The sequence below is a fragment of the Embleya sp. NPDC005575 genome, from assembly GCF_040605455.1.
Lineage (GTDB): Bacteria > Actinomycetota > Actinomycetes > Streptomycetales > Streptomycetaceae > Embleya.
Genome location: NZ_JBEXCV010000070.1, coordinates 1 through 42,184, shown reverse-complemented (window position 1 = coordinate 42,184; position 42,184 = coordinate 1). Strand labels below are relative to the sequence as shown.

The window sequence follows — 42,184 nt, the reverse complement described above, 5'->3', positions numbered from 1 at the left end:
GCTCCCACGCCCGGCCAAGGCCCCGGCGGCCTGTGGACACCGCGCCCCCGGTCCTACAGCGCGCTTGGCCCGCGTGCGTGGCACCCAGGCCGCCCGTCACTCACGTGAGTGACGGGCGGCCTGGGTGCCTCCTCGCCCACGTAAGCGGCAACCCCGGCTGCACCCACCCTTGCCCCCTCGCCCCTGCCCCCTCACCCCTGCCGCATCGGCTCCCGAGCCGCCACGAAATACGCGTGCGCCTCCCGATATCGCGCCAACTCCGCCGCCGCCGGCCCCACCACCAGCCGATCCGCCGCCTCCGCCACCCGTGACCGCAGCGCCGCCGCCACCTCCACCGTCCGCCGCTCCACGGCCGCCTCCGCCGCCCGCCGCCCGAACCACACCCCCACCGTCACCACGACCAGCCCCACCGCCGCCACCCACCACGGCCCCGGCACCCCGAACCAGCGCACCACCGGCACCCCCGTCCAGGCCAACCCGGCACCGATCAACCCGGCCGCCGCCGCGATCACCCCGACCCACTGCGCGCCCACCGCCACCCGCGCCCCGAGCGTCGGCGAAGCGGCCTCCGGCACGGCCCCCGCCGGCGCCACGTCCAACTCGTCCGGCAACCCGCGCAGTCCCTCGGCCAGCGCCCGATGCACCCCGCCCACCCACGGCGCCGGCAACCCCCGCGTCAGTCGCGTGCCCGCCTGCCGGATCGCCTGCTCGGCCCGATGCACCTGCACCGGGCCGGGCCGCACCGCAGGCCGCCGTACCCGACGCCCCGACAGCGGCCCCCGCGGAGTCCGCAGCCCCTCTCCGGCGGACGTCGCGACGACTGCCACCCCGGCCGCCTCGCACAAACCGTCCACCAGTGCGCCCCGGTCCTCGGCGGTGAACGCGTCCACCCCCGGCACCACGCCGCTGAAATAGGGGTCCAGGCGTTCGGTCAACGTGTCCAGATCCGCGGCCAGCCGGGTCACCGCCGCCTCGCCGGAGCCGGCCGCGGCCACCACCACCCGGCGCAGTTCGGCGATCCCGAGCCCGGTCTCCGACGACGTCGCCAACACCCTTACCTCGGCGAGCCCGTCCGCCGCCAGCAGCGCCCGCACATCGGTCAGGCATGCCGCGAGGTCCCCGGCCGGCAACCGGTCCGCGTGGTTGAGCACGACCGTCATGCTGTGGCCGTGATGCCGCAACGGCCGCAGATAGCGGTCGTGCACGATCGCATCCGCGTACTTCTGCGGATCGAGCACCCACACGATGTGATCCGCGACCGCCACCACCGCGTCCACCTCCGCCCGGTGCGCGAGGTCGAGCGAATCGTGGTCCGGCAGATCGAGCAGGACCAGACCCGAGGGCATCCCGCCGCCCCGGCGCGCGTCCAGCGATCCGTGCCGGGCCACCCGGCGCACCGGTTCGATGCCGAGCAGGTCCAGCAACGGCGCCGCGCCCTCAAGGTCCCAGGCGCACGCCTGGGTGGTCCGGGTGGTCGGCCGGCGGGCGCCGGTATCCGCCAGCCACAGCCCGGTGAGCACGTTGAACAACGACGACTTGCCGCCGCCCGTGGCGCCCGCGAGCGCGACCACGGTGTGCCACGTGGCCGTCCCCAACCGGGTCTCGGCGTGGCCGAGCAGATCCTCGATCAAGGCGAGATCGGCGTCGGGCAGCCGATCCCGGGCCAGCGCCGCGGTCCGATCGAGCGCGGCCAACCGCGCCATCAGCCGCGCGGACTCCTCGGTCCCACTCGCGTGCCGGGCCCGGCGCACGGCGAACCGATCGACATACTGCCCACCGGCGGTCACCCGCTCGTCCGCAACGAGTCGCATCGAACACCGGAGCACGCGTCGACGCGCCTACCGAACCGCGCTTCGAAGCGGGACGAACACCGGGCATCGACCGGCGCGCCGAACCACGCTCCGACCCAGGATCGACACCCCGCACCGACCGGCATGCCACCCCGCGTACCGCACCCGCACCGCGCGCCATACCGAAGCCCGCCCCACGCACCGACCAGCGTGTCGCACCACTTATCGAACCGCGCCTCGCACCCCGCACCGACCGGCATGCCACACCGCGTACCGCACCGCCCACCACGCCCAAGACCGCCCCACGCACCGACCGACGTGCCGCACGACGTACCGAACCGCGCTACGCCCCGGAACCCACACCACACACCGACCGGCATGCCGCACGGCGTACCGCACCGCCCGCCACGCCCAAATCCGCCCCACCCATCGACTCGCGGGTCGCCCAACACCTCGCCCCACACGCCGCATCGAGCCTCACATCGCGCATCGAACCGCGCGCCGACCCGCCCCCGAGGCCGCACAGGCAGCCGCCCACCACCCACCCCGCGTCCCCTCACCCACCCGCCGCGCACCGCCCGCACCGCCCGCGCGCTCACGCGCTCCCCCGCACCACGCCGAGCGCCTCGATCAACCCCGCCTCGGCCCGCGCGGGCAGCGGAGTCATCGCCGCCACCCGGCGTTCCCGCTCGCCGTCGAGCGCCGCCGCGACGACGACGCACAGTCCCCGGTGGACGTCCAGAATCAGCCGCGCGGCCGGCTCGGATCCGATCCGGGTACCGAGCCGACCGGCCGCCTCACGCCCGATGCCGGGCGCCAATTCGATGCCGCCGACCGCCGCGATCAGCGCGAGCGGGTCCGCCGCGCCCGGCCAGCGGAGCGGCTGGGGTGCCGGCCTGCGCACTCCGCCCGGCGGCAGGCATCCCGCCGACCGGTCGGCGCCCCGCGCGAACGCATCCGCCACCAGCGCGTCCAGACTCTCCCGGACCGCCCGCGCGGCCCCCGCGTCGTCCCCGTCGTGCCAGAGTCCCGCCGCCGCGCCGCGCAGCAACGACCCGTCGTCGAGCGCCCGCAGCGCCCACCGCGAAGTCGCCGCGTAGGCCCGATCCACACACGCCCGCGCCCGATCGACCGCCTCGTACTGTCGCCCCGCCGCCTGTGCGAGCGGCGGCACCCGCCGATCCAGGCTGTGCAGCAGCCCGCCGACGGTACGCCGAACCACCGCGGCCCGCGCGTCGGGATCCGCGCCGCGCTCCGCGAGCCAGGTACGGACCGGCACCACATTGCGCTCGGGCAGCCCGGCCCCCGGCTCGGTCTCCACGATCGGATACAGCGGCACGTCGTGCAATCCCGCCTGCCGCAACAGCCGCACGTAGTCGGACCGGACCCCGTCGAGCAACTCCGCCGGCACCCGGTTCAACACGATCGCCAGACGCGTGTCGCGCTCGCGCGCGAGCCTGAGCAGATGCCACGGCGCGGCATCCGCGTAGCGCGACGCGGTGGTGACGAAGATCCACAGGTCGCCGGCGCCGAGCAGGCGCACCGCCATCCGCCGGTTGTCGGCGGAGACCGAGTCGATGTCCGGTACGTCGAGCAACGCCATCCCGGGCGGCACCCGCTCGTCCAACCGCAGCTCGAACCCGGCCTCCGCAGCGAACCAGTGCCGGTCCCCCGAGCGGCACACCAGGACCGGCACGCGCGTGGTCGGCCGCAGCGGCCCGGCCGGCGTGACCTCGCGCCCGACCAACGCGTTCACCAGGGTGGACCGGCCCGCGCCGGTGGATCCGCCGACCACCGCCAGCAGCGGCGCGCGCGGCACCGCGAGGCGGGGCAGCAGGTAGTCGCCGAGTTGGTCGATCAACTCGCGGCGGGCCAGCCGCGCCTGCGCGGCGCCGGGCAGGTCGATCGGGAAGCACGTCGCCACGACCTTGTCCCGCAGGTCGGCGAGGGCTGCGGACAAGGTGTCGCTTCCCATGATCACCACGGGCGGCCAGTGCCCGTATTGTCCGCATTCTCAACGCACCGCCGCTGTTACAGCGTGACGGTCACTCCGTCGGCGGAGGACCGCTGCGCCGCCTCGATCGTCTCCAGTACGGTCACGGCCTCGCCAAGCGACACCGGCGGCGCACCCTCCCCGCGTACCGCACGCGCGAACGCGGCGTAGTAGTCCTGATAGGCACCCGGCTCGGTCTCCACCGGCACGGTGTTGCCGGGCGTACCGAGCACCCCCCACGCCGCCGGCGGCTCGGTCCCCCACCCGGGCGTCCCGACGTCCGCCCCGGCGCGCAACAACTCCTCCTGCGGGTCCATCCCGAACTTCACGTACGACGCCTCGGACCCGAGCACCCGAAAGCGCGGTCCGAGATCGGCCGCCGTCGCACTCATCCACAGGTGTGACCGCACGCCATTCGCGTGGGTGAGCGCCACGAAGCTTTCGTCGTCCACGAGCGCCCCGGCTCGCCGGGTGTCCAACTCGGCGTACACATGGGTGGGTCGCCCGAACAGCGCCACCGCCTGGTCGATCAAGTGGGTCCCCAGGTCGTACAGGATTCCGCCCAGCGCCGCCGGATCGGCCTGCTCCTTCCACCCCGAGGTCCGCACCTGCGGGCGCCACCGCTCGAACCGCGACTCGAACCGGTACACCTCGCCGAGTCGCCCCTCCTCGACCAGACGCCGCACGGTCCGGAAGTCACCGTCGAACCGACGGTTCTGGTAGACCCCCAGCTCCCGGTGATGGCGGGTCGCCGTCAGACCCAACTCCCGACCCTCGGCGGCGGTCCCCGCGAACGGCTTGTCCACCACCACGTGCAGCCCGGCCGCCAACGCACGGGTCGCCAGCGGAACATGGAAGCGGTTCGGCACGGTGATCACGACGAGGTCGAAGTCACCCGCGCGAGCGAACATCTCGTCGGTCGTCCCGATCACCTCGGCCTGCGGATGCCGCTTGCGCACCTGCGCCCCGCGCTCCGGATTCCCGGTCACCACGGCAACCAGTTCCAGCCCGTCCACGGCCTCGATGACCGGTGCGTGGAAGGCCGAGCCCCCTACGCCGTAGCCGACAAGTACAGTCCTTATGGGACCCACTGCGCCTCCCTCTGTCCGTTTCGGCCCTTCTCTGATCACATTCTGGCCGCCAACTGCGTCTGATCAGGTAACGGTGACCGCCGGAACGCTGGTGAGGCATGCACACGGCCCTATTCTGTTGTGCCGCGACCGGATCCGGTGCAAGATCCTGATTCGCCCACGCCCTCGTAGCTCAGTGGACAGAGCAGGTGCCTTCTAAGCACTTGGTCGCAGGTTCGAGTCCTGCCGGGGGCACCGTCACGCCGCCGTCCGCCGTCCGCCGCCCGCACCCCCGGGCGGCGTCCGCGCAGGTCAGCGCAGGTGCGCACGCGCACACAGCCGGTCCTGCCGGCACGGTGTCCGGCGCCGGTCGAGCAGCCGATACCCGACCGTCACCGAGCTTGCGCGGGTGGTGACGAAGCGCGCTCCGCAGTCGGCCCGAGCCGGCGATACGGCCTCCTCACACCCTTTGCGCGGTGCGCTGTTCCGGCCGGAAACACCCGGGTCTCGCGGCACGAACAGTCGGGCTCGGCGGACGGCGCCCGGCCGGTCGTGGGGCAGGGGGGTCGGGTCGTGACGGCTGATGGAGTTCGGCGGCGTCGCGGCCCTCAGGCTGCCGGGCCGTTTTGGCTCAGGGCGAAGGCGGTGGCCTGGAGGGCGATGGCGGCGAGGACCAACGGGAGCGTGATCGTGGTGCGGCGTCCGCCCGGTCGGCGGGAGGGGCGCACCAGCGCGATCAGGGCTGTCACGAAGCTGATGGCGAACAGGCCGAAGACCCACGGGAGTCGGGTTTCGTACCAGTCGCGGCACGCCTGGTTGGCGCAGGATTCGGTGGCGCCACCGAAGCCGATCAGGACGAACAGGTCGGTCATCGCGACCACGACGAACGCGAAGAGGCCGACGACGAACGCCGCCGCACGGGCGAAGCCGTCGCCGTTGCTGCCCGGGGTGGGAGGCGTGTAGGTCATGCGGATCAAGCTAGGCGGCGGGTCCGACGCGGGCATCCGTACAAGTACTCACTTCCGGCATCCGACCACCGAAGCAGCGCCGCAGACACCGGGCACATCGGACACCGGACGTGCCGGGCGTATCGGCACGCCGGGCAGATCGGACACCGGCGCACCGGTAAACCGGGTGAACCAGGCACACCCGCGCACCCGCCCCACGCCATGCGCGCGCCACTCGGCGACCGACAGGGCGCCGCTACTGCGCGCGCTACCCGGCGACCAGGATCTCCAGCCCCGCGTCGCGCAGCGCGTCGAGCGTGTCCGAGTCGGCCGAACCGCTGGTGATCAGCAAATCGATGTCCGCCAGTGGGCACACCTCGGCGAGTTCGATCCGGCCCAGCTTCGAGCCGTCGGCGACCACGACCCGACGCCCGGCCGCCCGCAACATCGCGCGCTTGGCCTCGGCCTCGGGCAGGTTCACGTTGGTGATGCCACCCGTGGGATGCACGCCGTTGCAGCCGAGGAAGACCGTGTCGGCGTGGATCCGCTCCAGGATGTGGTCGCCGAGCGGATTGATCAGGGAGTGCTGCAACGGCCGCAGGGTGCCGCCGGTGACCACGACGGAGAACCGGGGGATGGCGCGCTCCAGCTCCAGTGCGATGGTCAGCCCGTTGGTGAACACCACAAGGTCGCGCAGGTCGTCGCGGTCCACCAGGGCTCGGGCCACGAACGTGGTGGTCGTGCCCACGTCCAGAACCACGCTCTCGGACGGCGACACCAGCGCCGCGGCGGCTTGCCCGATCAGCGTCTTCGCGGGCGACGCCGAGGTCAGCGCCTCCTCGAAGGACGGCTCGACCCGGGGATCGCGGCCGGTGAACATGGCGCCGCCGCGGACTCGGCGCAGCCGACCCTGACGCTCCAACACCTCCAGGTCGGCCCTCACCGTCACGCGCGAGATGCCGAACGCCTCGGCCAGGTCGGTGACCTTGGCGAAGCCTCGATCCGCGATCGTCGCGGCCATCCGGGCGCGGCGGCCCTCGGCGGGCAGACCGTCGGTGTCGTCGTCAGGCATGGGCAGCATCTTGCGGACACCTTCCGAAACTTGTCAAACCGCAGGTGAGGCCGGGTGGGCGGCGACGCGAGGGGTGGCAATGACAAGCCTTTCGCCCGCCAGAGCTTTCTCATTGACAAGTTTTGGAAAGCTTCGCAAAATTGAAGTATGAAGAAGACGCAGGCCGTCATGGCCGACGGTCGCGAGATCGTCTACTACGACACGCGGGACGACGCGGTCCGCACCGCCGTCGACACGCGTGATCTCGCCCCCGTGGTCAGCGGCTCCGAAATGCGCTACGACCGACTGCTCGACGAATGGGTCGTGGTCGCCTCGCACCGGCAGACCCGGACCCACCTGCCCGCGGCCGACGCGTGCCCGCTGTGCCCGTCCACGCCGGAGCGGGCCACCGAGGTCGCCGAGGCCGACTACGAGGTCGTCGTCTTCGAGAACCGCTTCCCGTCGATGTCCGGCCCGTCCACGTCCGGCCCCGCCGATGCGCCGGCCGGGCAGCCCGAACCCGGTTGGGACCTCGACCCGTTCCCACGCCGGCCGTCCGGCGGACGGTGCGAGGTGGTGTGCTTCACCCCCGAGCACGACGCGTCCTTCAAGGACCTCACCCCCGACCGCGCGCGCCTGGTGCTGGACGCGTGGACCGACCGCACCGCCGAGTTGTCCGCGCTGCCCGGCGTAGAGCAGGTGTACTGCTTCGAGAACCGCGGCCGGGAGATCGGCGTCACGCTGCCGCACTCGCACGGGCAGATCTACGCCTACCCGTTCGTCACCCCGCGCACGGCCACGATGATCGCGAGCACGGCCGCGCACCGGCACCGCACCGGCCGCAACCTGTTCGAGGACGTGCTCGCCGCCGAGCGGGCCGACGGGTCGCGGATCGTGGCCGAGGGCGAGCACTGGACCGCGTTCGTGCCTGCCGCCGCGCGTTGGCCGTACGAGGTGCACCTGTACCCGAACCACCGGGTGCCGGACCTGCTCGCGCTGGAGGAGGCCGCGCGCGCCGAGTTCGGCCCGATGTACCTGGATCTGCTCGACCGCTTCGACCGCCTCTTCGACGGCGAGCCCGCGCCGTACATCGCCGCCTGGCAGCAGGCGCCGGTCCGCTCGGGCCGGGTCGACTTCGCGCTCCACCTGGAACTTTTCTCGATTCGGCGGGCGCCGGGCAAGCTGAAGTACCTTGCCGGAAGCGAATCCGGGATGGGTGTGTTCATCAGCGACGTACCGCCGGAGACCGCGGCGGCACGACTGCGGGAGGTCGGCGAATGAGGCTCATGGTCACCGGCGGCGCGGGCTACGTGGGCAGCGTGGTCGCCGCCCACCTGGTCGCGGCCGGACACGACGTGGTGGTGCTCGACGACCTGTCCACCGGGCATCGCGACGCGGTCCCGGACAAGGCGGGGTTCATCGAGGGCCGGGTCCAGGATGCCGCCCGGCACCTGGACGCGTCGTTCGACGCGGTCCTGCACTTCGCCGCCTCCTCCCTGGTCGGCGAGTCCGTCACCGACCCGGCCAAGTACTGGCACAACAACGTCGGCGGCTCGCTCGCGCTGCTGGACGCGTTGCGTACGCACGGCGTCACCCGCTTCGTGTTCTCCTCCACCGCGGCCGTCTACGGCGCCCCCGAGGTCTCGCCGATCACCGAGGACGCGCCGTGCGCGCCGACGAACCCGTACGGCGCCTCGAAGCTGACGGTCGATCATCTGATCACCTCGTACTGCGCCGCGTACGGCCTGCGGGCGGTGAGCCTGCGCTACTTCAACGTCGCGGGCGCGTACGGCCGGTACGGCGAGCGGCACGCGACCGAGACCCACCTGATCCCGCTGGCCCTCCAGGTGCCCAACGGCACCCGCGGCTCGGTGGCGCTGTACGGCACCGACTACCCGACGCCCGACGGCACGTGCGTGCGCGACTACATCCACGTCGCCGACCTGGCCGACGCGCACCTGCTCGCGCTCGCCGCGACCGGCGAGGACGGCGCCGCGACCGGGCACCTGATCTGCAACCTCGGCAACGGGACCGGCTTCTCGGTCCGCGACGTGGTGGACGCGGTCCGGACGGTCACCGGCTGCGCCGTGCCCGCGCACGAGGCGCCGCGCCGGGCGGGCGATCCGCCGGTGCTGGTGGCCGCTGCAGACCGGGCGCGCGACGTGCTCGGGTGGCGTCCCACCCGGACGTCGCTGGAGAACATCGTGGCGGACGCGTGGTCCTTCCTGCGGGACGGCGAGGCGGGGTGGTGAGCGAGTTCCACGCCGAGGGGGTCTGGGCGGCGCCGGGCCGGGTCAACGTGATCGGTGAACACACCGACTACAACAACGGCTTCGTGCTGCCGATCGCGATCCCGCACACCGCGCGCGCCGCCGTCGGGCGGCGTACGGACGGCCGACTGCGTCTGGCGTCCGGTCACGCCGGGAGCGAATCGGTCGACCTGGCGATCGCCGACCTGGCGCCCGGCGCGCTGACCGGGTGGGCCGCGTATCCGGCCGGTGTGTTGTGGGCGCTGCGCGCGGCGGGGCACGAGGTCGGCGGAGCCGACATCAGGATCGACAGCGACGTGCCGGTGGGAGCGGGGCTGTCCTCGTCGGCGGCACTGTCCTGCGCGGTCGCCCTGGCACTCGACGACCTGTACGAACTGGGCCTGGATCGCCGAGAGTTGGCCCGGGTCGCGCAGCGCGTCGAGACCGACTTCGTGGGCGTCCCGGTCGGCATGCTGGACCAGATGGCCTCGCTCGGCTGCGTCGCGGGCCACGCCTTCTTCCTCGACTGCCGCGACCTGACCGGCAGTCACGTCCCATTCGATTGCGCGAGCGCGGGATTGCGGCTGCTGGTGATCGACACCCGAGCCCAACACGCGCTCGTGGACGGCGGGTACGCGGAGCGCCGGGCCTCCTGCGAGGAGGCGGCGCGACTGCTCGAAGTGCCGTCGCTGCGCGAGGTGGCCGACCCGGACGCGGCCCTCGCGGCGCTGCCGGACGGGCCGTTGCGCCGTCGGGTGCGGCACGTCCTCACCGAGAATGCGCGGGTACTGCGCGTGGTGAAGGCCCTGGAGGTCGGCGATATCCGGGCGATCGGGCCCGAGTTGACCGCGTCGCACGTGTCGATGCGCGACGACTACACGATCTCCTGCGCCGAACTGGACACCGCCGTGGACACCGCGCTGGCCACGGGCGCGCTGGGCGCCCGGCTGGTCGGCGGCGGCTTCGGCGGTTCGGCCATCGCGCTGGTCGACGCGGACCGGTGCGCGGCGGTCGAAGAGGCGGTCGAGAAGGCCTTCGCGGTCCGCGGATTCACCGCGCCGCGCTTCTTCCAGGCGGTGCCGTCGGCGGGAGCGCGCCGGGAATCCTGAGCGCCATCGGCACGCTTCACCCTCGGGCGGCCGGGCGGCCGGTGTGGTCGCCCGGCCGCCCGCGTCGTCGGCGGGCCGACTTGGACGCGGCTAACGCCTGCCGAGCCCCCTGGGAATTCGAAATCGGGAGATCCGCAACGAATGCGGATGCTCCCGTCGCGTTCTTTCACGGCCGGTCGTGGTTATCCGTGCGTGGCGTTCGACGCGGCGCGGGCAAGGGTATTCGAACCGCTCCCACGATGGCCGAAAAACCACCGAAGGGCCGAGAATCACCGGCCTAGCGACACGTGTTCGGCGGGCTGTCGAAAAGAAAAGGAAGCAACGGCACCCGGCAATGCACCACCCGATGTCCGGCCAGTCGCGCATCGGCGGCCAGGGCCCGGCGACACAGCGCGAGTGCGGCCGACTCGGCGCGGGCCAGGCTGTCGGATCGCAGGAACAGGCCGATGGTCAGGTGCAGGTCGTCGACGTGTACGACGACGTGCTCCAATCCGGTGCCGGCGGCGTGGGCCCCGATGAGCCGGCGCAATAGGGCCGGATCCATATTCTTCGGCGGCAGGCCGCGGGAATTGAGGACGCCGGCGTGGACGAGATACATGGACCATTCCTCGTGGACGATCCTCAATGGCCGAGAACAGCACACCGCTTGGTTTGCGTCAGCGGGTATGGTCTATCCCGGCACTGGGGGAAGGTCTCGTTGGACGCGTGGGTGGGGGACTGATGCTCGACCAACTCGGGATGGACGAAAAGACCGAATCGGTTTATCGGGTCATGCTTGTCGATACGGACTTCGGTATCGCAGAAATTGCAATGAAGACCGGCATGACGGATATGGCGGTGCGGGCCGCACTGGATCGGCTGAGCGAACTCGCCCTGGTGCGGCCGTCCTATGAATGTGCGGGACGACTGATCGCGGTCAGCCCCGAGCTGGGCATGGAGGCCCTGCTCGCCCGGCAGCAGGAGGAGCTCGCGGCGCTTCAGCACCACGTGGAGCGATCCAGGGCAGCGGCTGCCCGACTGATCGCCGATTGCGCGGATCTTCGACCCAGCCCCGTGGATTCCGACGTCGAACGGTTGGTCGGACTGGATCGGATCCGGGAACGGTTGGCCCAGCTGACCCGCGACGTGCAGACCGAGGTGATGACGTTTGCGCCCGGCGGCGCCCAGACGGCGGAGAACCTGGATGCGTCCAAGCCGCTGGATCGGGAGTTGCTCGGACGCGGGATCCGGATGCGCTCGTTGTATCTGGATGCGGTTCGCAATAGCCAGCCGTCCGTGGACTACGCCGATTGGCTTGCCGAACTCGGGGGTGAGGTAAGGACGTTGCCGTCGTTGCCGGTGCGGATGATCGTGATCGACCGGAAGCTCGCGGTGATGCCCACCGACGGGGAGAACAGCGGCGAGGGTGCGGTGGTGTTGAACGGCCACGGTACGGTCACCGCCCTGTGCGCGCTGTTCGACACGTTGTGGTCGAACGCGGCGCCGTTGGGCGCGGTCCAGGTGAAGGATCATCGCGGCCTGACCGCGCAGGAAGCGGAGATACTTCGGCTGCTGGGTCAGGGACTGACCGACGAGGCGATCGCGAAGCGGCTGGGCGTATCGGCCCGTACCGCCCGGCGGTTCGCCGCCGACCTGATGAACCTGCTCGGTGCGCGCAGTCGATTCGAGGCGGGCGCGCGCGCGATCCAGCGCGGCTGGCTGACCCTGGAACCACTGGCCTCGATGGGTCGGTGACTCGGGAGTCGGTGAGTGGGTCGTGAGTCGGTGGGTCGTGAGTCGGTGACCGAGGCGGCCGACGCTTGACGCGTCGTCGACCGCCGGGCCGCTACTGCCAGCCCATGTTGAAGGGCGAGATCGAAGCGGTCGGGGCAGTGGTGCCGGTGGTGGAGGTGGGCTGGGACGCACCGTTGCCGTCGGCGTGGGCCGGACCGGCCAGGGCGACGATCGCGAACGCCGCCGAGGCGACGAGTCCGAGGATGGCGACCGCGGCGCTCCTCGTGGGGGTGGGTTGCGGCATGAACAGCTCCTGAAGGCGTGGAAACGAGCGTGGACTTCGGAGCCGGAAGACATCCCGCGGTGACATCTCCCGGCCGGCCGGCGCTGCTGCGTTCCGGCTCTGAGATGAGCATGTCCGCTGGTCAGAGGGGGTTCCAGGGGCAACGGCGGGCCGGAACCGGCCCTGTCCTAAACCGGCCTGGCCGCTTTTGACCCGGCGAGGCCGGAAGCGGCCAGGGTCGGGTGCGGGCGAGACCGGGTCGGCGCCGGTCGGCAGGTCGACCGGCGCGGGGCCGGACACACAGGACCGGACACACAGAACCCGATACGCAGCGCCGAATACACCCTCCCCGCTCCGCGTACCGTTGGCACCATGAGCAATCTCGATACCCGACCGACCCTGACCACGTGCGGCGGGCGCGCCGATGTGCCCGGCGAACCCGTCCACGAGTTGTTGAAGGCGCGCGACGTACAGCTGGGCGAGAGCACGATGGTCCGCCGGCTGTTGCCGAGCCTGGGTCGACGAATGATCGGCGCATGGTGCTTCGTGGACCACTACGGGCCGGACGACATCGCGGACGAGCCCGGCATGCAGGTACCGCCGCATCCGCACCTGGGTCTCCAGACCGTGAGTTGGCTGCGTGAGGGCAGCGTGCTGCACCGGGACAGCCTGGGCAGCCTCGCCACCGTGCGGCCCGGCGAGCTGGGTCTGATGACCTCGGGTCGGGCCATCTCGCACTCCGAGGAGTCGCCGCGCGAGCACGCCCGGTTGTTGCACGGCGCCCAGTTGTGGGTCGCGCTGCCGGACGCGCATCGGCACGTCGACCCGCACTTCGAGCACCACGCCGAGTTGCCGGTGGTCACCGGCGGCGGCCTGACCGCGACCGTGATCATGGGCACGCTGGACGGGTCCACCTCGCCGGGCACCACCTACAGCCCACTCGTCGGCGCGGACCTGACCCTGGCGTCGGGCGCGGATGTCCGGCCGCCGCTGGAGCCGGACTTCGAGTACGCGGTGTTGTCGATGTCGGGCGAGGCCGAAGTGGACGGCGTGCCGCTCACCCCCGGCGGGCTGCTGTATCTGGGCTGCGGGCGGACGTCGCTGTCGATCCGGTCGGCGAACGGGGCGGACCTGATGCTGCTCGGCGGCGAGCCGTTCGCCGAGGAGATCGTGATGTGGTGGAACTTCGTGGCGCGCACGGGCGAGGAGGTCACGGCCGCGCGCACGGCGTGGGCGGACGGGGCCGACTTCGGCACGGTCACCGGCTACGACGGGCCTCGGATGGACGCGCCGGCATTGCCGTCCGTACCGCTGCGGGCCCGGGGCCGGGTTCGCTGAGTCGAGGTCGAGGTCGAGGTCGGCGTCGCCTTCGTTCGGAACCGTCGGGGCCGAACCCGACCCCGGCCCGCTACTCCCCGCCCGGGTCAGCCCGTCCGCGTCGCGAAGACCCCCGCCGTCCGGCCGCGGCCCCGCGTACAGCGCCCGGCCGGGGACGCGAAGTAGCCCATCCGTCCCGTCTTCAGCCCGATCGCGACGAATTCCGGGTCGCCTTCGGGCGCGAAGTAGACCAGCGAATGCAGCGGATTCAGAACGTTGTGGCAGCGCCTGCCGGTGCGAGCGTCCATGCCCCGGCCGTAACCATCAGCGGATGCTCGCGGCAGTGCGTTGTGCCGCCTCGACGATCTCGTCCAGGTGGCCGCCGTGCGCGCCGTGCCAGTACACCCGGTCGCACGCGCGGCATCGGGCGAACGAGTCCACCTTGTGCAACGTGCCCGCCTCGATCTCGGACTCGACCTCCTCGCGCGTCGCCGCCCGCAGCTCGCCGTTACACGCGGTACAGCGCGTCCAGGGCGCGAGCGGCAGCACGAACCGGCGGAGCAGGTCGTCGAGTTGGCCGTCCGCGCGGATCCCGTAGACGTATGCGCCGAACCACAGGTTCTTGCGCCGGAGCAGGCCGCGGTCCTGGGTGAGCAGCACGCGGCGTTCGGCGTTGGCCTGGATCACCAGGGTCGGGTCGTCGCAGTCGTTGTGGTAGGCCGTGTCGATCCCGACCAGGCGCATCCGGCGGGCCAGCGCGCCCAAGTGCACGTCGAGCAGAAAACGCGGCGGCGTGTCGGCGTACTCCGGGATGGCCTGCGGACGCCGGATCGGCAGCACGTCCACCACTTCGCCGCCGACCGGTCGGTGTCCCGGTCCGACCTCCAAGCCGTTGACCAGCAGTGCGCCGACCTCGGGCAGCGGGGGTCCGGCCGATTCCACCAGGTGCCCGATCGTCGAATCGCCGTCGGCGGGGATACTCACCGGCAGCCCGCGCAGCCTCGGCGGCAGGAACTGTTGCAACTCGGCGGGGATCTGAAGCAGCACATCCGATCGATTCACCCGGTCAGCATCCCACTGCGGACCCGCCCCGCGCCCGGAGTTTCCGAGCCCGCCGGTGGCCTGCGGCATCGGCCGCCGCCGATCGCTCTCCACGAACGACACGAACGCCACGAAGAATCGGCCGGGCAAGAGCCGTGGAATAACCGGTCACCCAAACGCCTTGAAGCAGCCATCGGGACAGACTTCGAAACTCCGGGAGGCGTGCATGGCTCGCAACGAGCTTCGTCCGATCGTGAAGCTTCGGTCCACGGCCGGGACCGGTTTCACCTACGTGACCAGAAAGAACCGGCGCAACGATCCGGAGCGAATGACGCTGCGCAAGTACGACCCGGCCGCCGGAAAGCACGTGCTCTTCCGCGAGGAACGATAAACCGAGCGGCGAGAACGGCAAATCGAGCGGCGGACGGGTGGCAGGACGGCATCCGGCGTGAAAACCGACGGACGTAAAAAACGGCTGACGCAATAAGCGACGGACATGAAAGTGACGGACGTGGAAGCCACGGACGCGCAAAGCGACGAAGCACCGCCGCCCGAACCGCAGGGGCCGCGCACCGAAAAGGTGCGCGGCTCCTGGTCGTGCCCGGTTCGCTACCCGCGCGGTCCCGGTTCGCCCATCCGGCCCGGGCCGCCTTCGACCAGGTCGTCCCACAGGCCCAGGGTGCGCAGCACCTCCGCCCCGCGCGGCCCGGACGCGGCGAGACCGGCGACGATCGACTTTCGCAGTTGGTTTCGCTCGAAATCGTCGGCACTGCCGAGCAGCGCGAGCAGTTCCGTACTCAACGTGAGATCCGCGCTCGCGGCCGAGCCGTGGCGGTCCAGGTGATCCACCACCGCCTTGATCTGATCGGGAAATCGGGTCAACCAGTATGCGACGAGCGCCTCCGGACCCTCCCGAATGAGCGCCCGGTGAAACTCCAACCGCACTCGGGCGAGCCGTTGTTGCTCCTTTTCCAGTGGCACCGCCCAGCGCGCCTCATCCAGCGCCGCGCGGACACTGTCCGGAATGCCCTCGGCACTCAGGAATGCGCCCACCGGACGATAGCTGAGCCCGTATTCCGCCAGCGCGGTCGGGTGGGCCAGCGCGGCGTCGAGTTCGTCCTGGAGTCGGCCCTCGTCGGCGTCGTGCACCACGGCCGTCGCCTTGCGGATCCGATTCTCCACGTCGCGACAGAGGAAGGAGACGGCGTCCACAGGGCGACGCAGCGCGACCGTCCTGGCGTCGTGCACCCACCAGTGCAGTTGTACCCGCACGCGAAAGGCGCGCTCCCCGTCCGGTCCGGCGCGCAGTTCGAAATCGCGGATGTCGGCGAATTCGCGCGCCGCCACCCACCACACCTCGGGAGCCCCACGCACCTCCGCGAACGTCGGCACCGGGTCGGCGCTCGTCGGGACCACCAGCACGTGATCGGCGTACAGCCCGAGGCGATGGCGGAGCCAGGTCAGGCTGCGCGAGCCGGTGGCGGGCCGGACCAGGAAAGTACGGTCGTCGGTCATGCGTTTGCTCCCCCGTTCGTTCGAACCGGCGGCTCCTCGAACGCGTTGATGGCGGGCTCGAGCACCGCGATGTCGATCACGTCGCCGTTGGGCAGGCCCTCGTAGGCCAGCCGGGTCAGGTCGTACGCGAGGCGTTCCAGGCCGTAGCCGCGTCCGGGGAGAAACAGCAGCGCGAAGGTCTCCCGCAGAGCCGCGGCGCGCTCCCGGTCACCACGGACGCTGCCGAGCAGCGTGGTGAACATCCGAGCCACCACGGCGTACCCGTCCCGATCCCCGACCGCGAGCCGGATCACGGCGAGGAAGCGCTCGCCCGTCAGCAGTTCGCCACCGGCGTCCTCGCCGACCAGCGCGGCCGCGACCTCGGCCGCGGCCGCCGCCTCCTCCCAGTCCTCCACCCGCTCCAGCACCGACTCCGCGCGCATGCCGTCCCGGCACAGTGCCGCGATGCCCTCCCGGGCCGCCGTCGCCACCGGACGATCCCCGGTCCGGGCGAGGCGGAGCAGGTCGGTCAACGTGCGACCGGGATACACCGACGCCAGGCCCGGGTACGCCCGAGCCGCCATCAGCCGCAGCCCCGAGCGGGTGGTGTCCCGACTCCAACTCGCCAGCAGATGCCGCACCTGGGTGGCCACGACCGCGTCCTGCGCCGCAGCCTTCAACGCCGGCACCACCATCGCCCGCTTGGTGTCGTCCTCCCGGGCCCAGCGCAGCACCGGCGCCAACGGCCGGTGCCCGCGACCGGTGGCGATGAAGTCGCCGGCGGCCCGGGCCGCGACCCGGTAGACGTCCAGCGGGTACCTCGGGGTCGCGGCCAACCAGTCCACGAGCGGATCACGCAGGTCCGGATACACGTCCCAAACGTGTGCCCGCACCGACGCCGCCCAGCGCGGCCGGTTGAAGCCGACCACGTCGAGCCGGTAGCGGGCACCGCCTCGGGTCGCGTCGGCGGCGACCGCGGTCGCGTTGATCAACTCCAGCCGGGCCGCTCGCGCCCGGGGTGGCCAACCGTCGGCCGGCTCTCCGTCCGCGATCGGCAGATGCTCGGCCAACGTCTCGCGCAGCGCCGCCGCCCGCTCGGTGACGATGCCGTAATCCTGTCCCTCGAAGACCGCCGCCGCGATCATCAGCGCCCAGTCCGCTCGCCCGGAATTGGCCCGCAGCCAGCCGTCCACGGCGGCGTGATCGCGATCGCGCAGCGCGTTCAGCACCTCGGTCCTGGTGAACCTGCCGTCGGCCAGGTCGGCCAGGTCGCCGGCGATGGTCGCGGCCCGGTCCGGCCGGCCGCCGTCGGCACGCACCAGTTCGGCGATGTCCTCGTCCACCAGGTCCAGATGCCGGCGCTCCCAGTCCCGACCCAGGTGGTAGGCGAGGTGGCTGTGCAACACCTGGAGTGGGTCGGGCCGTTCGCACGGCACGTGCCAGGGCGCCCAGAGCGCGAGCACCGGCGCGGTGGCGACCGCCGTCACGACCAGCACGCTCTCGCGCTCGACCAGGCGTCGGCGCAACATCTCCAGGTCGTTGCGGGCGTAGCCGGCCAGCAGATCCGCGGCGGCGGAGTCGATCACATACCCCCGGCCGCGCTGGATCCGGCGGGTCATCAGGTCCTCTTCGGGGTCGAGCGCGACCACCTTCTCGACGTACTGATCCTGCATCAGATGTAGGGCCAGCGTGCGTTTTCCCGACTCCGCCTCGCCGGTCAGCAGGATCAGATGCCGCGCCATCATGCTGCGCGCCCGCAGGTATCCCTTGGGCGGCACGAACGTACGGCAGACGAGATCGCTCTCCTCCTTCCAGATCGGGCCCTCCCGCGCCTGCCGCGGCCGGCCCGCGGTGCCGGAACCATTCGCGGCGCTCATGTCCCCGAACATCCGCGAACCGAAGACGTGGTTCCCCGTCGTGCCGTTGAAGTTGACGATCACCGTCGTGGCCGCGTCCAGCAACGCGAACTCCGCTTCCGGCCAGGCCTCGTCAACCTGTTCCGGGTCGAGCGACCGCCCGGCCCCCGGGACTTCGTCGGCGTCCTCGCGCGCCGGGCGGGCGTCGGCCGAGGCGACCGGGTCGAGCGGCCGCTCGTCGGAGACGGTCATCTCAGGCGCCCCGGACCGGACCACCGAAGCGCGGCTCGTCGTCCGGGTCCCGGTAGTGGGCCCGGCCGTCGGTGCCGAAGTTCATGTCCCCGTGGTTGGTGCCGCCGACGAGGTTGTTTCCGTGCAGGTTGCCACCGATGTGGAACTGCTGCCCGCCCGCCGCGGGTTCCGGGCGCGCCGAGGTCGGCGCACGTCGTGCGGGGTCGCCCGCCGGGCCCGGTCGGTCGGGCTCGGCCGGCGGCGCCGGGTCCAGGGTCGGCGGCAGATCATTCGCGGGCGCGTGCACCCACGCGAGTTGCCGGGTGTCCTTGACGTGCGACTCGACCCGGCGGAACCACGCCGGGTCGACCGCCTCCGTATACCCGCCCAACACGGCGGTGCGGTACACGGTGTCCGAGACGATCGCGGCCACATGGCCCTTGGTGGCCCGCAGCGCGGCGCGCACGAACGCGTCGTCGAGAAGCCGACACAGCTCGTTCTTGGCCGCCCCCGAACCGTCGGACACGTGGATCGGGCCCACGTGCACGGCGGCTCGCATCCGCAGCGGCGGGCCCTCGTGCAGGCGTGCCCGGGTACGCAGTCGACGGTCCAACCAGTAGACGGCGTCGACCAGTTGGTGCGTACGGTCGTCGGTCATCGTCAGGATCAGCCCGTCGCCCGTATCGTCGACGTGGGCCACCTGCTTGTCCCAGTCCAGACCGGCCTGCGCGAACGCCTCCGGGACCACCGCGCCGATGGCCTCGCGAACCTTGGGCAGCAGCACATCCCGGTTGTGTGTGAACTTCTCGGCGTCCACGGCGAACAACGCCCGGATCGACGGCATATCGGACACGGATTCCCCCTTCGGTGAGCGTGTGACCACGCTGGGTTCGACGGGTCCACCGTGCCGCAGCCCCGGGTGCGGCGCCGCGTACTTTTACCCTCCACTCAGGATTCGCCGGCCCGACCCGCCGCGAGCCGGGCCAACAATTCGGCATCTTCGATGACGAATCGGCGTGCTGGGTCGACGGAGACCGCGCCCATCTCGCGCAGCCGGGCGAAGGCCTTGACCGCCGACTCGCGGCCGGCCGCGACCGAAGCCCCGAGTTCGGGCATGGTGACCCGGATCGCCACCCGACGGCGACCGTCGCCGACCTCCTCGCCGCACTGCTCACAGAGCGTGAGCAGGCGCTCGGCCATCCGCTCCAGCACATTCCTGGCCCGGTAGTTCAGTCGCTGTGCGTCGGCCTGACGCAGCCGACGGGTCATCACCATCAGCAGGCTGATCGCCACCCTGGGCTGCCGGTCGAGGAAGAGCAGAAACTGATCCGTGGTCAACGACCACGCCGACACGTCGCCGATCGCAATCACCGTGGCCGAGTGCGGACCCCGATCCAGCGCGGCGATCTCGCCGAACACCTCGCCGGGTTGGCGATAGGCGAGCACCACCTCCCGACCGTCCTCCGCGGTGCTGACCACCTTGACCCGGCCGGCCGCCAAGAACAGCGCCTCGGTGGCCGGTTCGCCCTCTCGCATCAGCCGGTCGCCGTCCGTGTACCGCCGGACCCGGCCGATCCGCCGCCACTCGGCCGCCTCCGCCGCGCCCAGCCGTTCCTGGTATGTCTGCGCCGCCACGCCAAGCCCCCGTTCGCCGCCGTCCTCCCACCCTGTCGGAGCGGGTCCGGCCCGTCCGGCGATTCCCGGATCCGAGGCCGTAACGCGGCGGGCACTCCCCCCTCGGCCCGGACGACCCTCCGGAAACCGGAGCCGCGGGCACCCCCGGCATTAGGCTCGCGGGCATGGTGATCACCATCGACCCGGCCTCCGCCGTCGCGCCGTTCGAGCAGATCCGGGCCCAGCTGGCCGATCAGGCCCGGGCCGGCGCGCTGCCCGCCGGCACCCGACTGCCCACCGTGCGCGGTCTGGCCGGCGAGCTCGGCCTCGCGCCCAACACCGTCGCCCGCGCCTACCGCGAGCTGGAGGCGGACGGCGTGATCGAGACCCGGGGCCGATCCGGGAGCTTCGTCGCCGCCGTCGGCGACACGGCACAGCGGGCCGCGAGCGAGGCAGCCCTCGAATACGCGCACCGCGCACATCGCCTCGGGCTGACCCGCGACGAGGCGATCACCACCGTGCTCGCCGCCTTCGACGCGGTCTACGACGGCTAGGCGAGCGGGAAGACGGGCGGCCGGCCCACCCGGCCCCGCCCCACGCAAGCAGGCCCCGCGCGCTGGTTCACGCAGGGCCCGCTCGACGTTCGGCACGACCCGGGTAGCTCTTGGTGCCCGTCCTCGTGTTGATCGGCCCGGGGCACGCGCCGGGTGCGGATTCGCGCACCCGGATCGCGTTCGCCCCGCGCGTTGTTGCGGGACGGCCGGCGTCCCCCGAGGACGCCGGCCGGGCATGAGGTGGGGCAACCCGTGCGCGCCCATCCCGGGTCGATACGGCGAAGCCAAGGTCCCCACCGGTCGGAACCGGTCATCACGCGATCCCCCGTTCACCGAACGAGGGCGGCCCCGCGATGCGGGAGCCGCCCTGAGGGTCCTCGAACCCGGTCGTACCGGAGCGCCCGCCCGGGAGCACCAGCCCCGGTGCGGTGACCTGGAACGGTCACCGCATGTCACCGGCCGGCACCGGTCCGGCCGGGAAACCGCTACCCGAAAACCCCTGTACGGACGGCCCGGGGCACCGGATCATCGAAATCATGTCGATGCCTCGCCAGACGCCCCACCCACCGGATGGGGCGCCGAGTTCAGCCGGTGACGACCCCTCAACGCTGCTGCCCTTCGTGTTCGGGCTCGATGACGCGGACACCCCGTACGACGCCGTGGACGGACTCGCCCTCGCCGCTTTCCTGACCGGCGCCCAGCCATGGGCCAGGACCACCCGCCTGGATCGGGTCAAGCCCGGCGCCCGACTCGTGCCCCGCGGTGCCAAGGTGGTGCGGGCCGTCGAGGAGGACGACCGCTCCTCCCAATTGGCCGTCGGCGACGGCTGGACCCTGCGCTCGGTCCGCTGGCGCAGCGGCGGTGGCGAGGTGACCGTGACCGCCGTCGACGAGAAGGTCGGCCGCGCGGTGCTCAAGAAGGCGGTCAAGGGCGCGGCGGCCGATCCGCCGCCCAAGGACGAGGCCGTCGCGATGGGTTTTTGGTACTTCTCCGCCCGGCGCGGCCCGTACCGCACCACCCGGGCGATCACCGCAGCGCCGTGGGAGGACATCCGCCGCAACTACACCGCGCCGACCACCAACGCGTTCGACCGGCTGATGAAGGTCACCCCGGACGACGTGTCCGGGCGGCTGATCCTGCTGCACGGCCCGCCCGGCACCGGCAAGACCACGGCGCTGCGCGCGCTGGCCCGCTCGTGGCAGGACTGGTGCCGGATGGACTGCGTCCTCGACCCGGAGGCGCTGTTCGGCGACACCGGCTATCTGATGGACGTCGCGATCGGACGCGGCGACGAGGACGAGGAGTCGCACGACAAGTCCAAGAAGCAGCGGTGGCGGCTGCTGGTCCTGGAGGACTGCGACGAACTGATCCGGGGCGAGGCCAAGCGCTCGGCCGGGCAGGCGTTGTCCCGGTTGCTGAACCTGACCGACGGGCTGCTCGGGCAGGGCCGCAACGTGATGGTCGCGATCACCACCAACGAGAACCTCGGCCGGCTGCATCCGGCCGTGGTTCGACCGGGGCGGTGCCTGGCCCAGATCGACGTCGGCCCGCTGGACTTCACCGAGGCACGCGAGTGGCTCGGGACCGCCGAGGGCATCGGCACCCACGCCACCCTCGCCGAGCTGTACGCACTGCGCAACGGCGCGGCACCGGTGGAGGTCGAACGATCGCCGCACGGCGGCGAGGGGTTGTATCTGTAGCGCGCCCGGTCTCGGCGCATCCGGCCCTCGGCGCCCCGATGTCGAAGGCACGCGCTCGCGGCGCCCGATCCCAAGGCGCTCGGTCTCGGAGGCGAAGCGCGCCCGCCCCCTCTCGGAGTCGACGAGCCGTCGGCTCCGAGAGCGGGGTGTGGCCCGGGCGCTACGCGTCCAGGTCCACCACGACCGGGGCGTGGTCGCTGGTGCCCTTGCCCTTGCGGGCCTCGCGGTCGACGTACGCGTCGGTGACCGCCGCCGCGAACGGCGCGTTGCCGTAGACCAGGTCGATCCGCATGCCCTTGTTCTTCGGGAAGCCCAGTTCGCGGTAGTCCCAGTAGGTGAACGGGACGTCGTACTTGAGCGCCCGGGGCATCACCTCGCGCAGCCCCACGGTCTCCAGGGCGGCGACCGCGTCCCGCTCGGCCTGTGTCACGTGCGTGGAGTTCTCGCCGAACCGCGAGATATCCCAGACGTCGCGGTCGGTGGGCGCGACGTTGAAGTCGCCGAGCACCGCGAACGGTCGCGGACCCGCGGCGTCCGCGGCGACCGCGGCGCGCAGCGCGGCCAGCCACTCCAACTTGTAGGCGTAGTGCGGGTTGTCCACCTCGCGGCCGTTGGGCACGTAAACCGACCACACGCGCACGCCGCCGCAGGTCGCCGAGATCGCCCGGGCCTCGTGCGGGCTGTCGACCTCCGGGAAGCCCGGACCCGCCTCCAGGCCGAGGGTGACGTCCGCCAGGCCGACCTTGGACAGCACCGCGACGCCGTTCCAGCGCCCGCCGGCGTTGACGGCCGACTCGTAGCCGATCTCCTGAAGCTCCTTGGTCGGGTATGCCTCGGGCGTGGACTTGAGCTCCTGCAGGCACACCACGTCGGGCGCGGCCCGCTCCAGCCACTCAAGCAGCTTGGGCAGCCGGGCCCCGATCGAGTTGATGTTCCAGGTGGCGACCCTCATGCGAACCTTCCAGAGCGGACGACGGCGTTCGGGCCCGCCGGATCGACCGGACGCGCCCTGGGTCATTCTCCCCCGTCGGGGTGACACGGCCGGTGCGCCGAGGGCGCGTCGGATGCGGTAGGCATGGGGCATGGACACCACTCCCCCGGCCCGTTCCGACCTCGCCGACCTGACCGCCGCGCTTGTCGCGTTCTCCGCCGAGCGGCGCTGGCAGCCCTACCACACGCCGAAGAACCTCGTGATGGCGCTGAGCGTGGAGGCGGCGGAACTGGTGGAGATCTTCCAGTGGCTGACCCCGGAGCAAGCCGCCGACGTGATGTCGGACCCCGAGCGCGGCGAGCACGTCCGGGAGGAGATCGCGGACGTGCTGGCCTACCTGCTCGGGCTCGCGGACCGGCTCGGCATCGACCCGGCGCAGGCGCTGCGGGACAAGATGGTCAAGAACGCGGTCAAGTACCCGCCGGGTGCGCCGGGGCTGTAGGCGGTCTACGACCGGCGCAGCCGGATCCAGCGCCGCGCGCGGGTGATCCCGTGCGCGGCACGCGGCTCGCGCCCGCCCGGCTTCGCGCCGACCGCGGCCACGAGCCGGGTCTGGGTGCGCGGGGCGTCGGGTTCGTACGGCAGGGCGCCGAGGTCGCCGGGCAGGCCGTCGACCGCGGACCGGGGGCCTTCGAGCGGGTCCGGTGTGCCGGCTCGCCGCTCCGGGAACGCACCGATTCCGGCGGTCTCGGGCACATCGTCGGTCCGGGCGCCCTCCAGCGGGTCCGGTGTGCCCGTTCGCTGCTCCGGGATCCTGCCGATCCCGGCGATTTCGGTAACATCGTCGATGTCGACGTGTGGCATTTCGGTCTCAGGCATCGCGTACTCCCCCGGAACATGCGTCCACGGCGCGGCGGTCCCGTCGCACCTCGGCCGGCGTGCCCTCCGCGACCACGCGGCCGGATTCCAACACGGTGACCCGATCGCACAACGCGTCGACGAAGTCGATCTTGTGATCCACCACCAACAGCCCCACGCCGTCCGCCGCGACACCGCGCAGGAGCAGCAGCAAGGCTTCCGTCTCGCGCGCGTTCAACCCGGCGCTCGGCTCGTCCAGGATCAGCACCCGAGGCACCGCCACCATCCCGCGCGCGATGTCCAGCAGCCGCCGTTCGCCATAGGTCAGTACGTCCGCGCCGCGCTCGGGACGGCCCCGCGCGCCGGCCCGATCCGGCGCGACCCGGGCACCGAATTGCCGCTCCTGCTCGACCCGCGCCATCAGCGGACGGGACAGCCAGGCCGCCAGCAGACCTCGATGCCGGATGTCCGAGCCGGCGAGCACGACGTTGTCCGCGCCGGAGAGCGCGCGAACCGGCTGCGGCGTCTGGAACATTCGGACCAGGCCGGCCCGGCGCGAGCGTTCGGGGCTGCCCAGGCGGACCGGCAGCCCGGCCACGAACAGGTCGCCGGTGGCCGGCACGACCCCGGTGATCGCGTTCAGCAGGGTGGTCTTGCCGCTGCCGTGCCGTCCGATCACGCCGACCACCTCGCCGCGATCGACGCGCACCGACACCTCGTCCACGGCGCGTACGCCGGCGAAGTCCACCCGGATGTCCCGAGCCCGCAGCACGGGTTGGCGGACCTGATCGGACGCGGTGGCCGGGATCGGTTCGGGTCCGGAAGCGTACAGCCGCACCGGGTCAGGCATGGTCGCCCTCCTTCGAATGACCCGACTCGCGCGCGTGCGCGACGGCCGTTCGCGCACGCGCGGCCGGGCCGCTCGAACCCACGGGTACCGCTTCCCCGAGCGGACCCGCGTGCGCCGCGGCGATCGCCGCCGCGGCGAGCTTTGCACCAGGCCGCCGACCGCGCGGCCGTCCGGGCCCCGGGCCGGGGCGCGCATGCGGGCGCACCCCGGCCTCGGACCCTTCCCCCGGGCGGCGCGCGGGGCCGGATGCCGTACCTGACACGGCATCACCCCCCGCCCGCACGCCACCCGTATCGGGGGCCGAACCGGAAGCCGGATCGATGGTCGAACAGGGCTCCCCCGCCCCGTCCGACCGCGACCCGGATGTATCCGGGGCGGCCCCCGCGCCCCGGTCGTACGCCGACTCCCCTCCTGACCCGGCGTCACCTCCCGGCCACGACACGTTTTCTGTACCGGTTTGGTTCATCTCGTCCCGCCCGATCCGGTCACCGGGGTTGGGAACGACCCTTTCGGGCGCACCACGAACACGGGAATCAGGACCGGGCGCGACAGCGCACCCGAGTTGTCACGCAACCGGCGTCCGGTCCGCGGGAGTTCCCCCGGACCGACGGCCGGGCAGCCGATCACCGGGCGGGTGACGGCGGCAGGCGGCGCGACGAAGGTGGCCATGATTCAGGACACGCCGGGTGCGAATGCCGGGAGTTCGGCCGATGCGCTGCCACGAGCACCGGCCGACGGCGCGGTACGGACGGACAGGGTCGAGCCGCCCGCACAGGGATTGCCCCCGACGGGTCGCCGACGTGTTCGTTCCGCTCTCGTGGTGCATGTCGTACGCACGGCATGCGCCGTGCGTGTCGTCGAACGAGCCATGGGAGCCAACGCCTCTCGCGTCGTCTCCCCGCCCGGCCATCCCCCACGGAGTCCCGGATGCGGCTCAAGCTAGACCGCAACACCCTTTGCTGGCAAGGGCCTTGACAGCGATTCGGAAACTGGCGTAGAAGGTTCAGCACAATCTAACAAATGTTAGATAGGCAGTCAGGTTCTTCCCTAGGTTCTCCCTGAAGGCAATCCCCCACAGATCAACGGCAACCGCTCCACCTGCGGTTAGGCTGCACAGCACCAACGCAGCCTCATCCACCCGCCGGACCGAGAACGGGCGCTCATGGCACGCAGGAAGACGGAACCCGAAGCACTTCCGCGCCGGGAGGTGATCCTGTCCGAGGCCGCAACGTTGTTCGCCCGCAAGGGCGTTGTCGCGTCGACCGTCCGTGAGATAGCCGACGCGTCGGGAATCCTCGCGGGCAGCATCTATCACTGGTTCGGTTCCAAAGAGGACTTGGTCGACGAGATCCTGTCCGCCGCGATGCGCGACCTGTCCATCTGGTACGACGAGGCGTTCGCAGATGCGCAAACGTCGAGCGACCGGCTGCGCGGCCTCGTGCACGCCGCGTTCCGCACCATCGAGCACCACCCCGACGCGGCCACGATGTACGTCCGGGACTACGCGTACCTGGCCACGCTGCCGCGCTTCGCGCATCTGGCGATGGACGGTATGCGCGTCCGCGACCTGTGGCTGAACACCCTCCAGGAGGGGATCGAGTCCGGGGAGTTCCGTGCCGACCTGGACCCGGAGCTGGTCTACCGCTATCTCGCCTATCCGTTGTGGCTGACCGCCGGATGGAAGTCCGGCGTCGACCGCACCCTGCCCGAACTGGAAGCCCAATTCACGGCGCTCGTACTGGAAGGCGTCACCCCCCGGAACTGACGAGGCGACGGCCGCCGACCGCATCGGCGCCGGTGGCGTACTTCGAGCGCTCGCGAAAGGACCACGCCATGCACGTCGACGGTTTCGTCGCGCCCGGATTCGCGCCCGTACAGGCCGCTTTCGAGGAGAACTTCGCCCTCCACGGCGAGGTGGGCGCCGCGCTCGCGGTCCACCTGCACGGAGCACCCGTGGTGGACCTGTGGGGCGGACTGGCCGAACCGGACGCGGGCCGCAGCTGGGAGCCGGACACCGTACAGGTGGTCTGGTCGGTCACCAAGGGCCTGGTCGCGACCTGCCTGGCGGTCCTGATCGACCGGGGGTTGCTCGACCCCGCGCTGCCGGTGTGCCGCTATTGGCCCGAGTTCGCGGCGGCCGGCAAGCGCGACGTGACGGTGTCCCAACTGCTCTCGCACCAGGCCGGGTTGCCGTTCCTGGACGAGCCGATCACGCTCGCCCAGGTGGCCATGCCGGATGCGCTGGCGGATGCGTTGGCCGCTCAGCGGCCCGCGTGGGAGCCCGGTGCGGCGCACGGCTATCACGCGGTGACCTGGGGGTTCTACGCGAGCGAGCTGATCCGGCGGGTGGACGGTCGCACGGTGGGCGCGTTCCTGGCCGAGGAGGTGGCCGGCCCGCTGGGCGTGGATGCGTACATCGGCCTGCCCGCGACGGTGGTGCCCCGACTCGCGCACCTGACCACGCTCGTGCCGATGGACCCGGCGCTGCTCGACCTCGACTCCGATCTCGGTCGGGCGATGCTCGCACTGCCCGAACTCGCCGCTCCCGGCGCGGATCACGACCCGGACGTACTCGCGTGGGAGGTGCCCTCCGGGCTCGGCGTCACCAACGCTCGGGCGCTGGCCCGCGTGTACGCGATGCTCGCCGGCGGCGGCACGCTCGACGGCGTGCAACTGCTCTCGCCCGCGACCGTCACGGAGGTGACCCGCACGGCGGTCGAGGGCCCGGACCGCATCCTCGGCGAACACACCGCCTTCAGCCTCGGTTTCATGAAGCCGGAAACCGCCTTCTTCGCCGTCTCCACCGACTCCGCCGCCTTCGGCCACCCGGGCAGCGGCGGCCCACTGGCCTTCGCCGACCCGGCATCGGGTTTGGCCTTCGCATATGTAACGAACGGCCAGTCCCCATTGCACACGGACGTACGGGCACTCTGCCTGATCAACGCGGTCCGGGAGTGTCTGGGGCGGTAGGGGAGCGGACGGCGGCGCGCGCGGGAGTTGCTCCGTGGGTGTGCGTGGACCGGAGCTGCTCGGCGGTCGCGTCGGGGTCAGTCGCGGTGCGGGCGACCGCGGCGGCGGCGGGCGGCGCCGAGCATCAGGGCGCCGACGAACAGTAGCGCGCCGGCCGCCAGGCTCAGCGGCACTAGTGGGGCCGAGCCGGTGTTCGCGACATGGTCGGTGATGGCTTTGCGGGCGATCAGCGCGGGCCCGTCGTGGACCGCCCGCTTGGCGGCGGCGGCACCGCGGTCCTTGGCCGCGTCGTCGCGCGAGCCGGAAGGCTGGGGTCTACGCGGGGGCTTGCCGGGGGCTGTCGGGGCGCGTCCGTCCGACCGGTGGCGGTGCGGTCCGACGCCGGCCCGATCGATCTCGGGTCGGGCCACGACGCCGGGCGAGACCCTCGGCGCAGCGCCGGGCTTGTCGCCGCGGCCGGCATCCGGCAGGCCCCGGCAGGCCATCCCCATCGGAGCGGCGCCGAGGGCGCGGGTGCGATCACGCAAGAGCGAGGTGCCGGGCAGCGCCGCCCCGTCCGGGTCCGTCGCGCGGGTCGCTTGGGGACAAAGCTCCGAGGGGATCGCGGCCGTCCCGGGCAGCCGCCTGTCGGGCCGGAGCGGTCCACTCGACGGCAGCGACGACGAGGGCGGCAACGGGGGCGGGATCGGCCGGCGGAGCACCCGGTCAGAGCTGCGGCCGACCGCCGGCGCAGGTCCGGTGAGCGGCGCCGCGGCCCCGGCCGGGACGGCAACCGCGCCGAACGCGAGCGCCAGCGACGCTGCCAGGCGGGTTCCGTGTCTGCTCACCCGACCACGCTAGGTCGCCGGCATCGTCCCCGACGGTCGCCGCGCACACCGTTCCCTCGTTCGGCCCAACAACCGTCACCCACACGGGAGGACACGAGAGGGCCCGGGCTGCCCGTGGCGCAAAGCCACCGATCACCCGTTCGGGAAACTCGCTGCGGGAGCGATCGTTCGGCGGCAATCATCCTTGCAGGGACCGAACTTCGGGCGCGCGGCGCGCACCCCACCGGGCCCGGGTCGATCGTCGTCCCCGAGGGAACGTGTGCACAGGGAGCCACCGTGGCGAAGGTGTTGGCGGGCCGGTATCGGCTCGTCGAGGTGTTGGGCCGGGGCGCGATGGGCGTGGTGGACTTCCTCGCGTCGCTGATCCTCGATCGCCTCTTCGAGCGCTTCCCGAACGTGCGGGTGGTCTCGGTGGAGAACGGCTCCGAGTTCCTCGGCGACCTGTTCCGCAAGCTGCGCTCGGTCGGCCGCAAGATCCCCGGCCTGTTCCCCGAGGACCCGGTGGAGACCTTCAAGCGGCACGTCTGGATCAACCCGTTCTGGGAGGACGACCTGATCGAGGTGGTCGACCTGATGGGCCCCAGCCGCGTCGTCTTCGGCTCCGACTGGCCCCACATCGAGGGCCTCCCCAACCCGAGGGACTACGAAAGCGAACTCGAGCCCTTCGACGAGCGAACCAAAGCCATGATCATGGGCGAGAACGCGAAGGAACTGAACACCCCCAGGCCCAGCTGAGCCCGGCACGCCCGTACGACGGGACGCCCTCCCGGATTGCCACATATCGGGAACATGATCCACGTGCATCAGTATGGTGGGCAGTGTTCGTAGTCGTCCGCAGGAGGCATCGACATGGGCAACGCCCCCCGATCCACCGACTCCGGTATCGCGGCCCTCTTCGAGTCGATAGAGGCCCCGGAAACCGTCCGGGTGGAGCTGATCGGAGGCCGCATCGTGATGTCACCCACCCCGGTCAGCGGCCACGGCGGGCTGCTGCGTCGACTGTTCTCAAGGTTTTTGGAACCGAATCTTCCCGAAGGCACGGACGTTCCGATGTCCCCCGTCACCATCATGCTCCCGGGCGTCGGTGGCGACGGATACGTCCCCGACATGGTCGTCTTCGACGAAGACGCGAACTGGGACTTCGACGACTGGAAGCTCCCCGCCGACGTCGTCCACCTCGTCGTCGAGGTGGTCTCCGCCGGCCGCGAGAGTCAACACGACGACCGTGAGGTCAAGCCGCTCGGGTACGCCTCCGGTCCGATCCCGCTCTACCTGTTGATCGACCCGCTCCGCCAAGAGGTCACCCTCTTCGCGTCCCCCTCGGACGGCAAATACCAGGAGCGGCACACCGTGCCCTTCGGTGGCCGCATTCCCGTGCCCGATCCCTTCGACGCCGTACTCGACACGTCGATCTTCTTTCGCTGAAGCCGAACGGGCCCGGGGGTCAGACCAGGACGGCCTGGCCGCCCGGGCCCTCCTCGGTGATATCGAGAACCGTCGGTGGGCGGCGGGTCGCGGGGGCGGGCGGGAGCAGGGGGGTGGGGTCGAGGGCGGGGGCCGCGGCGGCCCGGGTGCGGAGTTCGGATTGCTCCTCGGCCAGGTCGGCAAGCAGGCCCAACACGTGGAGCAGGTCGATCAGTTCGCTGGTCAGATCGGTCGACCAGGTGCGCTCGCGGATCCGCTCCAGGCCCTCGCCCGGGGGCTCGGTGCGGGCCGCGATCCACGGTTCGAGGATGCCCAGATCCCACACCTCGCGCGGGACGGGGCCGATCCGGCCGATGCCCAGCAGCAGCGAACGGCTCTCCTCGTCGTAGGTCGCGCCGGCCGGCCGGGCCGGGACCGGTTCGCGGACGAACGGGCGGCGTCCGCCCGGCAGTCGGGGTTTGCCGTCGCCGGGGCGGCCGAACCGCGCGCCGAACGTGTACAGGCCGATCAGTCGGCGGCCGAGCTCGACACCCGCCGCCCACAACCGCGGGTCGGCGGTCAGCGGCACTCGCGCCGGGTCCACCGTCACCGCCACGATCCAGGCGAACAGGTCCTCGGCCACGACCGGGACGCCGAGGCCGGCCGCGAGCAGTTCGACCAGCCCCGGTGCCAGGTTGGGCTCTCGGCCCGCCGGGTCCCGGTACAGCGGCGCGACCCGCCCGCCGCGACCGCCGTGGTGGGCCGCATCCGGCAGCAGCGCACTGCACAACAGCGGCCAGGGGTCCCCGGCTTGACGCTCCGTCAGGTAGACCTGCCGGTCCCCGCGCACCCGCCACAGCTCGGGCCGGGCGAAGTCGACCACTCGGTGGTCCGCGATCAGCCACTGCCGATCGAACGGCCGCCGGGCGACCCGCACCAGCCGAGGCGTCGCACCGACCTCACGCGCCAGCGGCCCGGTCGGCGCGTCACACCCGGGCAGCGGCGCGGGCCGGGACGTCTGGGTCCGCGAACGAGTCGGCTGCAACAAGGCGTTCCGGTCCTCGGCGGCAGCCAACCGGGCCCAGCGCCGACGCAGCGTCTCCCGTTCGGGCGCGTACACCCACGCCCGTCCCGTGCCGATCCCGGCCGTCCCCCACGGCATCAGATCCGCGAGCGCGGTCACCCCGACCGGGCTCACATCGCGTGGTCCCACACCCGCCGCTCCTCCCGGTCCGGATCCCCGACCACCGTCGCCGGCACGTCGAGCAGCATCGTGTGCCGCTCGGTCGGGTCGTACAAGGGCCACGCCGGCAGCCCGTCGGCCACCGGCGGGCCGCCCTTGACGAACGCGGTCCAGGCCTGCTGGATCCGGCCGGACAACTCCCGTGCGGCGGGCGGCACACCGCCGGTCAACCAGCGCCCGAGCGGCGTGTCCAGCGTGCCGAACACGAACGGGATGTCGATCGCGTGCGGCGACCCGAGTCGTTGCGGATGCGCCTTGGGCGCCCAGCGGAAGCGGTACATGTACGCCGTGCCGCCGGCCGCGAGCTGCGCCTCGGCGAGCCGGACGGTCGGTATCCCGTAGGACTCGGCGGTGAGCAGTCGGATCCGCCGCGAGCGCCCGTTCAGCTCCGGGTACAGCTCCGCGTACGTGCGCACCAACTCGGTGAGCGCGTCCGGGCGGCGCAGGTTGGCCAGGTCGGCGGGTCCGGGCTCGCGTGCCCCCGTACCGTCCGTGACCACGAACATCTCCTCCTCGTCCTGGTTCGACCCGAGCAGGATCGGCACGTCGCCCCGGATGGCCTGCAGCGGGGCCACCGGCAGCGGCCCGGCGGGATCCACCACCGGTCGGAACACGAACCGGGCCGTGCCGCGCCCGATCGCCTCGGCCTGCGCGTCGAGCAACTCGGCCACGGGAACGTCGATCAGCTCGGCCGCCCGGTCCGGGGTGATCTCGAGCGCGGCCAGCACGTCACCGGTGGCCTGCTCGGCCTCCGGCACGCTACGCAGCGTCTGGGCCCCGCCGCTCTGCACGATCGCCCGGTGGAAGAGCCCGCGCGCGGCGGGCAGCGCGAGCAGGTTGGCGGTGAGCTTCGCGCCGGCCGAGACCCCGCCGAGGGTGACCCGGCCGGGATCCCCGCCGAACGCGCCGATGTGCTCGCGCACCCAGCGCAGCCCCTGGACCACGTCCAGGAGCGCGTTGGTCGAGGAGGCGGCGTACTCGTCACCCAGCAGGTGCCGCAGGTGCAACAGGCCCAGTACGCCGAGCCGGTAGGCGAGCGTGACCACCAGCACGCCGCGCCGGGCGAATCCGCTGCCGTCGTACACGCCCTCGAACGACGCGCCGCTGGTGTACCCGCCGCCGTGCACCCACACGAGCACCGGATGCGGGCCGGGCTCGGCGGGCGCGTGGATGTTCAGGTACAGGCAGTCCTCGTCGACGGCCACCGGCGCGGCCCCGTACTGGCCCATCGGCTGCGGCGCCGCGCGGGCGAACTCGCGGGCGTCCCGATCCCCGTCCCAGGCCGCCGGCGGCCCGGCCGCGCGAAACCGGGCCGGTCCCAGCGGCGGCGCGGCGAAGGGCACCCCTCGAAAGATCCGGACCCCGTCCGACTGCTCGCCGATCAGGCCACCCAGCGACGTTCGTACACGCACCATGGCACCGAGCATAGGACCCGCCGTCGGAGCAGATCGGCGACCCGGGGCGGTCGGTGCCGTGCATCGGCATGCCGGGGAAGCGACATGTCATCGCTTCGCTTCGTTCGCTTCACGAGTGGGCCGATTCGCGGCGTGATCAGGCCGTCATCGGGTGTCGCTACCGCGTCGGGATACGGCGGAATGGCGCCGTATCGCGCTCACGGGAGCAGGCCCGGATACTCCGCGAGCCGGATGCCGATGCCGGCGCGGGCGTGACACGCTTCCCGGGAACATCCATTCACCCGGGAGTCCTGCCTTGACCGTTGTCCTGGTGATCGTCGCGGCCGTGGCCGTGCTCGCGCTGCTGGTCGGCGTGCACCTCTACGTGTGGCGGCGACTCGTGCGCGACACCACCCGGTCGGGGCTCGTGCGGCGGATCGGCGCGGGCGTGGTGGTCGCGCTCGGACTGTCGATGGCGGGTGCGTTGGCCCTGCCCAAGGCGTTCGGCCCGCGCGGCACGGAGTGGATCGCGTGGCCGGGCTTCGTCTGGATGGCCCTGCTGTTGTACGTGGTGCTCGCGCTCGGGGTACTGGAAGTGCCTCGGGTGCTCGCGCTGCGGGCGCTGCGGCGGCGTGGGGCGGTCGAACCTGCGTCGGCCGACCTGCCGGTCGCGGTGCCGGTCGGCGCAGACGGCTCGGAAGCGAACCGCGGGGAGCCCGCCCCCGAGCCGCCGGCCGCCGCCTCGGGCACGCCCTTGGGTCCGGATCGCCGCCTGGTGCTGAGCCGGTCGGTCGCGCTGTTGGCCGCGGGCACCTCGCTGGGCACCGTCGGCTACGGGATGACCCAGGCCCTGGGCGCGCCACGCACCGTGCGGGTGCGGATACCGGTGGCGCGGCTGGACCCGCGGCTGGCCGGCTTCCGGATCGCGGTGGTCGGTGACATCCACCTGGGTCCGCTGCTCGGGCGTGCGCACACCACACGGGTGGTGGAGACGATCAATCGGACCAACCCGGACCTGGTCGCCATCGTCGGCGACCTGGCCGACGGCACGGCCGGGCAACTGGGCGGCGACGCGGAGCCGTTGCGGCGGCTGACCAGCCGGTACGGCAGCTTCTTCGTCACCGGCAACCACGACTACATGTCCGGCGCGGCGGATTGGGTCGCCGAACTCGCCGAGCTGAACGTCCATACGCTGGCCAACGACCGGTTGGAGATCGCCCGCGGCGGCGCCGCCTTCGACCTGGCCGGGGTCAACGACGTCACCGGCAAGTCCCACCATGACGGCCCCAACTTCGCCAAGGCACTGGGCAATCGTGACCCGTCCCGCCCGGTGGTGCTGCTTGCCCACCAGCCGGTCCAGGTGGACGACGCCGCCAAGTACGACGTCGACGTACAGCTGTCCGGCCACACCCACGGCGGCCAGATGTTCCCGGTCCAACTCCTGGTCAAGCTCGACCAGCCGGCCGTCGCCGGCCTGCACAGGGTCGACGACACGATGCTCTACATCACGAGAGGCGCCGGCTTCTGGGGCCCACCGGTCCGCGTCGGCGCACCCCCGGAGGTCACGGTCGTGGAACTGAACCCGCACTAGAGCCTATAGGCTATATAGCTCACAGGTGGTATCCAGTAGGCGTCAATCCGGGAGGCCCCGTGGTCTTCGACCCGACTCGAACCTACCGCCTTGCGGAACTCCGGCATCGCGCGGCTCTGACTCAGGTCGAGGTCGCGGCGGCGATCGGTGTCTCGCAAAATGCGGTCTCCAAGCTGGAGAACGGCGCCATCGAACGCAGTGCGCTGATAACTCTCAAAAACTACATCGAGGCGCTGGGTGGTCATCTCGAAGTGGTCGCGCGGTTTGACGGCGAAACTCTGCGGCTGAGCTGAACTCCCGTGGTGCGACCCGACTCGCGCCGGGCCGCACCACACGGTTGGGTCAGACCGTCTCCGTCATACCTCCGTCCACCATCAAGTGGGTGCCCGTCACGAAGGATGCCTCGTCGCTGAGGAGGAAGCGGACCGCGCCGGCGATTTCCTCCGGGCGGCCCAACCGGCGCAGCGGCGAGCTGCTCTCCATGCGCTCGCGGGTGCCGGGGCGGGCGAAGGAGCGGGCCAGCACCGGGGTCTCGATGTAGCCGGGGCAGACCACGTTGCTGCGGATGTGGTACTCGGCGAGCTTGGCGGCGATCGAGCGGTTCAGGCCGAGCATGCCCGACTTGGACGCACAGTAGGACGGGTTGAGTGCATTGCCGACGATCGCGTTGAGCGAGGCGATGCCCACGATCGCGGAGCCGGCATGTTCGCGCAGGTGCGGGGTGAGCGCCTGGACCAGCAACGCGAAGGAGCGCAGGTTGACGTCCAGGACGCGGTCCCAGTTCTCGGCGGTGACCTCGGTGATCGGGGCCGAGTCGACGATGCCCGCCGCGTGCACGAAACCGCCGATCGTGCCCATCGCCTCGGCCGAGGCGTGGATCGCGGCCGGATACGCCTCGGTGTCGGTGACGTCCAGAGTCAGGCCGAGCGCCGGCACCCCGTGCTCGGCCTCGATCTCCTTGGCCGTCTCCTCGACCGGGCTCGCCGCGATGTCCCACAGCGCGACGGGTCGGCCGGTCGCCGCCAGCGCCCGAGCGGCGGCCCGCCCGATGCCCGAGGCGCCGCCGGTGATCACGACGCCGGTGTCGGGTGATGTCTTGTGCGTACCCACTTCGAACTCCTCCGTGGACGGACGGACCGAACATCTGACGTACCGTCAGAACAAAACCAGTGGTAGCACGCCGACCGAGATGTTGTGCTGACCGGCATGGCAAAACGACTGATGGACCTGCTTGTGGTGATCGACGTCGAGGCGACCTGCTGGGACGGCCCGCCCCCCGAGGGGCAGCGCAACGGCGGCGTACTGCGTGCTTCGCGCCGAGATCGACCGGATCCCCGATCGGTGGCATCACCGCCCCGTAGACCGCACTCGCCGCACCCGCCCAGCACGCCGGAGAACCCGCTGCACAACATCACCGTCGCGACCACCAGGCGCTCGCGCCGGGGGCAGGGCGCTCGACCCCCCCGAGGGGTGGCTGACGGTGGCTCAGGCAATCCGCGCGCAGACCCCGGACGCGGCCTACCAGCTCTGCGCCGATGACATCGCCGGCTCGATCTCCCCGGGCAAGTACGCCGACCTGGTGGTGCCGTCCGCCGATCCGTACCCGGTCGCGCCGAGCGAGATCACCGACCTCGACGTGCTCGCCACCTTCCTGGCCGGCGAGCAGACCCACGGCGATCCGCGCTGAGCCCGGCGTCGCGTACACCTCGGCGTCAGTGGCTGGTCACCAGCATCGCCGCCCCCACGATGCCCGCGTCGTTGTGCAGCTTCGCGGGCACCAGGTCGGCGCGGACCTTGATGTACGGCAGGAACTTTTCCGGCTTCTTGCTGATCCCGCCGCCGATGACGATCAGCGACGGAGAGAAGAGCATCTCCACGTGCCGCAGGTAGTCCTGTACCCGCCCGGCCCACTTCTCCCAGGACAGGTCGTGTGTCTCCCGGGCCACCGCCGAGGCCCGGTGCTCGGCCTCGTGGCCGTCCAGCTCCAGGTGGCCCAGCTCGGTGTTGGGCACCAGCCTGCCGTCCACGAACAGCGCGCTGCCGATGCCGGTGCCGAAGGTCAGCATCAGCACCGTGCCGCCGTGCCCCGCGCCCGCGCCGAAACGCATCTCGGCCACCCCGGCCGCGTCCGCGTCGTTGACCATCGTGACCGGCCGGCCCAGCGTCGCGGTGAACAGTGCGTCGGCGTCCAGGTCGATCCACGACTTGTCCACGTTCGCCGCGGTGCGCACGATGCCGTCCCGAACCACGCCCGGGAAGGTGATGCCGACCGGGCCGTCGGTATCGGCGAACTGCTCCAGCATCTCGCGGATCACGCCGATCACCGCCTGCGGCTCGGACGGCTCGGGCGTGAGCAGCCGCACCCGCTCGAGGGTCAGCCGTCCGGCGTCGGTGTCCACCGGCGCGCCCTTGATCCCGGTCCCGCCGATGTCGATGCCCATGACCGGCACGTGAGGCTCCTTCGCCATCGCAAACCATCCACAACCTTGCGCACCATCCACAACGCGGCGCGGGCGACCGCCCCACCGGCCGTTACCCCGCCGGCGCGGGCCGATTCACCGCAACTCGGGGAGATCCTCCGGATGCAGCGTGCGCAACTCCTCCATGCCCGCACCCGGCAACTGCGCCAACCGGGTCGCGTGCCGCTCGATCATCGCCTCGAACGTACGCCGCGCCTCGCGCGCGTTGCCGAACGCGGCCCCGCGCGGAAGCCGGCGGAAGTAGCCGAGCAGCGCGTCGCACGCGTCGTCGGTGAGCACGTACTCGTGCTCGCTCACCTGCTTGCGGGTGATCTCGACCAAGTCGTCGGCCGAGTAGTCCTGGAAGGTGATGGTGCGTGAGAACCGGGACCCGAAACCGGGGTTGGCGCCCAGGAAGCGTTCCATCTCGTCGGTGTAGCCGGCCACGATCACCACGACGTCGTCGCGGTGGTCCTCCATCATCTTCACCAACGTGTCGATCGCCTCCCGGCCGAAGTCGCGCGAGGGATCCGGCGGAGCCAGGCTGTACGCCTCGTCGATGAACAACACCCCGCCGCGGGCCCGGTCGAAGACCTCCTTGGTGCGCGGCGCGGTCGAGCCGATGTGTTCGCCGACCAGATCGACCCGGGAGACCTCGACCAGGTGTCCCATCCGCAACACGCCGAGTGCCTGGGCGATTTCGCCGTACAGCCGAGCGACCGTGGTCTTGCCGGTGCCCGGGGAGCCGGTGAAGACGAGGTGCCGGCGCAGTGTGGGCGCCTTGAGTCCGGCCTCCTCGCGCCGCCGGCCGACCGAGATCAGGTCGATCAGGTTGCGCACCTCGGCCTTGACGCCGGCCAGTCCGACCAAGCCGTCCAACTCGGCGAGCAGTTCGTCCACGGTGCGCCCGGACGTCTCGGCGACGGGTCCGTCGGCGGCCGCGCCGTCGCGCGCGCCGGGGATCGGCAGCGTGGCGGTGAGCCTGGCCACGCCCTGCGGCTGCGCGCCGGCCGCCGCAGCCGGGCCGGCCGTACCCAAAATCCCGCCGCCGCCCGGTGTCTCGGCGCCGCTCGTCCCGTCCCCCTGCGACGTGCACTCGACCGCCACCGGGCCCGGGCCCGCGAATTCGAAGCCGCCCTTGGCGTTGTCGCGCGTGGTGCAGCGGGTGAACACCGGGTGGCAGCCCTCGCGCACGTTGACGCCGTAGCCGCGCCCGCCGAGCACCTCGCAGTCCTCGAAGTCGCCGCGCCCGCCGCCGGAGATGCGGATGCCCTCGCCGGTTGCCCGGTCCACCCGGACCCGGCGCACGGTGGGACCGGCCGCGCCGGTGACCGAAACGCCGTCGGTGGTGTCCTCGATCGTGCAGTCGGCGATGATCCCGCCGCAGTCCGACTCCATGAACCACACGCCGGTGGTGGCCTTGCGGACCTTGCAGGACTTGACCGAGACCACCGCGCCCGCGCCGATGCCGATGCCGGTCTCGTCCACGTCGTGGATCTCGCAATCGTGCATGGACAGGCCGGTGCCGGAGCCGGCCACCTTGACCCCGTCCAGCACGTCGTGGATGCGACATTCGCCCAGCGCCGCGTCCGCGCCGTCGGCCACCCACACGGCCGGCTTGCCGCCGGTGGAGTCGTGGAACTCGCAGTCGATCGCCGACGCCCGGGCCCCGTGGTCGGCGAGCGAGAGGCCGTTGCGGCCGAAGCTGCGGATCGTGCAACCGCTGAGCGTGACCTCGGAGTGGCCGTGCACGTCGACACCGTTGCGACCCATGTCGCGCAGCCGACAGCCGACCAGAGTCAGGTTGGCGCCGCGATCGACGGAGACGCCGTTGCCCTCGGCGTCGCGGATCGTGCAGTCGTCGAGGGAGAACGTGGCCAGATCGTCGGCCTGGACGCCGGTGCCCTTGACCGAGGTGATCTCGGTGCGCGAGAGCGATCCGGCGCTGCCCTGGCCGCCGACCGAGATACCCGCCCAGCCGACCCGCTCGATCCGCGAGTCGGCGACGATCGGCGCGGCTCCGCCCGCGACGCAGATGCCACCGCCGCCCACGTCATGGATGTGCAGGCCGGTCAGGTGCGGCGATGCCTGATCGCCGACGAACACCGCGGGCTCCGCGTCGGAGCCGTCGTGGATCTCGCAGCCCTGCACGCTGCCGGTGGTCCCCGGGCCGGTGAACCGCAGCCCGTGCCCGGACGCGTCGCGGACCCGGCCGCGGCGCAGGATCGGCGCGCTGCCCTCGCGCACGTCGAAGCCCTCGCGCCCGGTGTCGCCGATCTCGCAGTCCTCGAAGGTGCCGCGCGAGCGGCCGGTCACCCCGATGCCCACGCCCTGCGGGTTGCTCACCCGGCAGCGGCGCACCATCGGGTCGGCTCCCGCGCGCAGTTCGACGCCGACCACCGAGGCGGCCCGGACCACACACTCCTCCAGTATCGGCGCGCAGCCCTCGATCACGATGGCCGGCGACAACACGCCGGCGCCACCCTCGACGACCAGGCCGTGTATCGCCGCGTCCGACGTGATCGTCAGCGCGACGCCGTCGGCTGCGGTCAGCACCACCGTCCCCGGCCCGTCCGAGCCGACCACCGTCACCGGGACGGCGATCGACACGTCCTCGCGGTACGTCCCGGGCGCGACCAGGATCGAGTCGCCCGCCGCCGCGGCACCCACCGCGGCGCCGATCGAGGCGTACTCACCCGTGCGCCGTCGCCAACGAGTGCCCTGCACCACCTGAAGAACCCGACCCGTCATGGCGCCCCTGCCACCAGCCCCTCGGTCCGCACCCAGCACCCTCGCGAGTCCACCGTAAAGCGTCGCGGGCGGCCCCATTACCGGGTCTGCCCCGAGAGCCCGGGACGCTGCGTCGTCGGTGGACCCCTGCACCGTACAGTTCAACGACCCGAGGTCACGGGCGGGTGACGGTTAACGTCCCGCACTGCCCTGATTCGTGCTACCGGCTGACGGCCGTCGGGACGACCGTCACGGTCGCCGCGGGGGTGGGCGCCGGCACCCCGTCGCGGAGCCGGGTGAACAGCCGGGCCGCGTCGGGCTGTTTGAGCGCGACCCGGTTCGGGTCCGGCGCGTAGTCGGTCAGCGGCGTGGTGGTGAATTCGATCCGGTCCAGCGGGATGCCGCGCAGGCCGTTGGCGAAGTCGTACAGACTAACCAGCGAGTTGATCCCGGAGTCGGTGGTGATCGCCTTGGTCGCGGCGTCCATCACGTTGTACGCCTTGGCCGGGTTGGTCAGCAGGTTCTCGTCCTGGACCTTCTTGATCAGGGCCTTGAGAAACTCCTGCTGACGGGCGATGCGCTGGATGTCGCTGCCGTCGCCCATGCTCTTGCGCACGCGCACGAACCCGAGGGCCTGTTCGCCATCGAGGTTGACGTCACCGGCGGGCAGTTGCAGGTGCGCGGCCTTGTCGTTGATCGGCTGGTCGATGTACATCGGCACGCCGCCGAGCGCGTCCACGACCTTCTTGAAGCCGGTGAAGTCGATGGTGATCTGGTGGTCGATGCGCGCGCCGGTGAGCCGTTCCACGGTGGCCGCCACACACGGCACGCCGCCGACCTCCATCGCGCTGTTGAACTGGCCGAAGTAGGCGCGCTGGGTTCCGCCCGCCGTGGTCCGACAGGCGGGCACGTTGACCATCAGGTCACGCGGGAAGCTGACGGCAATCGCGGTCTGTCGCCCCTCGGGCACATGCAGCAGGATCGTGGTGTCCGAGCGCTGGGTGCCGCCGTCGTCACGGCCGTACGCAGAGTTGTCGCCGGCGCGCGAGTCGGACCCCACGAGCAGCACGTTCATCCCGCCGGTGGGCGGCGGCCGGTCGGTCAACCGGTCGGCGAAGTCCTGGGTCCGGATGTTGCCGTTGAGGTGGTCGTACAACCACCACCCGAAGCCCCCTGCGGCAAGCAGCACGGTGACGAGCCCGCCGGCGGTCCACGCCACGATGCGACGACGACGGCGCCGCCGATCACGGACGCGCCGTTCTATGCGGCTGGGCCCCTCCGGCCCCGGCTCCCCACCCGACGCCCCCGAACCGGCCTCGGCCGCCGGGGACGTCTCATCCTTGTCCTGCACGTCTTCGTCGCCTTCGTCGGGCCCCCGCGCTCGATGTGCGCTCGGCTCGATGGCCCGAAGTACGCGCACAATTGCACAATCATAGTTGTTCCGATCGTTACACGCCGAATAGCAGCAAATGGTTCCCATCTCGCACTGCCCAAAACCACAGGAGTAGTACACATGGGGGCACCGGAAGTGGGACTCCCCCAATCCGCCCGGCCCCAAGCCGCGCGCATTCGGTGTTCGTCGGTTGCTCGTCCGCAGGCGCGCCCCCGCTCCGCGTCGGGATGCACGTCCGCTCCGCGGCCGGACCCAATCCACTCGACCTGCCTCGCGCGCAACTCCGGACATCGACTACGGAGTGGACGGGCCGACCGAGCGCATTGGCGGACGACAGGCTGTGGCCGCGTAGCGGACGGGTGCCCGACCAGCCACTGGCTTTGCGTAGCATCGGTCGAGTGGGATCAGGCTTCGGCCGCGGACAGGCATCCCGAGCGCGGAGTGCTCCACGTGACCCCGGCCGCGGAGCGGACGTGCGTCACGAACAGGGACCGGGCCGCCCACGGTGGCCGCGCAAACGAGCCGGCCCGGTCCCGCCCGGCCCGAGCGCCTTACACCGTGCCGCCTGCGGCCTTTGCTGCGCCGCGTTCGCCGAGGACGCCCAGGGCGACGTCGACGATGCGGCCCAGGCGTTCGAGTTCGGTGCGGTGGAAGGCCGGGCCCTCGTGGCGGACCACATACAGGGTCAACCACGAGGCGCCGATCGGGGCCGCCGCTCCGTGGCCGCTCGCGTCGCCCTCGTAGGCGAAGGCCAGCGGACGCATCGGGGTCAGCGCGGGGAGCGCGGGCGTCTCCGGGGCCCGCCAGCTCTGGTGCACCAGCTGCCGTCCGCGTCCGCCGCGTGTGGCGACCGCCCAGTCCGCGTGAAAGAGCGTGGGCGCCGCGTCGATCAGCGTGGCCACTGCTCGGCCGGGATCGCGCGCCACCTGCCCCAGCACGTCCAGCTCCGGCGCGGATCCGGGCACCTCGCCGGCCGCCCAGCAGCCCTCGACGCGGACCCCCACCGAGCGTTCCATCGCGGCGACCAGCGCGGCGATGTCGCGCTCACCGCCCCAGGAGAGCGTGAACTCGTCGACGGCACGGCCGCCGAGCTGTTCGAGCACGGTCATCTGCATCACGTCGGCGCCCGCCGCGCCCAGCAGTTGCGTGACCCGCGCGAGCGATCCGGGCCGATCGGGCAGCGACACCCTCAGTCGGTACAGCACGCGACACCTCCTCCATTACCTGTCCTGCATCCTGACCTTTCCCCGTTTCGAACACGTTGCGTACATATGACGGCCCCAAGTGATCACCATTGGCGTGATATTCCCGACCGGCACCGCGGCGGCGGACACGCGGGGGCGGCGCCGCGGCAGCCCGCGACGCGCGCAGCCGAACGCCGAGTCGGGCGCACCGGCCGCGACAATCGACCGAACACACGTGTGGGGGGGCCGGGGGTGGTTAGGGGGGGGGCGCCCCCACAGGTGAAGAATATTATAATTCCAACCCTCCACATACAACACCAAATGGTGGTTTGTTTGGG

At 71.8% G+C, this 42,184-nt stretch carries 40 protein-coding genes and 1 tRNA gene; 17 read left to right on the top strand and 24 right to left on the bottom strand.

Going from position 1 to position 42,184, the window contains the following annotated elements; genetic code table 11:
* Positions 1-191: 191 nt before the first annotated feature.
* The 3 genes from ABZS54_RS23265 to ABZS54_RS23255 form a co-directional block, all read right to left on the bottom strand.
* Positions 192-1,811, bottom strand: a complete 1,620-nt coding sequence (locus tag ABZS54_RS23265) for a GTPase (RefSeq protein ID WP_355539204.1) — start codon at positions 1,809-1,811, stop codon at positions 192-194.
* A 574-nt stretch (positions 1,812-2,385) separates the two neighbouring features.
* Positions 2,386-3,765, bottom strand: coding sequence for a GTPase domain-containing protein (locus tag ABZS54_RS23260; protein WP_355539201.1), 1,380 nt, complete (start codon positions 3,763-3,765; stop codon positions 2,386-2,388).
* Between the two features lie 56 nt (positions 3,766-3,821).
* Entirely contained in the window at positions 3,822-4,874 is a 1,053-nt protein-coding gene (locus ABZS54_RS23255; protein ID WP_355539198.1) for a Gfo/Idh/MocA family oxidoreductase, read from the bottom strand.
* A 161-nt stretch (positions 4,875-5,035) separates the two neighbouring features.
* On the opposite strand from ABZS54_RS23255, the gene ABZS54_RS23250 reads away from it, so the two are divergent.
* A tRNA-Arg gene (locus tag ABZS54_RS23250) sits at positions 5,036-5,108 on the top strand.
* A gap of 353 nt (positions 5,109-5,461) precedes the next feature.
* On the opposite strand, the gene ABZS54_RS23245 is transcribed toward ABZS54_RS23250, so the two are convergent.
* A complete protein-coding gene (locus ABZS54_RS23245; protein ID WP_355539195.1) occupies positions 5,462-5,821 on the bottom strand; it encodes a hypothetical protein in 360 nt (119 codons plus the stop codon).
* 247 nt (positions 5,822-6,068) lie between these two features.
* Positions 6,069-6,872, bottom strand: coding sequence for a DeoR/GlpR family DNA-binding transcription regulator (locus ABZS54_RS23240; protein WP_355539192.1), 804 nt, complete (start codon positions 6,870-6,872; stop codon positions 6,069-6,071).
* Between the two features lie 147 nt (positions 6,873-7,019).
* Here ABZS54_RS23240 and galT point away from each other — a divergent pair, with 147 nt between their 5' ends.
* Genes galT through galK form a run of 3 tightly spaced genes read left to right on the top strand, consistent with a single transcriptional unit; the run spans position 7,020 to position 10,209 of the window.
* Positions 7,020-8,132 carry a galactose-1-phosphate uridylyltransferase gene (galT, locus tag ABZS54_RS23235; RefSeq protein WP_355539189.1) on the top strand — a complete coding sequence of 371 codons (1,113 nt, stop codon included), beginning with the start codon at positions 7,020-7,022 and terminating at the stop codon, positions 8,130-8,132.
* 5 nt (positions 8,133-8,137) lie between these two features.
* Positions 8,138-9,103 (top strand): UDP-glucose 4-epimerase GalE, encoded by a 966-nt coding sequence (gene galE / locus ABZS54_RS23230; RefSeq protein WP_355539213.1) that lies wholly within the window; start codon positions 8,138-8,140, stop codon positions 9,101-9,103.
* On the top strand, positions 9,097-10,209 hold the full coding sequence (gene galK, locus ABZS54_RS23225) for a galactokinase (protein WP_355539186.1): 1,113 nt from the start codon (positions 9,097-9,099) through the stop codon (positions 10,207-10,209). The genes galE and galK overlap by 7 nt, the downstream gene beginning before the upstream one ends.
* A gap of 277 nt (positions 10,210-10,486) precedes the next feature.
* Here galK and ABZS54_RS23220 read toward each other — a convergent pair whose 3' ends face one another.
* Positions 10,487-10,807 (bottom strand): hypothetical protein, encoded by a 321-nt coding sequence (locus ABZS54_RS23220; RefSeq protein WP_355539183.1) that lies wholly within the window; start codon positions 10,805-10,807, stop codon positions 10,487-10,489.
* A 122-nt stretch (positions 10,808-10,929) separates the two neighbouring features.
* Between ABZS54_RS23220 and ABZS54_RS23215 the strand changes: the two genes are divergently transcribed.
* Entirely contained in the window at positions 10,930-11,943 is a 1,014-nt protein-coding gene (locus tag ABZS54_RS23215; RefSeq protein ID WP_355539210.1) for a helix-turn-helix transcriptional regulator, read from the top strand.
* Between the two features lie 91 nt (positions 11,944-12,034).
* On the opposite strand, the gene ABZS54_RS23210 is transcribed toward ABZS54_RS23215, so the two are convergent.
* Entirely contained in the window at positions 12,035-12,226 is a 192-nt protein-coding gene (locus ABZS54_RS23210; protein WP_355539180.1) for a hypothetical protein, read from the bottom strand.
* 351 nt (positions 12,227-12,577) lie between these two features.
* On the opposite strand from ABZS54_RS23210, the gene ABZS54_RS23205 reads away from it, so the two are divergent.
* On the top strand, positions 12,578-13,543 hold the full coding sequence (locus ABZS54_RS23205; protein WP_355539177.1) for a pirin family protein: 966 nt from the start codon (positions 12,578-12,580) through the stop codon (positions 13,541-13,543).
* 86 nt (positions 13,544-13,629) lie between these two features.
* Here ABZS54_RS23205 and ABZS54_RS23200 read toward each other — a convergent pair whose 3' ends face one another.
* Both ABZS54_RS23200 and ABZS54_RS23195 read right to left on the bottom strand, forming a co-directional pair.
* The gene (locus tag ABZS54_RS23200) at positions 13,630-13,830 is read right to left on the bottom strand and encodes a hypothetical protein (protein ID WP_355539174.1); all 201 of its coding nucleotides are present in this window, start codon (positions 13,828-13,830) and stop codon (positions 13,630-13,632) included.
* Between the two features lie 16 nt (positions 13,831-13,846).
* Positions 13,847-14,584, bottom strand: coding sequence for a Mut7-C RNAse domain-containing protein (locus ABZS54_RS23195; protein WP_355539171.1), 738 nt, complete (start codon positions 14,582-14,584; stop codon positions 13,847-13,849).
* 205 nt (positions 14,585-14,789) lie between these two features.
* On the opposite strand from ABZS54_RS23195, the gene rpmG reads away from it, so the two are divergent.
* Entirely contained in the window at positions 14,790-14,954 is a 165-nt protein-coding gene (gene rpmG, locus ABZS54_RS23190) for a 50S ribosomal protein L33 (protein ID WP_355539168.1), read from the top strand.
* Positions 14,955-15,172: 218 nt separating this feature from the next.
* Here the strand turns inward: rpmG and ABZS54_RS23185 are convergent, their stop codons facing one another.
* The 4 genes from ABZS54_RS23185 to ABZS54_RS23170 form a co-directional block, all read right to left on the bottom strand.
* A complete protein-coding gene (locus tag ABZS54_RS23185; protein WP_355539165.1) occupies positions 15,173-16,078 on the bottom strand; it encodes a hypothetical protein in 906 nt (301 codons plus the stop codon).
* Entirely contained in the window at positions 16,075-18,165 is a 2,091-nt protein-coding gene (locus tag ABZS54_RS23180) for a hypothetical protein (RefSeq protein WP_355539162.1), read from the bottom strand. The genes ABZS54_RS23185 and ABZS54_RS23180 overlap by 4 nt, the downstream gene beginning before the upstream one ends.
* Before the next feature lies 1 nt (position 18,166).
* A complete protein-coding gene (locus tag ABZS54_RS23175) occupies positions 18,167-18,997 on the bottom strand; it encodes a hypothetical protein (RefSeq protein WP_355539159.1) in 831 nt (276 codons plus the stop codon).
* A 95-nt stretch (positions 18,998-19,092) separates the two neighbouring features.
* Positions 19,093-19,779: a Crp/Fnr family transcriptional regulator gene (locus ABZS54_RS23170; protein WP_355539156.1), complete on the bottom strand. Its 687-nt coding sequence runs from the start codon at positions 19,777-19,779 to the stop codon at positions 19,093-19,095.
* Positions 19,780-19,943: 164 nt separating this feature from the next.
* Here ABZS54_RS23170 and ABZS54_RS23165 point away from each other — a divergent pair, with 164 nt between their 5' ends.
* Together ABZS54_RS23165 and ABZS54_RS23160 are read left to right on the top strand one after the other, a co-directional pair.
* On the top strand, positions 19,944-20,312 hold the full coding sequence (locus ABZS54_RS23165) for a GntR family transcriptional regulator (RefSeq protein ID WP_355539153.1): 369 nt from the start codon (positions 19,944-19,946) through the stop codon (positions 20,310-20,312).
* Between the two features lie 428 nt (positions 20,313-20,740).
* Complete coding sequence (locus ABZS54_RS23160) at positions 20,741-22,012, top strand: DUF5925 domain-containing protein (RefSeq protein WP_355539150.1); 1,272 nt, start codon at positions 20,741-20,743, stop codon at positions 22,010-22,012.
* Between the two features lie 160 nt (positions 22,013-22,172).
* Here ABZS54_RS23160 and ABZS54_RS23155 read toward each other — a convergent pair whose 3' ends face one another.
* Entirely contained in the window at positions 22,173-22,964 is a 792-nt protein-coding gene (locus tag ABZS54_RS23155; RefSeq protein WP_355539147.1) for an exodeoxyribonuclease III, read from the bottom strand.
* A 130-nt stretch (positions 22,965-23,094) separates the two neighbouring features.
* Between ABZS54_RS23155 and ABZS54_RS23150 the strand changes: the two genes are divergently transcribed.
* Positions 23,095-23,445, top strand: a complete 351-nt coding sequence (locus ABZS54_RS23150; RefSeq protein ID WP_355539145.1) for a nucleotide pyrophosphohydrolase — start codon at positions 23,095-23,097, stop codon at positions 23,443-23,445.
* A 5-nt stretch (positions 23,446-23,450) separates the two neighbouring features.
* Here ABZS54_RS23150 and ABZS54_RS23145 read toward each other — a convergent pair whose 3' ends face one another.
* Positions 23,451-23,822, bottom strand: coding sequence for a hypothetical protein (locus tag ABZS54_RS23145; RefSeq protein ID WP_355539142.1), 372 nt, complete (start codon positions 23,820-23,822; stop codon positions 23,451-23,453).
* Positions 23,815-24,651 (bottom strand): ATP-binding cassette domain-containing protein, encoded by an 837-nt coding sequence (locus ABZS54_RS23140; RefSeq protein WP_355539139.1) that lies wholly within the window; start codon positions 24,649-24,651, stop codon positions 23,815-23,817. Before ABZS54_RS23140 ends, ABZS54_RS23145 begins: the two co-directional genes overlap by 8 nt.
* A gap of 1,162 nt (positions 24,652-25,813) precedes the next feature.
* On the opposite strand from ABZS54_RS23140, the gene ABZS54_RS23135 reads away from it, so the two are divergent.
* Positions 25,814-26,416 carry a TetR/AcrR family transcriptional regulator gene (locus ABZS54_RS23135; protein WP_355539136.1) on the top strand — a complete coding sequence of 201 codons (603 nt, stop codon included), beginning with the start codon at positions 25,814-25,816 and terminating at the stop codon, positions 26,414-26,416.
* A 68-nt stretch (positions 26,417-26,484) separates the two neighbouring features.
* Positions 26,485-27,621: a serine hydrolase domain-containing protein gene (locus ABZS54_RS23130; RefSeq protein WP_355539133.1), complete on the top strand. Its 1,137-nt coding sequence runs from the start codon at positions 26,485-26,487 to the stop codon at positions 27,619-27,621.
* Positions 27,622-27,698: 77 nt separating this feature from the next.
* Here the strand turns inward: ABZS54_RS23130 and ABZS54_RS23125 are convergent, their stop codons facing one another.
* Positions 27,699-28,448 carry a hypothetical protein gene (locus ABZS54_RS23125; RefSeq protein WP_355539130.1) on the bottom strand — a complete coding sequence of 250 codons (750 nt, stop codon included), beginning with the start codon at positions 28,446-28,448 and terminating at the stop codon, positions 27,699-27,701.
* A gap of 276 nt (positions 28,449-28,724) precedes the next feature.
* On the opposite strand from ABZS54_RS23125, the gene ABZS54_RS23120 reads away from it, so the two are divergent.
* Both ABZS54_RS23120 and ABZS54_RS23115 read left to right on the top strand, forming a co-directional pair.
* Positions 28,725-29,183, top strand: a complete 459-nt coding sequence (locus tag ABZS54_RS23120; protein WP_355539127.1) for an amidohydrolase family protein — start codon at positions 28,725-28,727, stop codon at positions 29,181-29,183.
* Between the two features lie 114 nt (positions 29,184-29,297).
* Positions 29,298-29,873 carry a Uma2 family endonuclease gene (locus ABZS54_RS23115; protein ID WP_355539124.1) on the top strand — a complete coding sequence of 192 codons (576 nt, stop codon included), beginning with the start codon at positions 29,298-29,300 and terminating at the stop codon, positions 29,871-29,873.
* Between the two features lie 19 nt (positions 29,874-29,892).
* Here ABZS54_RS23115 and ABZS54_RS23110 read toward each other — a convergent pair whose 3' ends face one another.
* Both ABZS54_RS23110 and ABZS54_RS23105 read right to left on the bottom strand, forming a co-directional pair.
* Positions 29,893-31,065 (bottom strand): type ISP restriction/modification enzyme, encoded by a 1,173-nt coding sequence (locus ABZS54_RS23110; RefSeq protein ID WP_355539121.1) that lies wholly within the window; start codon positions 31,063-31,065, stop codon positions 29,893-29,895.
* Positions 31,047-32,510 (bottom strand): carboxylesterase family protein, encoded by a 1,464-nt coding sequence (locus ABZS54_RS23105; RefSeq protein ID WP_355539118.1) that lies wholly within the window; start codon positions 32,508-32,510, stop codon positions 31,047-31,049. The genes ABZS54_RS23110 and ABZS54_RS23105 overlap by 19 nt, the downstream gene beginning before the upstream one ends.
* 295 nt (positions 32,511-32,805) lie before the next feature.
* Here ABZS54_RS23105 and ABZS54_RS23100 point away from each other — a divergent pair, with 295 nt between their 5' ends.
* Both ABZS54_RS23100 and ABZS54_RS23095 read left to right on the top strand, forming a co-directional pair.
* Positions 32,806-34,080 carry a metallophosphoesterase gene (locus tag ABZS54_RS23100; RefSeq protein ID WP_355539115.1) on the top strand — a complete coding sequence of 425 codons (1,275 nt, stop codon included), beginning with the start codon at positions 32,806-32,808 and terminating at the stop codon, positions 34,078-34,080.
* A 59-nt stretch (positions 34,081-34,139) separates the two neighbouring features.
* Positions 34,140-34,373 (top strand): helix-turn-helix domain-containing protein, encoded by a 234-nt coding sequence (locus ABZS54_RS23095; protein WP_355539112.1) that lies wholly within the window; start codon positions 34,140-34,142, stop codon positions 34,371-34,373.
* Positions 34,374-34,422: 49 nt separating this feature from the next.
* On the opposite strand, the gene ABZS54_RS23090 is transcribed toward ABZS54_RS23095, so the two are convergent.
* Positions 34,423-35,190: an SDR family NAD(P)-dependent oxidoreductase gene (locus tag ABZS54_RS23090; RefSeq protein ID WP_355539109.1), complete on the bottom strand. Its 768-nt coding sequence runs from the start codon at positions 35,188-35,190 to the stop codon at positions 34,423-34,425.
* 370 nt (positions 35,191-35,560) lie between these two features.
* Between ABZS54_RS23090 and ABZS54_RS23085 the strand changes: the two genes are divergently transcribed.
* On the top strand, positions 35,561-35,767 hold the full coding sequence (locus ABZS54_RS23085; protein ID WP_355539106.1) for an amidohydrolase family protein: 207 nt from the start codon (positions 35,561-35,563) through the stop codon (positions 35,765-35,767).
* Between the two features lie 25 nt (positions 35,768-35,792).
* Here the strand turns inward: ABZS54_RS23085 and ppgK are convergent, their stop codons facing one another.
* The 4 genes from ppgK to ABZS54_RS23065 form a co-directional block, all read right to left on the bottom strand.
* On the bottom strand, positions 35,793-36,530 hold the full coding sequence (gene ppgK / locus ABZS54_RS23080; protein WP_355539207.1) for a polyphosphate--glucose phosphotransferase: 738 nt from the start codon (positions 36,528-36,530) through the stop codon (positions 35,793-35,795).
* A gap of 105 nt (positions 36,531-36,635) precedes the next feature.
* A complete protein-coding gene (locus tag ABZS54_RS23075) occupies positions 36,636-39,290 on the bottom strand; it encodes a right-handed parallel beta-helix repeat-containing protein (RefSeq protein WP_355539103.1) in 2,655 nt (884 codons plus the stop codon).
* A 199-nt stretch (positions 39,291-39,489) separates the two neighbouring features.
* Positions 39,490-40,488 carry an LCP family protein gene (locus ABZS54_RS23070; protein ID WP_355539100.1) on the bottom strand — a complete coding sequence of 333 codons (999 nt, stop codon included), beginning with the start codon at positions 40,486-40,488 and terminating at the stop codon, positions 39,490-39,492.
* Between the two features lie 725 nt (positions 40,489-41,213).
* Positions 41,214-41,867 carry an ACT domain-containing protein gene (locus ABZS54_RS23065; RefSeq protein WP_355539097.1) on the bottom strand — a complete coding sequence of 218 codons (654 nt, stop codon included), beginning with the start codon at positions 41,865-41,867 and terminating at the stop codon, positions 41,214-41,216.
* Positions 41,868-42,184 lie beyond the last annotated feature (317 nt).

What these genes read in the sequence shown, in the direction of transcription:
- ABZS54_RS23205 (WP_355539177.1), top strand. Translation starts at nt 12,578, where the DNA reads ATGAGCAATCTCGATACCCGACCGACCCTGACCACGTGCGGCGGGCGC.
- ABZS54_RS23145 (WP_355539142.1), bottom strand. Translation starts at nt 23,822, where the DNA reads ATGCCTGAGACCGAAATGCCACACGTCGACATCGACGATGTTACCGAA.
- ABZS54_RS23140 (WP_355539139.1), bottom strand. Translation starts at nt 24,651, where the DNA reads ATGCCTGACCCGGTGCGGCTGTACGCTTCCGGACCCGAACCGATCCCG.
- galT (WP_355539189.1), top strand. Translation starts at nt 7,020, where the DNA reads ATGAAGAAGACGCAGGCCGTCATGGCCGACGGTCGCGAGATCGTCTAC.
- ABZS54_RS23105 (WP_355539118.1), bottom strand. Translation starts at nt 32,510, where the DNA reads ATGGTGCGTGTACGAACGTCGCTGGGTGGCCTGATCGGCGAGCAGTCG.
- ABZS54_RS23210 (WP_355539180.1), bottom strand. Translation starts at nt 12,226, where the DNA reads ATGCCGCAACCCACCCCCACGAGGAGCGCCGCGGTCGCCATCCTCGGA.
- ABZS54_RS23135 (WP_355539136.1), top strand. Translation starts at nt 25,814, where the DNA reads ATGGCACGCAGGAAGACGGAACCCGAAGCACTTCCGCGCCGGGAGGTG.
- ABZS54_RS23220 (WP_355539183.1), bottom strand. Translation starts at nt 10,807, where the DNA reads ATGTATCTCGTCCACGCCGGCGTCCTCAATTCCCGCGGCCTGCCGCCG.
- ABZS54_RS23185 (WP_355539165.1), bottom strand. Translation starts at nt 16,078, where the DNA reads ATGACCGACGACCGTACTTTCCTGGTCCGGCCCGCCACCGGCTCGCGC.
- ABZS54_RS23150 (WP_355539145.1), top strand. Translation starts at nt 23,095, where the DNA reads ATGGACACCACTCCCCCGGCCCGTTCCGACCTCGCCGACCTGACCGCC.
- ABZS54_RS23155 (WP_355539147.1), bottom strand. Translation starts at nt 22,964, where the DNA reads ATGAGGGTCGCCACCTGGAACATCAACTCGATCGGGGCCCGGCTGCCC.
- ABZS54_RS23075 (WP_355539103.1), bottom strand. Translation starts at nt 39,290, where the DNA reads ATGACGGGTCGGGTTCTTCAGGTGGTGCAGGGCACTCGTTGGCGACGG.
- ABZS54_RS23265 (WP_355539204.1), bottom strand. Translation starts at nt 1,811, where the DNA reads ATGCGACTCGTTGCGGACGAGCGGGTGACCGCCGGTGGGCAGTATGTC.
- ABZS54_RS23115 (WP_355539124.1), top strand. Translation starts at nt 29,298, where the DNA reads ATGGGCAACGCCCCCCGATCCACCGACTCCGGTATCGCGGCCCTCTTC.
- ABZS54_RS23245 (WP_355539195.1), bottom strand. Translation starts at nt 5,821, where the DNA reads ATGACCTACACGCCTCCCACCCCGGGCAGCAACGGCGACGGCTTCGCC.
- ABZS54_RS23130 (WP_355539133.1), top strand. Translation starts at nt 26,485, where the DNA reads ATGCACGTCGACGGTTTCGTCGCGCCCGGATTCGCGCCCGTACAGGCC.
- ABZS54_RS23200 (WP_355539174.1), bottom strand. Translation starts at nt 13,830, where the DNA reads ATGGACGCTCGCACCGGCAGGCGCTGCCACAACGTTCTGAATCCGCTG.
- ABZS54_RS23215 (WP_355539210.1), top strand. Translation starts at nt 10,930, where the DNA reads ATGCTCGACCAACTCGGGATGGACGAAAAGACCGAATCGGTTTATCGG.
- galE (WP_355539213.1), top strand. Translation starts at nt 8,138, where the DNA reads ATGGTCACCGGCGGCGCGGGCTACGTGGGCAGCGTGGTCGCCGCCCAC.
- ABZS54_RS23180 (WP_355539162.1), bottom strand. Translation starts at nt 18,165, where the DNA reads ATGACCGTCTCCGACGAGCGGCCGCTCGACCCGGTCGCCTCGGCCGAC.
- rpmG (WP_355539168.1), top strand. Translation starts at nt 14,790, where the DNA reads ATGGCTCGCAACGAGCTTCGTCCGATCGTGAAGCTTCGGTCCACGGCC.
- ABZS54_RS23165 (WP_355539153.1), top strand. Translation starts at nt 19,944, where the DNA reads ATGGTGATCACCATCGACCCGGCCTCCGCCGTCGCGCCGTTCGAGCAG.
- ABZS54_RS23240 (WP_355539192.1), bottom strand. Translation starts at nt 6,872, where the DNA reads ATGCCTGACGACGACACCGACGGTCTGCCCGCCGAGGGCCGCCGCGCC.
- ABZS54_RS23260 (WP_355539201.1), bottom strand. Translation starts at nt 3,765, where the DNA reads ATGGGAAGCGACACCTTGTCCGCAGCCCTCGCCGACCTGCGGGACAAG.